The sequence below is a fragment of the Streptomyces melanogenes genome (assembly GCF_014649795.1).
Classification (GTDB): Bacteria; Actinomycetota; Actinomycetes; order Streptomycetales; family Streptomycetaceae; genus Streptomyces; species Streptomyces noboritoensis.
Genome location: NZ_BMTS01000019.1, coordinates 57672 through 115342, shown reverse-complemented (window position 1 = coordinate 115342; position 57671 = coordinate 57672). Strand labels below are relative to the sequence as shown.

44 protein-coding genes and 2 pseudogenes (2 of these 46 cut by a window edge) are annotated in these 57671 nt (G+C 68.9%); 34 read left to right on the top strand and 12 right to left on the bottom strand.

Annotation, left to right across the window (positions count from 1 at the left end; all coding sequences use genetic code 11):
• The 4 genes from IE252_RS32630 to IE252_RS32615 form a co-directional block, all read left to right on the top strand.
• Positions 1-499: the 3' portion of a hypothetical protein gene (locus IE252_RS32630; protein WP_190093049.1), read on the top strand. Its footprint begins 512 nt before the window's first position; the window shows 499 of its 1011 coding nt (coding positions 513-1011); the start codon falls outside the window, past its left edge; its stop codon occupies positions 497-499.
• The gene (locus IE252_RS32625) at positions 489-1793 is read left to right on the top strand and encodes a hypothetical protein (RefSeq protein ID WP_190093048.1); all 1305 of its coding nucleotides are present in this window, start codon (positions 489-491) and stop codon (positions 1791-1793) included. The genes IE252_RS32630 and IE252_RS32625 overlap by 11 nt, the downstream gene beginning before the upstream one ends.
• Positions 1794-2633: 840 nt before the next feature.
• Entirely contained in the window at positions 2634-2843 is a 210-nt protein-coding gene (locus IE252_RS32620; RefSeq protein ID WP_190093047.1) for a hypothetical protein, read from the top strand.
• On the top strand, positions 2836-3093 hold the full coding sequence (locus tag IE252_RS32615; protein WP_190093046.1) for a hypothetical protein: 258 nt from the start codon (positions 2836-2838) through the stop codon (positions 3091-3093). The genes IE252_RS32620 and IE252_RS32615 overlap by 8 nt, the downstream gene beginning before the upstream one ends.
• 6 nt (positions 3094-3099) lie before the next feature.
• Here IE252_RS32615 and IE252_RS32610 read toward each other — a convergent pair whose 3' ends face one another.
• From IE252_RS32610 to IE252_RS32590, 5 genes are all read right to left on the bottom strand, one after another.
• A complete protein-coding gene (locus IE252_RS32610; RefSeq protein WP_190093045.1) occupies positions 3100-3525 on the bottom strand; it encodes a hypothetical protein in 426 nt (141 codons plus the stop codon).
• Positions 3526-3799: 274 nt separating this feature from the next.
• On the bottom strand, positions 3800-4042 hold the full coding sequence (locus tag IE252_RS32605) for a zinc finger domain-containing protein (RefSeq protein WP_190093044.1): 243 nt from the start codon (positions 4040-4042) through the stop codon (positions 3800-3802).
• 75 nt (positions 4043-4117) lie between these two features.
• The gene (locus IE252_RS32600) at positions 4118-4942 is read right to left on the bottom strand and encodes a ParB N-terminal domain-containing protein (protein WP_229848933.1); all 825 of its coding nucleotides are present in this window, start codon (positions 4940-4942) and stop codon (positions 4118-4120) included.
• A 172-nt stretch (positions 4943-5114) separates the two neighbouring features.
• Positions 5115-6017 carry an SCO4651 family lipoprotein gene (locus IE252_RS32595; protein ID WP_190093042.1) on the bottom strand — a complete coding sequence of 301 codons (903 nt, stop codon included), beginning with the start codon at positions 6015-6017 and terminating at the stop codon, positions 5115-5117.
• Between the two features lie 234 nt (positions 6018-6251).
• Positions 6252-7066 (bottom strand): IS5 family transposase gene (locus IE252_RS32590; RefSeq protein WP_190093041.1). Its coding sequence is split into 2 segments (ribosomal slippage): positions 6252-6724 and positions 6724-7066, totalling 816 coding nucleotides; the frame shifts between segments, so codons are not numbered across the junction.
• 282 nt (positions 7067-7348) lie between these two features.
• Between IE252_RS32590 and IE252_RS32585 the strand changes: the two genes are divergently transcribed.
• The 8 genes from IE252_RS32585 to IE252_RS32550 all read left to right on the top strand — a co-directional run bounded on the left by IE252_RS32585 (position 7349) and on the right by IE252_RS32550 (position 17352).
• Entirely contained in the window at positions 7349-7783 is a 435-nt protein-coding gene (locus IE252_RS32585) for a hypothetical protein (RefSeq protein WP_190093040.1), read from the top strand.
• Between the two features lie 409 nt (positions 7784-8192).
• Entirely contained in the window at positions 8193-8708 is a 516-nt protein-coding gene (locus IE252_RS32580; protein WP_190093039.1) for an RNA polymerase sigma factor, read from the top strand.
• A gap of 52 nt (positions 8709-8760) precedes the next feature.
• A complete protein-coding gene (locus IE252_RS32575; protein WP_190093038.1) occupies positions 8761-10065 on the top strand; it encodes a hypothetical protein in 1305 nt (434 codons plus the stop codon).
• A gap of 494 nt (positions 10066-10559) precedes the next feature.
• A complete protein-coding gene (locus IE252_RS32570; RefSeq protein WP_190093037.1) occupies positions 10560-11621 on the top strand; it encodes a PHD finger domain-containing protein in 1062 nt (353 codons plus the stop codon).
• Positions 11622-11736: 115 nt separating this feature from the next.
• Positions 11737-12855 (top strand): tyrosine-type recombinase/integrase, encoded by a 1119-nt coding sequence (locus tag IE252_RS32565; RefSeq protein WP_229848932.1) that lies wholly within the window; start codon positions 11737-11739, stop codon positions 12853-12855.
• A gap of 239 nt (positions 12856-13094) precedes the next feature.
• Positions 13095-13595 carry a hypothetical protein gene (locus IE252_RS32560; protein WP_190093036.1) on the top strand — a complete coding sequence of 167 codons (501 nt, stop codon included), beginning with the start codon at positions 13095-13097 and terminating at the stop codon, positions 13593-13595.
• A gap of 95 nt (positions 13596-13690) precedes the next feature.
• Positions 13691-15997, top strand: a complete 2307-nt coding sequence (fxsT, locus tag IE252_RS32555; protein WP_190093035.1) for an FxSxx-COOH system tetratricopeptide repeat protein — start codon at positions 13691-13693, stop codon at positions 15995-15997.
• Between the two features lie 425 nt (positions 15998-16422).
• Complete coding sequence (locus IE252_RS32550) at positions 16423-17352, top strand: FG-GAP repeat domain-containing protein (RefSeq protein WP_190093034.1); 930 nt, start codon at positions 16423-16425, stop codon at positions 17350-17352.
• Positions 17353-17667: 315 nt separating this feature from the next.
• Here the strand turns inward: IE252_RS32550 and IE252_RS32545 are convergent, their stop codons facing one another.
• Positions 17668-17946, bottom strand: a complete 279-nt coding sequence (locus IE252_RS32545; protein WP_190093033.1) for an NUDIX domain-containing protein — start codon at positions 17944-17946, stop codon at positions 17668-17670.
• On the opposite strand from IE252_RS32545, the gene IE252_RS32540 reads away from it, so the two are divergent.
• Complete coding sequence (locus tag IE252_RS32540; RefSeq protein ID WP_190093032.1) at positions 17918-18121, top strand: DUF397 domain-containing protein; 204 nt, start codon at positions 17918-17920, stop codon at positions 18119-18121. The two genes, IE252_RS32545 and IE252_RS32540, sit on opposite strands and share 29 nt — an antisense overlap.
• A 183-nt stretch (positions 18122-18304) precedes the next feature.
• On the opposite strand, the gene IE252_RS32535 is transcribed toward IE252_RS32540, so the two are convergent.
• Positions 18305-19231 (bottom strand): methyltransferase domain-containing protein, encoded by a 927-nt coding sequence (locus IE252_RS32535; protein ID WP_190093031.1) that lies wholly within the window; start codon positions 19229-19231, stop codon positions 18305-18307.
• Positions 19232-19518: 287 nt separating this feature from the next.
• Here IE252_RS32535 and IE252_RS32530 point away from each other — a divergent pair, with 287 nt between their 5' ends.
• The 4 genes from IE252_RS32530 to IE252_RS32515 all read left to right on the top strand — a co-directional run bounded on the left by IE252_RS32530 (position 19519) and on the right by IE252_RS32515 (position 21785).
• A complete protein-coding gene (locus IE252_RS32530) occupies positions 19519-20805 on the top strand; it encodes a helix-turn-helix domain-containing protein (RefSeq protein ID WP_190093030.1) in 1287 nt (428 codons plus the stop codon).
• Between the two features lie 117 nt (positions 20806-20922).
• Positions 20923-21078, top strand: a complete 156-nt coding sequence (locus tag IE252_RS32525) for a hypothetical protein (protein WP_229848931.1) — start codon at positions 20923-20925, stop codon at positions 21076-21078.
• A complete protein-coding gene (locus tag IE252_RS32520) occupies positions 21075-21239 on the top strand; it encodes a hypothetical protein (protein WP_190093028.1) in 165 nt (54 codons plus the stop codon). Before IE252_RS32525 ends, IE252_RS32520 begins: the two co-directional genes overlap by 4 nt.
• Positions 21240-21380: 141 nt before the next feature.
• Positions 21381-21785 (top strand): DUF6233 domain-containing protein, encoded by a 405-nt coding sequence (locus tag IE252_RS32515; RefSeq protein ID WP_308434584.1) that lies wholly within the window; start codon positions 21381-21383, stop codon positions 21783-21785.
• A gap of 233 nt (positions 21786-22018) precedes the next feature.
• On the opposite strand, the gene IE252_RS32510 is transcribed toward IE252_RS32515, so the two are convergent.
• On the bottom strand, positions 22019-22792 hold the full coding sequence (locus IE252_RS32510; protein WP_190093027.1) for a glycosyltransferase family 2 protein: 774 nt from the start codon (positions 22790-22792) through the stop codon (positions 22019-22021).
• A 195-nt stretch (positions 22793-22987) separates the two neighbouring features.
• Positions 22988-24457 carry an MFS transporter gene (locus IE252_RS32505; protein ID WP_190093026.1) on the bottom strand — a complete coding sequence of 490 codons (1470 nt, stop codon included), beginning with the start codon at positions 24455-24457 and terminating at the stop codon, positions 22988-22990.
• Positions 24458-24601: 144 nt separating this feature from the next.
• On the opposite strand from IE252_RS32505, the gene IE252_RS32500 reads away from it, so the two are divergent.
• Positions 24602-25168 carry a TetR/AcrR family transcriptional regulator gene (locus tag IE252_RS32500; RefSeq protein WP_190093025.1) on the top strand — a complete coding sequence of 189 codons (567 nt, stop codon included), beginning with the start codon at positions 24602-24604 and terminating at the stop codon, positions 25166-25168.
• Positions 25169-25381: 213 nt separating this feature from the next.
• On the opposite strand, the gene IE252_RS32495 is transcribed toward IE252_RS32500, so the two are convergent.
• Positions 25382-31357: a glycosyl hydrolase family 18 protein gene (locus IE252_RS32495; protein ID WP_190093024.1), complete on the bottom strand. Its 5976-nt coding sequence runs from the start codon at positions 31355-31357 to the stop codon at positions 25382-25384.
• Positions 31358-32336: 979 nt separating this feature from the next.
• Here IE252_RS32495 and IE252_RS44375 point away from each other — a divergent pair.
• A pseudogene (locus IE252_RS44375) lies at positions 32337-32775 on the top strand (replication-relaxation family protein); the annotation flags it as partial.
• A gap of 67 nt (positions 32776-32842) precedes the next feature.
• On the opposite strand, the gene IE252_RS32485 reads toward IE252_RS44375, so the two are convergent.
• Together IE252_RS32485 and IE252_RS32480 are read right to left on the bottom strand one after the other, a co-directional pair.
• Positions 32843-33454 carry a hypothetical protein gene (locus tag IE252_RS32485; protein WP_190093023.1) on the bottom strand — a complete coding sequence of 204 codons (612 nt, stop codon included), beginning with the start codon at positions 33452-33454 and terminating at the stop codon, positions 32843-32845.
• Positions 33451-43776 carry a LamG-like jellyroll fold domain-containing protein gene (locus IE252_RS32480; protein WP_229848942.1) on the bottom strand — a complete coding sequence of 3442 codons (10326 nt, stop codon included), beginning with the start codon at positions 43774-43776 and terminating at the stop codon, positions 33451-33453. The genes IE252_RS32485 and IE252_RS32480 overlap by 4 nt, the downstream gene beginning before the upstream one ends.
• A gap of 1011 nt (positions 43777-44787) precedes the next feature.
• Between IE252_RS32480 and IE252_RS32475 the strand changes: the two genes are divergently transcribed.
• The 15 genes and pseudogenes from IE252_RS32475 to IE252_RS32405 all read left to right on the top strand — a co-directional run.
• Positions 44788-45315, top strand: a complete 528-nt coding sequence (locus IE252_RS32475) for a hypothetical protein (RefSeq protein WP_190093021.1) — start codon at positions 44788-44790, stop codon at positions 45313-45315.
• 77 nt (positions 45316-45392) lie between these two features.
• Positions 45393-46157, top strand: coding sequence for an ATP/GTP-binding protein (locus IE252_RS32470; protein ID WP_229848930.1), 765 nt, complete (start codon positions 45393-45395; stop codon positions 46155-46157).
• Between the two features lie 30 nt (positions 46158-46187).
• Entirely contained in the window at positions 46188-46886 is a 699-nt protein-coding gene (locus tag IE252_RS32465; protein ID WP_229848941.1) for an SAF domain-containing protein, read from the top strand.
• On the top strand, positions 46886-47713 hold the full coding sequence (locus tag IE252_RS32460) for a CpaE/TadZ family protein (protein ID WP_190093020.1): 828 nt from the start codon (positions 46886-46888) through the stop codon (positions 47711-47713). Before IE252_RS32465 ends, IE252_RS32460 begins: the two co-directional genes overlap by 1 nt.
• Entirely contained in the window at positions 47703-49190 is a 1488-nt protein-coding gene (locus IE252_RS32455) for a TadA family conjugal transfer-associated ATPase (protein ID WP_190093019.1), read from the top strand. Before IE252_RS32460 ends, IE252_RS32455 begins: the two co-directional genes overlap by 11 nt.
• On the top strand, positions 49187-50134 hold the full coding sequence (locus IE252_RS32450) for a type II secretion system F family protein (RefSeq protein ID WP_190093018.1): 948 nt from the start codon (positions 49187-49189) through the stop codon (positions 50132-50134). The genes IE252_RS32455 and IE252_RS32450 overlap by 4 nt, the downstream gene beginning before the upstream one ends.
• Positions 50131-51015, top strand: a complete 885-nt coding sequence (locus IE252_RS32445) for a type II secretion system F family protein (protein ID WP_190093017.1) — start codon at positions 50131-50133, stop codon at positions 51013-51015. Before IE252_RS32450 ends, IE252_RS32445 begins: the two co-directional genes overlap by 4 nt.
• 45 nt (positions 51016-51060) lie before the next feature.
• Positions 51061-51276 (top strand): hypothetical protein, encoded by a 216-nt coding sequence (locus IE252_RS32440; RefSeq protein WP_190093016.1) that lies wholly within the window; start codon positions 51061-51063, stop codon positions 51274-51276.
• Positions 51276-51698, top strand: a complete 423-nt coding sequence (locus tag IE252_RS32435; RefSeq protein ID WP_373298656.1) for a TadE/TadG family type IV pilus assembly protein — start codon at positions 51276-51278, stop codon at positions 51696-51698. Before IE252_RS32440 ends, IE252_RS32435 begins: the two co-directional genes overlap by 1 nt.
• Positions 51695-52219: a TadE/TadG family type IV pilus assembly protein gene (locus tag IE252_RS32430; RefSeq protein ID WP_190093014.1), complete on the top strand. Its 525-nt coding sequence runs from the start codon at positions 51695-51697 to the stop codon at positions 52217-52219. Before IE252_RS32435 ends, IE252_RS32430 begins: the two co-directional genes overlap by 4 nt.
• A complete protein-coding gene (locus tag IE252_RS32425) occupies positions 52219-52677 on the top strand; it encodes a pilus assembly protein TadG-related protein (protein WP_190093013.1) in 459 nt (152 codons plus the stop codon). Before IE252_RS32430 ends, IE252_RS32425 begins: the two co-directional genes overlap by 1 nt.
• Positions 52677-56135 carry a LysM peptidoglycan-binding domain-containing protein gene (locus IE252_RS32420; RefSeq protein WP_190093012.1) on the top strand — a complete coding sequence of 1153 codons (3459 nt, stop codon included), beginning with the start codon at positions 52677-52679 and terminating at the stop codon, positions 56133-56135. Before IE252_RS32425 ends, IE252_RS32420 begins: the two co-directional genes overlap by 1 nt.
• A 67-nt stretch (positions 56136-56202) precedes the next feature.
• Positions 56203-56637, top strand: coding sequence for a hypothetical protein (locus IE252_RS32415; RefSeq protein WP_190093011.1), 435 nt, complete (start codon positions 56203-56205; stop codon positions 56635-56637).
• A gap of 41 nt (positions 56638-56678) precedes the next feature.
• A pseudogene (locus IE252_RS32410) lies at positions 56679-56919 on the top strand (helix-turn-helix domain-containing protein); the annotation flags it as partial.
• A gap of 266 nt (positions 56920-57185) precedes the next feature.
• Positions 57186-57671, top strand: partial view of an RICIN domain-containing protein gene (locus tag IE252_RS32405; RefSeq protein WP_190093010.1) — the 5' portion only. Its footprint extends 1233 nt past the window's final position; the window shows 486 of its 1719 coding nt (coding positions 1-486); it begins with the start codon at positions 57186-57188; the stop codon falls past the right edge of the window.

Sequence of the window (57671 nt, the reverse complement as noted above, 5' to 3'; positions counted from 1 at the left end):
GCCCGCCGAGCCCGGAGGCCCTCAGCTGCCGGTCCTGCTCTTCACGGCGGAGCCCGAGGACTACGAGCCGGACCCCGTCCTGTGTCATCTCCTGGACTACCACCTGGCCGAGGACGGCTTCCCCCGCGAGGGCAGCGGCGAGCTGGGTGAGCACGGCTGGTCACTGCGCCTGGAGCACGGTGCGGACACATCCGAGTCCTGGATCGCCGTGCGCACCGTCACCCAGGAACCGGACTCCGACCAGGGGCACGGGCACTTCTTCCTCGGCGCGATCGACCTCACCGACGCGTGGGCGGCGCTCGCGCGCGAGCGCGGCGAAGTGCTGCTGCTGGCCGGCCCCATCGGCCCGCACCCCCACACCGGCGACCTCACCCTTCCCGCACCCGACGGCAACGTCCTGGAGCTGTTGGACGACGACGTGGTCCGTGGCGGCTGGTGCCCCCTCGACGCGCCGGACGGCGGCCACCAGCGCCCCCGGGGAGGCGTGCGTGCCCGCTAAGGCCAAGCAGAGTGTGCGGGAGCGCCGCAAGGCCGTCTGGGACAGCCTGAACGAGCGTCAGCAGATCTTCCTGCGGACTATCTACGACCTGGACCAGGCCAACGAGGCGAACCGCGGGCGCTTCGACAGCCGGCCCGCCGAGGTATGGCGTCAGATCGACTTCACCCACGACCCCTACAACCGTGAACTGTTCGGCATCACCGCCTTGCAGAGCAGGCTGGAGTCGGCCGGGCACCACAGCCAGGGCAACGGGGCGACCATGACCCACCTCATCAAGAAGAACCTCATCGAGCAGGGCCTGCGCCCCGTGGCCATGGGCGTCATGATCACCGTGACGCTCACCCGCGAGGGCCGGGCCGTCTACCGGGCAGGCAACCACGTCGCGCCGGTCTCCAGCCGCCAGCAGGTCGACCTGACCGAACGCTCCTGGCAGGTGATGGGCAAGCTGTGGGACGCCGACCGGCGCGGAACGTTCCTCAAATGGGGCTACAGCACCACCATCGACCACGTCCTCATCGACAAGCACCACCTGGCCGAACGCGCGGACGGCGGATACGGATACCGGCTCACCGACCACGGCCGCACCTACTACCGCGCCCACTGGACCGAGTACGCCGAGGTGTACCCGGACATCGACAACCCGCACCCCGACGGCATCGAGCTGTGGCCCGCCAGCGTCGACACCGCGCTCGCCCGGGCCCAGGCCCGCTACAACGGTCTCGCCCGCGCCTGGCAGGAAGCCCGGGAAGCCGCCGACAAAGCCCGCGAACGCGCGGCGCGACCCGACCCGGAACCGATGTACCCACTCGAGAGCGAGGGCACGGAGATGGCGGCCGAACGGCACACGCTCACCGTGGAATCCGCCCGACGGGAAGCTGCGCTCGCCGAACGGCAGATGCGCCGCCTAGAACCCGTCCTCAAGGACGCCGCGTTCACCTGCGCACGCGACGCGGCCGCCGTCTTCACCGCGGCCGCCGCCGGAAAGGACCCTGCGGCCGCGCTCGAACAACCCGCCCGGCGCACCTTCACCCTGCCCAAGCCCCCCTCGACCGGCCTGGACCACATCGACGACCACACCGCCAAGCTCCACGCGCAGGCCACCGCACCCACCCCGCCGCCCGCGCCGAAAACGCCCGCCCCCCGGCGCAGCCGCAGCGCGTACACACCGCCCCCGCCCGCGCCGCCCGCCCCATACGAAGCAGTCGCCTCCTACGCCAGCCACCTCGCCCGCCACGTCGCGGGCGGGGCCCTGACACGGCGCCTGCACACCAGCAGAGCCGAAGCGGAGTGTTGACGTGGGGCTCAACAGAGGCGCCAGGACGAGCTCGTAGCTGGGGCGGCCCACCGGACGGGTCTGCGGGGGGCGCGGCCCGCAGTGGAGTGGCCCAGCGGATCCGTTACATCCGCTGGGGAGGAAGGCTATGCTCTGGGCGTGGAGACGCATCGTTGCCTCCCTTTGTCCTCGCGATGCGGGGTTGCCCCACTGTGACTGAAGCCGTCCGCCCACAGGGCGCTTGCTTCGTCCCCGCAGACGCGGGGGTGTTCCGAGCGCGGCCATCGTGCAGAGCCTCCAAGCTGCGTCCTTCCCGCCGACGCGGGGGTGATCCCAGGCCGCTTACAGCGGCCGGTGTTGACTTGTCGTGGTCCCCGCGCAGGCGGAGGTGGTGACCCCAGTAGAGGTGGGTCCCCTCGTAGCTCTCGCCACACGCGTCTGGCGCGAGCAGGCTGAGGCCCGGGCCTCAGCCTGCTCCTGGGCTGTGGAGCACGGGTGGACGCGGTTCCAGCCGGAGCTGTTCGGGTGTCTGTAGCGTCCGGCCCCGGCCCGGCAGGCCATGTTGGTCTCATGGCCGTCGCGTCTCCCCCGCTTCCCGGTCCCCGACGCCGCCGACGTGCTGCGGGCCCGGTACACGTACCGGCTTCCCGCCCGTCTGGAGGGCTTGGTCGGCCTCGTCCAAGGCACCATCGACCTGCCTCTGCCCGTCGTCTGGTCCGGGCGCCGCTCCTACGAGCTGAGCGGCCGCCGCCCAGGCCGTCCCTCTACAACAGAGCGCCGGTAGCCCCGGAGTAGCTGACGGGCCGCGTACCAGGCCGCTAGGGTAGATATCCGCACCTTCCAGCGGAGGCACCGATACTGATGGCGCACCTCGTGTTCGACCCCAGCGAGCAGCAGGAGCTGCAGGCGGCCGCGCGCGCCGAGTTCCCCTCGAATCCCTCCCTTGCGTATGTCCTTGAACATCTCGCTGCCGAGGGCATCGACCTTGACGCGTGCCGGGACTGGGAGACCATCCGCACCGAGAAGGGCCTGTCGAGCCGGACCGGCGACGCGGCGCCCGGCGTTGCCTAAGCATTCCCGCGGCCGCGGGGCCCGCATCGTCTTCCTGCCGCCCGCCGACGCCCAGGTCGAGCTCCTCAGCCCGTACCAGGCGGAGCGCCTGGACCTTGTGCTGGAGCGGATCGCGGCCGCCCCCGACGCGGTCAAGCCCCATGCCACGGCCAGCGCGCTGCGCGACTACCAGCAGGCAGACGCCCGCGTGATCTTCTACGCGACGGCGTTGGGCAGCATCATCATCGTCACCTACGTCGAGGTGGACTGAAATCCTCTATTGGGACGGGTGGGTCGTCAGCCACTCGTTCAACTTGTGGGCGGGCCCAAGAATCAGTGGCCGGTTCCAGGTCACGTCACCCGACGCCTTGGCCCGTCCCTCTTCGATCTGGTCGATCAGCCGGTATGCCGGGGACCAGAATCCGGCGCCCGCCGCATCGGCGTTCATCGCCTGGCGCAGGACCCGGGCGTTGGCGACGATCTCGGTCAGGTCCTTGTCGCAGTCGGCCGGACACCCGGACCAGGACAGGGCGTTGAGGTCGTCGCGGTAGGCCCGGGCAGCATCGGCGACAGCCGGCACCGTCTCCCTGCTGCTGGCAGTAGGCGGCTTCGCCTTCTCGGTGTCGCCCCCGCATCCCGCAGCCATCGCGACGGCTGCCACCGCGAGCAGCATGCTCGCGGTTCTTCCCCACCCCTGGATCATGGAAGTGATCATGCCATGGGGCGCACGGCGAACCGGTGGTGTGGCGCATTGGTGCTGCTATCCGGCGCAATACGGGCCGGTGTTGGTGATGGACGCCCCTCGGAGCTGGTGACCTACCGAAATACGGTCGGCAGGTCACCAGCGGCTTCACGAGGCGCATTACGGCTGATGCTGGTCATAGGGGCGCGCCCACTGCTGGCGACCTACCGAAATGGAGTCGGTAGGTCGCCAGCAGCTGCAAGTCTGGCATGCCTGGGGGCCCAGGGTTCGGAATTCACGATGGCGCATCGGTGGTGGTGATGCCCATCAGCTCAAGAATGAGCGCGTGGGCGCCGATGGCCACATCGTGGCGGCTGCGGCGCTCGCAGTGGAGCCGACGGAGCCTTCGGCACGGTTCGCCGACGCTGGCGGGGCAGACCGGGCAGGCCACAGCGAGGGGGCCGCCCCGGTACAGGCGCAGCAGCTCGTAGAGCGCGTCGAGTGCCGGGTCTGTGATCGTGCTGGCGGTGTACGGCATGGCGTCCTCTGGTAGTTCGGCCCAGATTTCAGGCGGCCACCTTGGTCGCGGGCAGCCGCCTGGCCGGGTGCAGCGCTACTTTGGCGTGGGGACGGTGGTGCTGCGGACCTGCAGGCGACTGATGGGACGGTCGGAGCGGACCGCGTTCCAGGTGTGGACGAGGTAGGACAGGTAGCGGCCGAAGGGCAGGTTGCCGTCCTTGGCGCGGTCGGCGGTCACGCGGTTGCGCAGGTTCAGGATCGGATGGCCCTGGGAGAGGTTGGCGCCGTCGCCGAGTCGCGCGAAGAACTCGACGGTGTCCTTGGGCTCGATGGCGTTGAAGAGGTGGTGCGCGGTGCCGAGGGCGGACTGGGGGATGTGGGGGAACTCGGCTCGTACGCTGACGGCTACTGCTGCCGATTCCCGCCGCCCGGGGTGACGCTTGCGTAGTTCCCGGGACTCGGCGCGGGTGGGAGAGATCCGGCGGGCGAACTTGCGGTCGCCCTGCTCCCAGGCCCAGACGCGGCGCACGATCGAGCCAAGCACCACGGGGTGGGCCTCGCCTTCTAGGGCCAGGGCGTCGGCCTCGGTGCGGCGCATGCCCGCGTCCATGGTGGCCTGCGTTTCCGGCGGCAGCCCCAGGACGACGAACGTCACCACGGCGGTGTTCGCGCGGACGATGGCGTGGAGGCGGTGCTGGCCGTCCAGGACCTCCCCGTGAATGGACAGCTTGAGCGTCTCGCCGTTGAGGAGCCAGTCCCCCGCGGCGATGTCCCTCGCCGACTCGTCGACCGCCGCGTCCCGAACGCTGCGGTTGTGCCGGTTCTGCTCCAGCAGGGCCGCCGCCAGAGCGGGGGTGACGGTCACCAGCAGCGCCTGCGGGCCCTGGGTGGCGAGCGTGTTCAGCTCTTCGATCGTCATGGACGGAGCAGACAGCGACGAGGGCGCGGATACGGGGGCGGCGGCAGTGGTCATCGGAGTGTCCTTGTGAGTGCTCAAAGTGGCGGCGGCACCCTCCAGTCGAAGGGTGCCGCCGTGGCGCGTCGGCCTTCTCACTCACAGAAGACGTGGCAGGGGTGCAAAGTATTACGTTCTACACAAAAGATTCTTCATTGCTTCCTGAAGCCCCGCCGCTGGTGGCTTCATCGGCCGTAGCGGCCTTCACCTCGTCGGTGACATCGGCCGTGTCGGCGGCCGGGGGCGCGGAGATCGTCTGGGCGCCACCGAACGAGCGGAAGTCCACGCTGATCCTGGCCGCGCCGATTGTCTCCTCCATCCGCACGGGCAGGTCGGTGCGGGGGTCGACCCAGATCCCCAGAGTGATCTCCTTGACGTCACCGGTGTATTCGCCCATGCGGCTGTCCTTGTCGCGGCCGGTCAGCGCGTCTCCGGCCGCGCCCCACTGGTCCCGGCCGACGTGAAGGACGTAGTGGTGGGCGGACTTGCCCCGCACGGTCTCTGTTCCCAGGTCATCGGCGTCGCGAGCGTTCTTGAGGAACTTCAGGCCGGCCGTGGGGTCTCCGTCGGTCCGGCTCATCTCTGCGGCGCCCTTCTTGCCGAAGACCGCGCTGGCCTCCACCTTCATCCAGTGCTTGCCCTTGAGCGGGCCACTCGATTGCGGGTCGATCTGGTAGAAGTACGCGCCGTCCACGAACAGCATCCGCGTCGTCGGCTGCGAGTTCAGGTCCGCGATACCCGCGCTGGCCGTGTCCATCCGCGTGTCGAACGCCTCTCGGGCCCCCCAGGTGTACGTGCCGGTCATCGTTACGGGCTTCGGCTGCCCTGTACCTGAGACCGTGGCCGTGATCGTGGCCGACTTGGCGCGCTCGGTCTTTTCGCTGGTGCGCGCGAGCGCGGCCATCATCGCGCTGTTGGTCTTGCCCGCCGTGTCCGCGACCGACTTCGCGGTGTCCTTGGCTTGCTGCGTCGTGCAGCCCGTCAGCCCCGCCAGGACGAGCGCGGCCGTCGTGCCGACCGCCGCGTACCGCTTGTTCATGAAACCCACCCTCGGAAAATGCATGCACCTAGGCGCTTGCAATGTGATCACTTCGCGTCAGGGGGTGGACGGCGGCGGGCCCGCTGACAGCGGACTCCGCGCTTTCCCGGAGCACTCCCCCACAGGGGAGACGTGCCAGCTAGCAAAAGTGTGGCACCGCGCCACCGTCGCGCTCGGGATCGTCGCTCTGTGGCTGTAACAACGAGGAGCGGCCGTACCGACTTAGACCGTGTCCTACATGGTGAGCTTGAGTAAACGTTTGTAGCAGCACAGTGCGGCGGCGAGGCCGAGAAAGGCCAGGTAGTCGCGGGGTTGGCGTTCGTAGCGGTGGTTGAGCCGGCGGTAGCCGGTCAGCCAGGACATGGTGCGTTCAATCACCCACCTTCGTCGCCCGAGCCGTTCGCTGGACTCGATGCCCTTGCGGGCGATGCGGACGCCGATGCGTTTGCCCCACAGCCATCGCCGCAGGTGAGGAATGTCGTACGCCTTGTCGGCGTGCAACCGTGTGGGCTTGGAATCGCCTGCGTGGGTTTCGTGTCCCATGTGGAAGTGGGACAGCATCGGCTTCAGGGCGAGGCTGTCGTGGGTGTTGGCCGCCGAGAGTCCGACTCGGAGGGGCAGGCCGTCCGCATCGGACAGGATGTGCATCTTGGAACCGGGCTTACCCCGGTCCACGGGGCTCGGACCTGCAAGTTCGCCCCCTTTTTCGCGCGGACGTGAGCCGAGTCGAGGACCACACGGGACAAGTCCACCAGGCCCTGCTCGTCCAGGAGCTGGAGAACCCGCTGGTGCAGTCGGCCCCAGACTCCGGCACGCGACCAGATGAGAAACCGGCGGTGCACGGTCGACTTCGACGCGCCGAAGCAGGGCGGCAAAGCGCGCCAGGCGCATCCGCTGACCAGCACGTAGATGATCGCAGCGAAGACCGCCTCGTCATCGATGTTCGCAACCCCGCCGCCCTGCGGGCGCACCCGCGCCGACGGCAGCAACGGCCTGGCAAGCTCCCACAGCCCGTCCGGAACGATCCATCCCCACCGTCCACTCCCCATGCTCGACACAACTGTCAACTGACCATGTAGGACACGGTCTTAGGGGTGAGGGTGCCGGGGCGGGCCCTCGGGAGGCACGAGGTGGCGCTGCCGAGCCGGGCAGCCATCACGATCAGGAGTCGGGGAGTGACCGATGACCAGTACGACACGCCTACGTCAGGCGCACGTTCAACGGCTACTGGGACGAGAAGCCGGGCGGAGTGCCCGGATACCTCTCACCCCAACATGCCCAGCGCGACAACGAGTTCGGATGCTTCCGTTCCCGGAGGGAAGGATCTATCCATGGCGGCCCCAGGAGATGACGCAGCAGCCGAGCAACGCGCCCAGGACGATCGCCTGTGGCAGCACGGGCTTCACGAAGACGGCATGGTCTTCCAGCGAGGCAACCTCTTCCTTCTTGCACAGTCACTTCAGGTAGTGGCCTACGCCACCGTGTTGTCCGCGAGCAGTCGAGGTGGATCGGGCGCCCACTCAAGTCTCCTCGCAGCCCGGGTCATCGCCGCCTTCGGGCTGGTCCTGACGTTGTCGTGGCTCTATGTCGGCCACCGGCACTTCTGGTACGACAAGGGCGTGCAGCGGCGGGTCGAGGAGCGATTGCCTGACTACAGGGAGACTCGTCGGGCAAGCCGTGCTCCTGGCCCCAGCTCCATGCCTCTGATCGTTTACGCGCTGCCGATCCTGGCGGCGGTCATGTGGTTGATCTTGCTGCTCCTCTGACTCAGGGCGAGAGATCGACGCAGCCCCCCGGCAGCGCGCAAACCGGTCGTTTCCGCCGGGCGGCTCTGCCGGCGGCGCGACGCACGTCCGGTGCCACCGCTTCCTGCGGCTCCCGGCCGTTGAGGCAGAGCTGCGGGCCGCCGTGTACGGAAGGTTGGTGGCGGACCACTTGGCGCCCGGCCCCGCCCGACAGGGATCGCGGAACGGCTGTAACGCCGGGCGGAGTTCGGCCGTGTTAGGGGAGAGCGCAGGCGAGCCCTGCGGTCAGCGGGGGCCCGGCGAGCGGGCCGACGATGACGAGGACCGAGCCGGAGAGGTGCCACGGGCGGTGACCGATGACCAATCGACACCCGGGATTCCCCGACCCAGAGCGTCCGAGGAGGAATTCTTTCATTCACACTTCGGACACATGGCCGCCTCCCTCATAACGCCCGAGGAGGAATTCTTTCATTCACGCTTCAGACGTATTGTCGCCTCCCTCATGAGGAAGCATGGGCTCATTCATGAGGATGCCGAGGACATTGCAAAAGAGGCGTACGCAGATCTTTCGAAACGGTGGGGGGAAATGCCGCCCGAGAGATTCGAAGCATGGTGGTTTCAGCGGTCCTACTGGCGCGCAGGTGACTTCCGGAGAAAGCGCGAGCCCCTCACGCTGCTGGCCGAGTTCGAGGAGCGGGTGAGCAGTGCCTGCGGACCCGATGACCTGGCTGTCCGGGACGATCAGGTGCGGCAGGTGCTCAAGCTTGCGCGGGACTTGCCGCCGGAGAAGCGGCGCCATCTCGCTTTGGTGGCATACGGGTTCTCCTCTGCCGAGGCAGCGCAGGTGCTGGGCAAGAGTCCCGGGGCCGAGCGGACAGCGCGCCACCGCCTCCTTCGCGACCTGCAGCAGCGGATGGGCATCGGATCGGAGACCGAGGATACGTGAGGAACAGCACGGAGCGGGCCACAGTATGCGAGAAAGTGGGGTTGGTTCAGCCATGATGGGTGATGGTGAGATTTCGCCGTGCAAAAACCCCTCAGATGATCTGGCATTCAAGGGGATTGATGAGTCTCTGCAACGGTTCATCAGGGTCCTATCACGGACCACTTGGGAAGCCCCCGCCTACACCCCGGAAGATCTCCATGAGCACTTCCGGGACGCAAGGGCTCGCGCCGAAGCGCGGGAACGCGACACTCTGGGCGATCCTTTCAGCCCGCCTCAATTCGACGAGGAGACCCCAGAAGAGCTCGGGACAGAAAGCGGGGCGGAGCGCACACCCGAGGAATTTGACGCTCTGCTCGCCGACCTCAAGACACGTGGGCGGGCGCTCCGGGAGAGCGCCGCGGCTGCGCCGGGGGAATCCAGCGAATTGACCGAATTCAGGGCAGACGCTGATGTGACGGAATCCGACAGCCTCCAGGATACCTCCCGCCCTTCCAGTTCGGCGGTATCGCTTTACGCCGAACTGTTCTCCATTTTCTCCGCTGGCGCCCTTTCCGTACCGTGGGATTTCGCGTCGGCGCGGGAGGAGTGGCTGGTGCCGCGCGCGCCCGCGAAATGGTCGTGGACGCCCCGGGCCGATTCCTTCGACGTGGAGTTTCCGCTAATCCGCGTGAATGTGGACCTGGGCGCCGATGCCAATCGGGACACTGACGTGTTCCATTACGCCCGGCTGAAGTGGGCGATTCTGGCCGGGGGGGAGGGGGACGTTGCTGCGCTGGAGTCGGTGCGGCGCACGTTGGCCGAGCGCTTCGAGGTCTCGCAGCCGCCCGCATCGCGGGGTTCCTTCTCGCGCGGGACGGTGGTGCACCGTGTCGCGGCGGAGGACCTGGCGATCGTCTGCGAGGGCGAGCCGGCGGAGCACCTGCTGGTGCTGGTGGACTTCGACGCCGGGGGCGCACGCCCGGAGCCTGCGCAGGCCCCCGGTCGCGGCGGCGGTGCGCGCTGGTTGCCGGGATTGCGGCAGCCGCCCGCGCGGTCCGGGGCAGCTGCGGCAGGCGGGAAGGGCCGGGCGGCGCGGGCGGGCGCGAGGGAACGGGCCGGGCTGCGCAGTCCGCGGCGGCGGGGGATGCGGGTGCCGCCGCGGGCGGCGCCGCCGGTGCCCGGCGCGGTGGTGGTGGTCGACGGCTCGTCGGTCGCCGAGCATCTGCGGCCGGGCCGCGACGTGGCGGCGTGCCTCTACGTCGCGCTGCCCCAGCGGCTGACCCCGGCAAAAGACCACCTTCCGCAGGTGCGGGAGTTCTGGCATTCGACACTGCAGACATATAGGGGCGGAGGAGCAATAGACCGCTCGCCAATGTAGGGCGGCGGCCGTAATTCTCCCCACCATTAATGATTGATAGGCCGCAGAGAATTGGCATTCCCCGAATGCTTGCCGTGCGCGCGCCGCACGGCCATTTCGGCATGTCCTGTCCCGTGTCGCCGAGTCGTCGCCGGGGCGGTCGGCACGGGGTCCCACAGTGCGCAAATCGCTCAGTTTCAACAAAACGTGTCAAAAGTCGACCCTCAGAACGGGGCCGTGCGCGGCCGTTCCCGGCGTCCTGTGGGTGATCGGGTCCGGGGCGGGCCGGGAGGCCGTCAGTGGCCCGTACACGGCTTCTGGATCTTCAGATCGGCCCTTCCCGGGGTGCGCGGGGTCCCCGGAGGGCCTCTCGGGCCCCGCCCGCTCCCCCGGAAACGCCCAAACCAGGGGAAAAGGGGCTCTCCCTCAGAGCTACAGGAAAATTACAGTTTTCCTGTAGCCTACGGACCGTAGTCACTGGTTACCGTCAACCACTGCCCGCCGGAGGGTGCCCCGTGGACGATCCCACCCCGCCCGCCGACCCCATCACGCCGTTCGTCACCGGAAGGCCGGTGGCCGTGCCCGCCCCCCGGGTGGGACCGGCCGAGCTGGACTACCCACCCGTCCGCAACGGCGTCGACTACCTGCGCAGCGTCGTCGACCACCTGGCCCAGAAGGCGGACATGGGCCTCAACACCAAGGCCCGCGACGTCAAGTACGCGGTGCTCCACCTCCAGGCCGCCGCCGAGGTGCTGCTCAAGGCCCGGCTGCTGCGCGAGCACTGGAGTTTGGTGTTCAAGGACCCCGGCACCGCGGCCGCCAAGGCGTTCGCCGAGCACTCCTTCGCCAGCTGCACCACCCAGGACGCCGTCGACCGGCTGCGCCGCATCGCGGGCATCGCCATCAGCGACAAGGACGCCAAGGCACTCAAGGACCTGTCCGACGACCGCAACGCGCTCCAGCACTTCGGCCTCACCCACAACGCCCGCACGATCGAGGCCCGTGCCGCCGCCGTGCTCGACTTCCTCGTCCACTTCCTCGACACCGAACTGCTGCCGCAGCTCAGCGACGACGAGGCAGCGGCGATCACCGGCGACATGAACCGGGTCCGGTGGGGCCTGAACAGCATCCAGTCCTTCGTCAGGGAGCGCATGAACCGGCTGCGCGGCACCGTGCTGAAGGGACAAGAGAGCGTGACGGTGCCCTGTCCCCACTGCGAACAGGGCGCCGTCACGCTCGAACCGGGCACGGGCTACTGCCACTTCTGCGGCAACGACTGGCCGGCCTTCAGCCTCGCGCACTGCTTCCAGTCGGATTCAGACTTCCGCAACCCGCTCAACGAATGCCCCACGTGCCACGCGCGGACCCTGGCCGACGAGGTGACCTTCGCCGACCCCGCTGCGGCCGCGGCTCTGTACTGCTTCACCTGCGCGGCCCGCTTCGCGCCGGATGCGCTCGTCTCCTGCGGCGGGTGCGGCTGCCTGCACCCCCGCCCCGAAACGCCCGAGGACACCACCCGGCAGCTGCTGTGCCCGTCCTGCCGACAGCAGGTCCTGGGCGAAGAGCAGCACGGGTGACCCGCCTCGGGCGGCCGACATCGCGTCCGGCCGCCGGACCGCCGCCGGTCCCCCGTCCGGCCCAGTGACTGAAGCGACCGAAAAACACACCTGGTCTCATGAGACCGAGGACACCATGACCCTGCAACCGGTGATGCCCGCGGCGCGCTCGGCGCGCACGTCCCTGGCCCGCGTCGCCCAGGACCCGCGCGCGCAGTGGCCCGAGCACGCGCGGAAGCTGTTCGACCACCTCGCCGCGATCTACGGCGAGCACGACGGGGTGTGCACCCTGGCGGCCGCCTGGATCGCCCACCACCACCAGCGCTCCCCCGGCACCGCCAAGACCTACGCCCAGAACTTCAAGATCTTCGAGCCGTATCCGCGCTCCCACGGCGTGCACCCGCTGCGGGTGCGGTTCCTGCTCGCCGACGCGTTCGCCCTGCACCTGGAGGACCTGCCCACCCTCGTCTGGCGCGGCGGGCAGCGGGTGCCGGAGGGGCCGCCGCGCTCCGACGCCACCCGGCACAACGTGCTCTCCGCCTGTTCCTCCTTCTACGACTTCGTCCTGAAGACGAAGGCTCTGCCCACCGAGGAGTTCGGCTCCAACCCCTTCGAGGCGGTGCTGTACCCGGTCATCGACCCGCTGTTCACCCGCACCGAAGGCTTCACCGAGGCGCAGACCCAGCTGCTGCTGCGCACCGCCCGCGACGCGCACCGCCCGCGACACACCGCGCACCGGCTCTACACCCTGCTGCTCATGCTGTACGGGATGTGCCTGCGCATCGAGGCCGCGCTCGGCGCGCGGATCGAGGACCTCGGCCACCAGGCCGGCCACCACGTCCTCAACGTCGAGGTGAAGGGCGGCTTCTGGGTCACCAAGGCGATCCCGCCGCTGGTCTACGACGCGATCACGGTCCTGATCGGGGAGCGCACCGAGGGCTACATCCTCACCACCCGCACCGGGGGGCGCCTTGATGAGCCCTCCCAGTGGCGCGCGATCCGCTCGGTGGCCCGGCGTGCGGGCCTGCCGCAGACAACGATCGGCCCGCACGCCCTCAAGCACACCACCATCACCCACGCCCTGGCCCGGCCCGGCGCCCGCCCCGACAAGATCCAGGAGTGGGCCGACCACAACGACCCGCGCACCACCAAGCGGTACGACCGGCGCCGCGGCGCGCTGGACGGCTCCCCCGGCTACGCCGCCGCCGACCACCTCGCCGAGGGACTCCGCACGGAGGCAGACCCGGCCGTCTAGCGGCCTGTCCTTCACGGCGCAAATGGCACCCCAGTGCCTGCTCCGGTCGTCTGGGCCGGCACATCGGCCAGCCCAACCTACGCAGGAAGCTGCACTGTTGCGTAGAGGCCAGTCGGCCACAGGGGAGCGCGCAGCGCCACTTGGGGTGCCGGTGAGAAGGGTGTCACCAGCCGCAAACTGGGTGAGTCTGAGCCCGTATGGCTGCGAGTCGTTCGGGCCGTGTTCGATCGTCTTCGGCTATGGCGTTGGCGTACGTGCGGGTATCAGGCTGGTTGCTGTTCGGTGCGGCGGCGGTGTTGGGGGCGGGGATGGATCCGGTGACGATGGCGGCGGGTTCGGCTCTGGTGGCGGCGATGGCCACGGATGCCTGGCAGCAGGCTCGGGACGGTGTGGTCGCCTTGTGGCGGCGGGTCCATCCGGAGCGGGCCGACCAGGTCGGCGGCGAGCTGGAGACGCTGCGCACGCAAGTTCTCCAGGCCCGCCAGAACCAGGACCCCGATACCGAGCAGGCTCTGGAGGGGATGTGGCGGCTGCAGTTGCAGGCGCTGCTGCAGCGGGACCCGCAGGCCAGTGACGAACTGTTCCGACTGCTGCGCGACCGGCTTACCCCGGCCCTGAATCCGGGCGAACGCGAGCGGGTGGGGGCCATCATCCAGAACTCCACCGTCTACGGTGGGACGAACTTCAACATCGGCGGGAACTACTACGACAACAAGGGCACCGCGTCCCCAAAAGACTGACCATCCCCTCCCGGCCGCCGGTTCCGCGCGTAAACCAGCGGACGACGGTGCATGGCGGGACGTCTGTGCTGGCGGCAGGCGACGTCAATGTGCGCATGCCGCGGGGGCCGGCGGCCTGGCCGCATCAGGTCGGTGTGATCCCGTCCCGGGCGCAGTCCTTCCAGCACCGCGCCGAGGCGCAGTGGCTGCGGGCGGTGGTCGAGGGCGGTGGTACCGCGGTGGTGGGGCAGGTGCTGACCGGGATGGGCGGGGTGGGCAAGACCCAGTTGGCCGCCGACTATGCCCGCACCGCCTGGGACGATGCATCGGGCGAGCAGCTGGACGTGCTGGTGTGGGTGACTGCCGGTACCCGGTCGGCGGTGGTGGACGGGTACGCGCAGGCCGCCTACGAGCTGTGCGGCTACGACAGTGAGGATCCTGAGCAGGCCGCGCGGGCCTTCCTGGCGTGGCTGACACCCAAAGCCGGGGCCAAACCGTGCCGGTGGGTCATCGTCTTGGACGATGTCGCCGACCCCGACGACCTCAAGCACCTGTGGCCGCCCGCCAGTCTGTACGGCCGTACCCTGGTCACTACTCGCCGCCGGGATGCCGCCCTGAGCGGGACCGACCGCCGCCTGGTTGACGTCGGCCTGTTCACCGGCACGGAAGCGGCCGCCTACCTCTCCCGGGCCCTGGCCGACCACGGCCGGCACGAACCCGCACCCGAGCTTGCTGCCCTCGCCGACGACTTTGGCCATCTCCCCCTTGGGCTGGCTCAGGCCGCCGCCTACCTCATCGACTCCGGCGAGACGGCGGCCGCCTACCGGGCCCTGCTGGCCGACCGCACCACCACCCTGGCCGACGCCGCACCCGACCGCCTCCCCGACAGCCAGGCCCTCCCCCTGGCCGCCGCCTGGTCCCTGTCCATCGAGCACGCCGACACCCTGCGCCCGGCAGGCCTGGCCCGCCCCATGCTCCACCTCACCGCCTTCCTCGACCCCAACGGCATCCCCGAAACCGTCCTGACCAGCAACCCCGCCCTGACCCACCTCGCCGAACATGCGAGCCGCACCCTCCCTTCGGCCCGCCAGGCGCGCCTCGCGCTGCGCGCCCTGCACCGGCTCAGCCTCATCACCCACAACCCCAGCGACCCCCAGCACGTCGTACGCGTCCACCAGCTCATCCAACGCGCCACCCGCGACACCCTCACCCCCGAACAGCACCACCAGACCGCCCGCACCGCAGCCGACGCCCTGCTCGACGCCTGGCCCTACCCCGAACGCGACACCACCTACGCCCAAGCCCTGCGCGCCAACACCACCGCCCTGGCCACCTGCGCCGAAGACGCGCTGTACCGGCCGGACGCCCACGATGTGCTCGCCCGCACGGGCCTCAGCCTCGGCGACAGCGGTCAGGCAACAGCCGCCCGCGACCACTTCCAATACCTGACCCGCACTATTACCCACCAGCTTGGTCCCGATCACCCCGACACCCTCACCACCCGGCACAGCCTGGCGTCCTGGCGGGGGGAGGCGGGGGATGCGGCGGGGGCGGCCGAGGCCTTAGCCGAGCTTCTGGCGGACCGGGTGCGGGTGCTCGGTCCCGATCACCCCGACACCCTCATCACCCGGCACAACCTGGCCTATTGGCGAGGGGCGGCGGGGGACGCGGCCGGGGCTGCCAAGGCCTCGACCGAGCTTCTGGCAGACCGGGTGCGGGTACTTGGTCCCGATCACCCCGGCACCTTCGCCACCCGGCACAGCCTGGCCTACTGGCGGGGGGAGGCGGGGGATGCGGCGGGGGCGGCCGAGGCCTTAGCCGAACTCCTGACCGACCAGGTGCCAATACTCGGTCCCGATCACCCCGACACCCTCGACACCCGGCACAGCCTGGCCTACTGGCGGGGGGAGGCGGGGGATGTGGCGGGGGCTGTTGAGGCCTTGGCCGAACTCCTGCCAGTCCAGGTGCGGGTGCTCGGTCCCGATCACCCCGACACCCTCGCCACCCGGCACGAGGTGGCGTACTGGCGGGGTGAGGCAGGGGATGCGGCGGGGGCTGTTGAGGACTTAGTCGAGCTTCTGCCGGACCGGGTGCGGGTGCTCGGTCCCGATCACCCCCACACCCTCGCCACCCGGCACAGCCTGGCCTACTGGCAGGGTGAGGCGGGGGACATGGCCGGGGCTGCCGAGGCCTTGGCCGAACTCCTGTCGGACCAGGTGCGGGTACTGGGTCCCGATCACCCCCACACCCTCGACACCCGGCACAACCTGGCCTACTGCCGGGGTGAGGTAGGGGACGCGGCCGGTGCTGTTGAGGCCTTGGCCGAAGTCTTGGCGGGCGAGGTGCGGGTGCTCGGCCCCGATCACCCCCACACCCTCACCACCCGGAACAACCTGGCCTACTGGCGGGGGAAGGGCTATTGATCCATCAACTGCCGAGCCGACCTCTACAGCAGAGCTGCTTCGATCCTCCAGGCCAAAGGGCTGAGAATGCGCCTTTGCGGCTGGTGACAGGGTTCTTACCGGGGCCCCCACTTCCAGCAGCAGGAGCGTTTGTGTCGAGGGGAGCCGCTGGCCGTCGAGCGCCCTGAGAACGGTGGGGTGGGTCAAGCCCGCACGCCCGGGCCAGTTCACGGCTGCCGATGCCGGCCCGGCTGGCGGCAAGCTCGGCGGATCCCCCGGAGTGATGAGGCACGAGCGCGGTGCAGGATGGATCGTTCACCCCCGCTAATCGGAAGCCCTGCACCCGCCCGCTGAGGCCCGTGAAGTAGCTGTGTAAGGTGCCGGTGACACAGGGCGCGATTCAGACCAATCACGCCTGTATAGACTATTTCCCTGGGGGGAATCCCATGAGCTTCGCCCAGCGCGGCGCCTTCAAGAGCGCTCTCGCCGCCACTGCCATCGCCGCGGCGATGGCTGCCACCGCCGGTACCGCGTTCGCGGCCGGGAACCCGGCCGACACGGCCGCGAAGGCCGCCGACCGGCCTGGCACTGCGGCGGCGAAGGGAAAGCTGGCCGCCCCGCGCGCGGCGTCCGGGGACTGGGAGCAGACGGCTACCTTCCCGATGGCGGCCATCGAGCGGGAGGGCTGGCTGGACTGGTACGTGCCCAACGGCCACGGCGGTTTTGAGGCGGCGCAGCTCACCGCCAGCAACATGAAGGACTTCAAGCATGTCCTGCAGGTCGACCAGGACAAGGACGGGAACAAGGACGGTGCCTGGAGCATCCTGAAGGACGGCACCCTCTTCTACGCCGGCACCAACAAGGGCTCGGCGAAGACGATCGGCGGGGGCTGGCAGATCTACAACAAGGTCCTCTCCCCCGGCAACCTCGCCGGAGCCCGCGAGTCCGACATCCTCGCCGTCGACAAGGCGGGTGTGATGTGGATGTACCTCGGCTACAACGACGGCCGGGTCACCGCCCGCACCAAGGTCGGCGGCGGCTGGGGCCAGTACACCGAGATCGCCGGCCAGGGCGACCTGAACGGCGACGGCCGCACCGACATCGTCGCCCGCGACAAGGCCGGTGTGCTGTGGCTGTACACCGGCAACGGCAACCGCAACGACCCCTTCAACAACCGCGTCAAGATCGGCGGCGGCTGGAACACCTACAACCGCCTCCTGTCCATCGGCGACCTCGACGGCGACGGACGCAGCGACCTCATCGCCCGCGGCAACGACGGCACCCTGTGGCGCTACTCCGGCAACGGCGACTCCCACGACCCGTTCGACAACCGCGTCAAGATCGGCTGGGGCTACAACTCCCTCAACCTGATCTAACCCAACAGGCGCGCCGGGCCGGTGGACGGATCCGGGTGCGTCGTGAAGGTCAAACGGATGGGGCGGCCCGCTTACTGGGCCGCCCCATCCGGCGTGCTCGGGACCGGAAGCGGGAATCGAACCCTCTCGCTGGCACCCGGGCGGTGTACGTGGCGGCCTCGGCCGCCCCGCCTGTCCGTACGGTGCTCCGGACCTCGCGCCACCTCATGATCCTTGCCGGGTACCGGTTGCGGCAACTGCTATAGCCGTCCGCGGCCGCCACAGCGGCACGGGTCCGCACGCCTCTGGTTCGAACCCGCCCGGTGACCCAGTGGTTCACCAGCCGTGGATCGAGACGGGCTCGCCCTTGAGGTAGTGGGCGACCCCGAGGGCGTTGTACGGGACTGCCTCGGCGGGGAGTTGGTCAGCGGGGTACCAGCCGATCCCGGCGCACTTGTGCGGTTCACCGTTGACTGGCGTTCCTTCCCATTCGGCTGTGGCGAAGAACCAGCCGATCCGGGACTGGCCCTCGCGGTTGCGGAAATGCATCACGTGCACGATGCGCAAGGTGGCGGGGTCGAGGGTGATGCCGACTTCTTCGCGGGCTTCGCGCACGGCGGCTTCGAGGGCGCTCTCGCCCTACAGCAACGACGGATCGGGCAACTGCATCTCCGTCGCCAACCGCACCGACGGCATCGCCGTCCGCGACTCCAAGAACCGGACCGGCCCGGCCTTCAGCGTCGGGTACACGGCCTTCAGCGCATTCCTTGAGTACGCCAAGGCGTTCTAGCTCACATTCGTGAGCCAGCTTCACCTACGGGCGAAGCCCGTGAGGTCAGAATGCCCTGAGAGCACCGCGGTCCGCCCCATAGAGAGTGGGGCGGACCGCTTCGTTGTTAGCAGCTCCGCCATCGCGCACACCTCCGTCGCTCACCATCCCCGACACGGGTCTCAGCGGGTAGGGGGCGCCGCCTCACGGACGGCGGACTATCGGTTTGATTACCTGGATCTTCTGTCGCCCATCGCGGACGGTGACGCGGTAGTCCCCGTACGGCGGCCAGGGGCCGTTCACCGTTGGCCAGCCGAGCTTTTCGAACGATCGCTCGGCGCGCTGGCCGCGTACTTTCATGAACGCAACTCCGTTGACGAGCCGGCCTTCACCTCCACCTTGCCCGTCCGCGATTAGCCGCAGCAGTGCATCGTGGCCGAACGGTCCGAAGAGCGGGGTCACCACGACGGCGCCGGGCGCGGCCTGATCAAGCCAGGCCTGTGGGATCTCGCGGACCGCCGCTGTCGAGATGATCCGCGTGTACGGAGCACGACTTGGGTAGCCCAGTTCCCCGTCGCCAGCGATCACAGTCGGCCGCAGACCGAGACCCGCGAGGGACTCGCGTGCCCGGGCAGCGAGCTCCGTGTCGATCTCCACGGTGACGACGTTCTCCGGAGGGACTCGCTGGGCCAGGAGGGCGGTGCTGTAGCCGGAGCCGGTGCCGATCTCCACCGCGACGTCGGCGGGGGCGGGGTCCAGATAGTGCAGCATGTCCACGACGACAGCGGAGCAGGACACAGCGCTGGTGAACGGTGCGTCCGTCGGCCCGTCCTCCGGGCGCACCGCGCCGTCCGCCACCTGTGTGATCAGCGAGGCGCGGGGCCGGTAGACCCCCTTGAGCCAGGCGCGTGGCCGTTCGCGGCGGTCGATCACATGGTGGAGCCCGTCGTCGCGGGGGGTGGGCCACCAGATCTGATCCGGCACGAAGTGTTCGCGTGGCACGGTCAGGAAGGCTTCGCGCAGCCATGGCCGCCCGTTGAAGTGGCCCTCCGTGCGGGCGTCGATCTCCGCGGCGCATTGTGCGCGCAGTTCGGCGGCGAAGGCCGAGAGGTCGATCTCGGCCTTAGTCATCCTCCGGATCCGGCTCCGGTGTCGGCATCGGATTCCCGGGGTCGCCGGGGCTTGAGGAGTCCCCGCCCACCTGTCCGTCCTTGTCTCCGCGGCTGCCGCCCATAACGCCTCCTCAATCTGGTGATCGGACTCGCGCGCCTGCCTACCACGCCGTCACTGCCACCAGACGACCAGCAACTTCAGGCGTCGGCAAGCGACTTGCAGGATGTGCATGCGCCGTAGGCAGGCCTGTCGGCTACCTCTATCGTGGGTGGGCACCTCCGGCCCGCTGGCCTGTGGGAGGCCCGATGAGCACCGATCCGCTGTGGGACAGCAGCCAGGTGCGAGCGCTGGTGGCCAGCCGCGACCCTGGTGGGCTCATCCGGGTGGGGCGGGAGGCCCGCGGCTGGCGGCAGCCGGACCTCGGCATCCGTATCGGCTGCTCCGCCTCCACCGTCAGCCGCTTGGAGAAGCGTGGCGACCGCGGCGAGCTCGGGCTCGTGCGGGCGGCCGCCCGCGAGGTCGACATGCCGACAGCTGTACTCGTGGCGTCTCTCGGGTTGAGCGCCCTTCCAGCCACTACAGTGGCGCCGGAAGGTCCACAACCCCAGGAGGACCCGATGCGCCGCCGCACCGTGCTCGCCGCCGCTGGCCTCGCAGGTCCCGCGCACCTCCTACTCGGCGTAGATGAGGCGCTGGCGACCATGCCCTCGCCCACCGGCTCCCCCATCCCGCTGGATTCCCGGCTCGCGGCCGCCCGCAGCCTGTTCGACAACGGGCGGCACGCCGCGCTCCTCCAGGAGCTGCCCGGCCTCCTCGCCGACGGCCATGCCGCCACCCGAGACCGTACGGAACTCGCGTACGCACGCCTTTCCGCGTGCTACGCCCTGGCCACCTCGGTCCTCACGAAGATCGGCCAGTACGAGCGGTCACGACTTACCGCGGACCGGGCGACGGTCTATGCGGAGCTCTCCAGCTCGCCGCTCGTCGCGGCCGCGGCCGCCCGTGAACTGAGCATCGTGCTGCGCCACCAGGACCGTCCGGAAGCGGCCGAGCGCCTGGTACTCGGTGCGCTCGCCAAGGTGGAGAACACGGGCCTGAAGACGGACGCGCAGGCCTCGGCGTACGCGCAGATGCTGTGCACCACCTCGTACACCGCGGCCCGCGCGGGCGACCGGGACCAGGCCCTGACGATGATCCGCGAGGCGAACCGGGCCGCCCGCCAACTGCCCGAACAGGCCCCATCAGGAAGGCTGTTCGCCATCACCCCGGCCGCGGTGACGCTCTACGAAGTCGGGGTGCACTGGGCACTCGGCGACGCCGGGGCAGCACTCCAGGCCGGCCACGGGCTGCGCGCGGACCAGTTCCCGACCGCCGAACGTCGGGCGCGGATGCATTCCGACCTCAGCCGGGCGTGGTGGCAGTGGGGTAAGCCGGAGCAGACCGCGCACGAGCTGCTCGCGGCAGTCCGGGTGTCGCCGGGCGAGGTCCGCGACCGCCCGGCCCTGCGGCAGATCGTCACCGCCCTACGAGAGAAGCACCCGCGCGTCCCCGGTGTACGGGAACTGGTGGCGGCAACCCAACGCCCCGCCTGAATCCGCATCAACGCGGGGATTCTGTTGGCTCCGTGATCATCTTGACGTTTATCCAGTTCGCCGGAGTTTGGTGCCGACCTTGTAGTGTGCGGCCGCTGGGTGCCCCGTACGTACGCCATGGGACCGCTCTACGCCGCGAACAACCTGCTGCTCGTGCCCTCCCAGGTCGAGGACGCCTTCCCCCGGGTGATCGTGGAGGCCGGGCTCCACGGCGTCCCACGATCGGCTCATCCCGGGGCGGCATCCCCGAGGCGGTCGGAGACGGCGGAGTGATCCTCCACCCCGACAACGTGGACGCCTGGATACAGGCGATCGAGTCGGCCGACCGGCCCGGCCTCGGTGCGAAGGCCCGCACGCGGGCCATGCCGCTGGCCCTGCCGTGCCTACCCGAGCTGGCTGCCGCCGGGCTGATCCCGGCGGCAGCCGTCGACTAGCGGGCCGCGAAGGCGGCCTGGACCTCGTCGATCTACCGCAGCGGCCGTCCCAAGCTCGGCGTCCTGCCCGACGGGCAGGAGATCACCGCGCGCCTGTACGCCCGCTCCCAGGTCCCCGGCGGCTGGCTCTACGACGTCGGCTTGCCCACCTACCGCAACACCGACCAGGGCCAGGTCGAGGCCGCCGAATACCGGGTCTGGGTCGAAGCCCCCGGCCACGTCCGCCCCCTCGACGGCGTCTCCTACGACGCCGTGCCGACCAGCCGCCTGCCGGACGGCATCCCCGACACACCCACCCAACGGCCAGCGGGCTGGGTCCTTGCCCGGCTGGGCAACAGCCGCGGCCCCGGCCGAGCGGTCCTCCACGCCCCCGACTGCGCTCAAGCCCCCGCCGGCGTCCCCGTGCTCTCGCTGGACCAGGCCCTCGCCCAGGCCGAGAAGCCTGGTGTCCGGCTGTGCACCCTGTGCGGCGCCACCCACGAACTCGACCCCGTCCTGCACGGCTTCGACGACGCGTTCGACCACTCCGGCGAAACGTGGGCCTGAGCGCCGACCCCGCACTCGTTCAGCAGCCGGGCGGGAACCCAGGCCCAGCGCTACGGGGTGAGCGCCCCGGGCCTTGGGTGGGGCTGTAGAGGTCCGGCCTCGGCATGGTGATCCGCCTCATTGAGGAGACCGACGGCCGCGAAGTCGAAGGCCCGGCTGCGCCACGGGGCTGGGCCCGGCCGGGTACCTCCGGAAACGGTCGCGCACCGGGCTCCCCGGACCCATGCACGGATCTAAATGCGCGAGTTGCGCATGGACTGCCACACGGCGCCAGCCAGCGCCCGCGTTGCCCGCGGGACCGACAGATGCTCGTGCTCGCGGTACAGGGCCCAGTTGTATGGCACGAGCGACAGCTTGTTGGAGGACAGCGATCCCGCCTGGTGCGCCCTGTAAACCGCAAGCGGCTCAGCCAGACCCCGGGCGTCCGCGCCGCCCCGCATGATCGACAGCCACAGGGCGTAGTCCTGGCGCTTGCGCATTTCCGGCATCAGCCTCGTGCCCAGGACCTTACGGTCGTACATGGCGGTGAGAGCACCGATGTGGTCTTGGACCAGCATCGCGCGGTAGTCCACGTGCTCTCGCGCATGGACCACGCGCCCGTTCGGGACCCAGCCGGTGCTCTCACCGTGATAGTCGGCGTCCATCTTGTAGTACGAGGTGAACGTCAACGGCGCAGTGGCCTGGGCAGCGAAGACGAGCTGCTTCTCGGTCTTCTCCGGCAGCCACATGTCGTCGCTGTCGAGAAAAGCGATGTAGTCCCCGCAGGCCCGCTCGATCGCCAGGTTGCGGGCCCGGCCCGCACCGCCCCGTTCGGGTGCCGCCTGCGGCAGGACTCGCTCGTCCTGCTCGGCGAACTCGCGCAACAGGTCCATCGAGCCATCGCAGGACTGGTCGTCGGTAACCAGCAGCTCCAGGTCACTGTGGGTCTGCGTGAGCACCGATCGGACGGCCGCGCCGAGCGTGGCTGCTGAGTTGTACACGGGCATCACGACAGACACCAGGGGCACAGCACTTCTCCTTGCCAGACCAGGACCTAGGGTCCATTCAAGCACCGCAATCGAGGGGCCCGCCCTCTGCTGGGGCTCCGTCACCGGCGGTCCGGACACCCATACGATCGAGCAGGCCACTGTCCGCCGGGGCGATGCGGGCGAGTGCGCCGATCTCCCATGCGGTCCACAGGGCGCCGTCGGTCGGTGCCGCCGTCAACGGCTGTTCGTGGATGCCTCGTTCGAGATGGTGACTGCATCGGGATCGGTGAATCGTTGCGGCGCCGGGGAGGCTTCCGCGGGCTTGGACCTTGCCAGCCACAGGCCGGTGAACACCGCAGTGACCAACGTGAGCGTGCCGGCAGTGAGGAAGGCGCTGTTGAGGCCGGTCTCGAAGGAGGCGCCGCTGGACTGCCTGGTGCGGACGACGGCTCCGAGTACCGCCACGCCGAGCACCGCGCCGATCTGCCGGGTGGTGCCGCTGATGCCTGACGCGAGGCCGCCTTCCTGTGGGCTGACCGCTTGGATGGCGGCTCCCGTCAGGGGGGACAGGGTCAGGGCGAAGCCGGTACCGACGACCCCCAGCCGCCACCACACGTTGCCGTAGCCGGTGTCGGCGTGCACCATGCCGAGTGCCAGCAGCCCCAGGCCGGCCAGGGCAAGGCCGGTGGTCACCACGATCCGGAAGCCGTAGCGGGCGGCGAGCCGACCCGCGTACGGGCTGACGACCACCATGGCGAGGGATACCGGCAGGGTCTGCAGGCCGGCGCGCAGGATCGAGCTGCCCTGGACGTACACGAAGAACTGGGAGAAGAAGAACGACGAACCCATGAGCGCGAACCCCACCACGACCATGGCGGTGTTGGACACGGTGAACAGGCGCTGCCGGAACAGCCGCAGCGGCAGCATCGGAGCGGAGCGACGCGCTTCGACGGCGACGAAGGCGGCGAGGAGCATCGCAGCGGCGGTGAAGCTGCCCAGGATCACCGGCGCCGTCCAGCCGCGGGCACCTCCCTCGATCAGCCCGTAGGTCAGCGCCCCCACCCCCAGAACGGACAGCACCGTCCCCGGGATGTCGATCGCGGAGGCGCTCGGATTGCGGGACTCACCGAGGTGGCGCAGACCGAGCAGCAGAAGGACCACGCCGATGGGCAGGTTGACCAGGAAGATGGCGGGCCAGCCGAAGGCATCTGTCAGCACGCCGCCGGCCACGGGGCCTGCGGCCAGACCGATGCCGCTGAGCCCGGCCCACAGTCCGATCGCCTTGATTCGCTCCTGCGGTACGGGATGGGCGGTGGCCAGCAGGGCGAGCGAGGCGGGGCTCAGCGCGGCGGCCCCGATGCCCTGCAGCACCCGGCCGGCCACCAGCCAGCCGAGCGAGGGTGCGAGGGCGCACAGCACCGATGCGGCGGTGAACACCGCCACGCCGGTCAGATACACCCGCTTGCGGCCGAACCGGTCGGCGAAGATACCGCCGGACAGCAGCAGCATGGCGACCAGCAGGACGTACGCGTCGACGATCCATTGCAGACCGGTCAGCTGAGTGTGCAGCCGGTGCTGCATGTCGGGCAGCGCTGCTCCGACGATTGTGTTGTCGAGCAGGACCATGAATTGGCCCAGGCACGTCACCGTGAGCAGCGCGGCCCGGTTCGGTCGACTGCCTCCGGCCGCAGGCGATGCGTCCATGGGGATCCTCTCAGCGTTGGTTGCGCCTCTCCGCAGCCGACATGGTCAGCCCCCGGGCGCTCTAAAGCAGTCAATGGCTGCGTTAGGTGACTGTAAGGCGGGTTGCCACACAAACGCAAGCGTCGACTGCATTAAGGTGTAGGTATGAACGAGCAACAGCGAGCCCGGCGGCCCGGCGGGCGCAGCGCCCGCGTCGGCGCGCAGGTGCACCAGGCCGTCACCGACCTGATCAATGAGCGCGGCTACGGCAACTTCACCGTCGGCGAGGTCGCGGCCCGCGCGGGAGTGGCCGACAGCAGCATCTACCGCCGGTGGGGCGGCCTGGAAACCCTGCTCACCGACGTGGCGCTCACCCGTCTCAACGCGCAGTCACCGATGCCCGACACCGGGAGCCTGGCCGGCGACCTGCGCATGTACGCGGCCAACGTGGCCCGCGAGATCACCGGACCCGACGGCCTGTTGTTGGTGCGCCTGGCCGTCGCCCTGTCCAGCAACGGTGAGCAGGGCCAGCAGGCGCGTGACGACCTCCGCGCCGAACGCACCCGGCAACTGCAGTCCATGCTCGATCGCGCCCGCGAACGCGGCGAGCACGCACCCGACGCGCTCGACGTGCTGGACCACATCCTGGCCCCGATGTACATCCGCGTCTTGTTCGGCATCGTCCCGCTCACCCCGGACTACGTCGACGCGCTGGTCGACCGAATGCTGTGACCTCAACCCGGTTCCGAGGCTCAGTCCTTTGGACGTGGTGCCAGGGCTCCACGGAGCCCCGGCACCACAAGGTGCCGTGGCGGGTTTCTCAGGCATCTGGGCCGACGCCCCGGGACGCACACGACGGATGATTCGGGCGAGTACGTGCTGGGCCCCGGCAGAGGCGCATTGCTCTGCCGGGGCCCGGTGTGATCGAGTTTGCTTTCAGGAGGGTTACGGGGCGGGGCTGAGCCGCTTCCACGGCTTGCCGCCGTTCGCCTCGGCCGTGCCGGGTTCGGCGGTGGTGTACCACTGGGCGTACCAGTAGTAGCCCTGGTGCCTGACGAACGCGGCTGTCGAGGCCTTCGTGTCGCCCGTGAGGATGTGTGTGCCCCGGTCGGTCGCGCCGCCCGCGACCTCGAGATCGTTGCCGCCGGTCAGGGAGCGCAGCTTGAAGAGGCCGTTGTGTTTGGGGGCGCCGGGTGCTCCTTCGCTGCCGTTGTCGGCGATGGGGATCAGTTTCCACTTCTGCTCGGCTCGCCCGTCACAGCCCAGTGAGGCGGTGTCCTTGCGCGAGGCGGTCGCGGTCATGCAGCGTGTCCCGCTGCTGACGGTGTAGGCGCCGTCGCCGGCGGGCTGGATCTTCCAGTACTGGTTGGGGTTTTCTTCCATGCGTTCCACGAGGTGCGCGCGGGACTCATCGGGGTTGTTGTCGATCATCATGGGGTTTCCGGACGGGCTGTCGCCGTACTCGAACATCCAGCCCTTCTCCCCCTTGTCGTACATCCGCCACAGCCGTCCGCCATCCGGCCGGTAGACCTGCCCTTGTTTCCAGGCGCCAGCCTGGCATTCGGCTCCCGTGCTGGGCGCGGGTGGGGTGGCCGTCGTGACGTCGCGGCGCCGGTCGCCGGTGGAGCCGTATTCCTTGCCGCCGATGGTGAAGGTGACGTTGGCCGGCCCGGTGATGGGCAGGTAGTACTTGAGGTCGATGTCGCGGGATTTGCCCGGTGCCAGGTCCTCGCAGTAGCCGAGGGTGAGGGTCAGGCGGTGGAAGTCGCCCTTCAGGCCGCCCACGTTGGGGCCGGTGTGGCCGGGGGTGAGGCCCTTGATCTCCTTGTAGTCGTTGTCCTTGACGACGGGCGGTGTGGAGGTGGGCAGGTCGAGGGAGATCTGGGTGCCCTGGGCGAGGGTGACGCCGGTGTTGTTGGTGATCCGCAGCTTCGGCTGGATCGGATAGAAGTCGTCCTTTCCGGCGGGGAACTCGACCAGTTCCGCCGTCACGTCGATCACCTCCCTGGGCTGCTGACGGCCCCCCGCCTTCGTGTTCCCGTACGCTCCGGCGCCCTTGAGGGCGTCGTCCAGGCGGGTGGTGAGGTCATAGCCCATCCCCCACTCCCCGCCCGCACGCTGGGTGTAGTCGCCGGCGAGTTCCCAGATCATCGCTCCGCCGATGCCCTTGTCGGCGATGTATCTGCTCTTGGCGTCGATGGACTTCTCGTTCTCGGTGGACAAGAACACCCGCTTGGTTGCGTTCCACAGCCAGGGGGCCTGGAGCGCGTCAGAGTACTTCTCGGCGTACGTGCCGCTCAGCTGGCCCTCGGCCCGGTCGGTGTCGACGCCGTAGGACGTGAGGTAGCCGGGCGTGATGCCGGCCTGGAGGTTCTTGGTGTGCCACAGCGGGTTCGACCCGGCTCCGACCTCGCGTCCGTTCTCGCTGTCGTGCCACACGTTGTCGATGCCGACGGCGCCGAGCCCGCATGCCTGGGCGTTCGCCGGGCCCCTGCCTCCGGTGCCCAGGGGGCACTGGGACTGTTCCGGCATCGCAGCTGTCCCCCACAGCCCGTCCGAGCCGCCCTGGACGTCCCGCCAGCCCCGTGAGTAGTAGGGGATGCCGAGGTTGATGCGGCCGGGCGGCAGCGCCCCGCGGTAGTAGTGGTAGGACCAGTCGGTGTTGAAGTAGCCGTGCTTCTGGAAGTCCTTCGTATCCGCCGCCTGGTCGTTGTAGATCCCGGCGTCGGCCAGCTCGTTGTCCTTCCCGTCGTCGTACAGCGGGGCCTGCGGGCCGACGAACTTGTTCCACGAGCCGTGCAGGTCGTAGCTCATGACGTTGACGAAGTCCTGGTACTGCAGCGCCTGGCCGGCGTCCAGGCCGCGGACCAGGTAGCCGGAGGAGGAGCCCGCGGAGGTCAGCAGATAGTAGCGGCCCTTGTCCGAGCCCGCCCGGTCCAGCTTCTCCCGGAGTGTCTTCATCAGCGCGTTGTAGCCCTGCTGCAGGCCCTTGCGACGCGGGTTGGAGACGTCCCAGTCCTTCGGGTTGCCCGTGTTGGGCAAGGCGGTCGGGTACTCGTAGTCGATGTCCACCCCGTTGAATCCGTACCGGTCCAAGAAGCCCGTCACCGAGTCGGCGAACGTGTCGATGCCCGCCTGGTTCACGCTGCCGTCGGCGTTCGTGGTCATCGCGTAGAAGTCCCGGGTGTCGGCCCAGCCTCCCACCGAGATCAGCGTCTTCACCGCGGGATGCTTCTTCTTGTAGCTGTTGAGCAGGTTGAAGTGCCCCTTGTACGGCAGCGAGCTGTCCATGGCGTTCTTCTCGCCCGCCCAGGTCATCCCGGTTGCCGGGTTCTGCGGGTCGCTCTCGTCACCGATACTGATCCGGTTCCCGTCGACCTTGGCGAACGCGTAGTTGATGTGCGTCACCTTCGACCACGGGATGTTCGACACCAGGTACTTCGGATCGCCGTTCACGCCCGCACGCCACCCGGTGAAGTAACCCACCAGCCGCCGCGTGCGGTTGTTGCCGACCCACTCGCGCCCCGAGCCGTCGTACGCGTCGCAGTATCGCGCCGCCACGCCTTGGGTCTGGGCCATGCCCTCGGGGCGGCAGTCGCCCGTGGAGGCGGGTTTGGTGCCGCGGTCGTCCACGGAGCCGTCGAAGGGATCGCCCGCGTCGCCGCCGTCGGGCTGGCCGATCGGCGGGGCGGACATCTGCCACTTCTGTGCCTCGCTGCCGTTGCAGTCATACAGCTGCAGCGCCCGGGCGGTGTCCGACCGGGGGACGTCCAGGCACTTGCCGGAGCTCGGGTTGCGCAGCTCCTGCCGGGCGCTGTACACCCACCGCTGGGCAGCACTGCCGTTGCACGCATACAGCTGGACCGGGGTGCCGTTGTCGGCGCGCCCGCCGTCGACGTCCAGGCACTTCGCCAGTGTCTGGAGCGTGCCGTCGCTAGCCGCGGTCCAGCCCTGGCCGTCCGACCCGGCGCAGGTGGCCAGACGGATGGGCGTGCGGTCCTCGCGGCTACCCTCGCGCGGCTCGACGCACTTGCCCTCAAGCCCCTTGATCGTGCTGACGGGCAGGGCGGTCCCTGCCTCGCGGAACTTCCACCGCTGCTTTGGGCTGTCCGCCTCGCAGTCCGCCAACTCCAGGGGCTGCTCGGCCTCTCCAGCACTCAGGCAGCGCCCGTCGGCCCCACTCACCAAGGTGTACCAGCCTTCGCCTGCTCCCTTCGCTTGCCACACCTGGTTGGCGTTGCCTTCCTGGGTCTCGACCAGATGCGTGCGGTGGGGTCCGGGATCGTGGTCGACCGCCATGTCCGGCTTCGCGGCCGCGGTGATCCGCCAGTTTTCTCCGCCCAGCGACCGCATCACCCAGCGCTGTGCCTCTGAGTCATTGGGCTCGTACGCCTGCACGCTGGTACCGCTCGCGGTGCTGCTGCCCTTCAGGTCCATCACCGTGCCGGTGGCCGACCTCAGCTCCATGCGTCCCCCGTCACGCGGTTCCGTCCCGCCGGCCGGGTCACGCGGGGTGATGACCACATCGGCCGGGTAGTCGATGTACCAGTACTGGTCGTCCATGACGTGCGGACAGGGGTCGTGGCTGACCCACTTCTTTCCCCCCGACTCCTTGCCGGGATCCTGCGCCAGGCAGGTGCTTGCTGCCCGGCCCTGGTCCTGCGACAGGGCGACACGGCCGTCGTCACGACGTGTCAGGAACCAGGTTTTCTCCTTGCCGCCCAGATAGGTCCAGCTGTTGTAGGTGTCGAGGTAGCGGCCGTTGTGCTGTGCCTGCAGCGAGATGCGACCCGTGCCCGCGTTGCGCAGCAGCCACCGCTGGCTGCCCGAAGCTTTGTCCGGGGACGTGACGAGGTAGGAATCGTCGCGTGCCTTGGCAGCGTCCAGGACCTCCCCGGTGCGGTCGTTGCGCAGCCGGACGACCCCCTCACGCTCACCCCTCAAGGGACTGGTTTTCGTGCCACCGTCCGATGCGCCGCATTCGTAGGCGGCGACGTCGTTCTGCGCCAGCGCCTGCCCCAGCCCGCTCAGGCACGATGCCAGCGCGAGCTGTCCAAACGCGTTGGGGTGGATCGCCTCCTGCTGATCCCCCTGCGCCTTCCCTTCGAACCGCTCCCTGGTCCAGTTGCTGAGGTAGGGGACCCAGCGCACCCATTCGGCCTTCTCCGCCGGCAAGGGACTGCTCTTGTTGTTCGCGCTGGTGGCCTGCTCCGCCGACTTGGCGCACAGCTCGTGCCCGGCAAACGCGTTCTGCACGTCCAGGAACTTCGCCCCGGCTGTCCCGGCGGCGGCCCGCAGCATGCTGCTGATGCGGGGGACGACGGAGTCGCGGGCCCAGTCGGAGTCGGTGTCACGGAACGGGCATCCGCCGCTGGTGTACCGGGGGAAGCTCAGCACACCTTCGCCGTAGCGGTAGTCGGAGCTCTTCGGGAGCACGTTGGGATACGACTGGAGCACCAGCCGGTAATCCGACTGGCCCGCTGCCCTCATCGCGCTGCGGATATCCATCAGGTTCTTGGTCACCTTGGCCCGGACCCCGTCGAGCGCATCGGCAAACCCCTTCTCCCGGGTGCTGGAGCACTGCCACCGCACGGCAGGATCGAGGTTTCCGACCGAATCCTCCAGATAGGATTTCGCACACGCCTGGACGATTTCGCTGAAGTTCAGGTCGTTTCCGCCGATCGACAGCACGACCATCCGGATGTCGTACTCCCGGGCCAGCTCTGCAAGCCGCTGAACCTGCGGCTTCTTGTCCTTGAATGCCGTGGAAGTGATGTTCTCGGTCGTCGCCCCCGAGCAGGCGAGGTTGAACCGGCGCTCTGCGGGAATCCCCTCGAACTCAACTCCCTTGATGGGAGCCACATCCGACCGGTCGCAGCGGTTCCCCCCGGCATAGGACGTCCCGCCGTACACACAGTCCTCCCCGCCCTGGCACCTCGACTTCCGGTCGGTGCCCCACACGTCACCTTCCTCCTTGGTGAGCGCGTTGCCCGCCCATCGGCCGCCTTCACCGGAGAGGTAGCTATCGCCCATCGAGACGATGGCGGACGGCCTGCCCGTACACGCATCACCCGCAACGCGGGCCTTCGGCGCCGCACTCGACCTGGCAACAGGAGCGCACTCGGTGCCGAACCGCACCGCCCAGTGGTCAGACTTGAGGTCCTCGATGCGCTTCGGATTGACACCCAGGCTGCTGCCCTCGTCCGCGATCATGTAGTCGAGCACCTTGTTTTCGCGGGTGGGCAGAACCGTGGCGATCACACGAGCCCTCAGCGGCTGCAGTTCGTCCTGCCTCCACTGGTTCGACTCCCGATTGAAGTCCCCCATCACGGCCCAGTCGTCAGTGCCGGCGTCATCGTGAGCGGCTTCGACCAACGCGGCCGTGTCGCGGCCCCCGTTCTCGCCGTGCGCGCTGTACAGCCAGGTGCCGGCCACGCGGATTCCCAGCATCGGCTTCGGGTTCTTGACCGTGTTGCCGATTTCGCCCACCCGGCCGATCACGTGGATGTTCGCATCATTGAGAGCGATATCCCGATCGACAAGAAAAGCAATATTCCGTGTGTGGTCGTCGGCAACGCGCGTTTCAAGGAAGTAGAACAAGTAACCGTCGACGGCTGTGCATTTGAACACCCGGTAATCTATGGTCTCCTTCGGCCCCTTACTGATGAAGCTGTGAGGGTCGTCGCAGGCATAGCCGTCCGGAGCGTTTTGTCCCACCTCCTGGAGCGCCACGACCTGCGGAGGGTTGGGCTCCCTCAGGAGCTGATGAATCCTCGGCCAGTACTTGGACGCGTTCTGCATGTTGAACGTCGTGGCGCGCAGACCGGACACCGCTGCCTGCGCGGCAGGAGCGCTCGCACCCATCACCCCGAGCAGTCCGGCCATCAGTGCGGCAACGAGTGCGGCGGATATCAGCCGCACTCTTGGCCGCCTTCGGCCCCTTCTTGTTGTCATCCGTCATCCCCTGGATTGGCCACTACTTGACCCGCCCACCTCAACACAGGGCAATCAACAGGAGATAATCACTTGCTCATCGACACCGCGCAGGCTGCACTCGCGCCCCAGCGCAGGCGAGCGCACTCCTTCACACGGCCCAGCAGCGCAGGCACCTCCACCACCGCTCTCCCAGAACAACGCACCCTCCCTGCCACCCCCGGGACGGCAGTGGGACCCCGCAGATCAACACCGATCCCCAGAACGCCCAGAAAAATACCGAGTTGAGCGAATAGCCTCAAATGTTAGTCGGGAAAGGGGTGCGTATCTGTGTTGCCTGGCAGTGGCGCAAGCCCGCCACCGGGCCGCAGCTCTGAGCCCCGCATGCCGAAATCCACGGACGACTGCCAACCGCACCGCGTTCTACGGGGAGACCACATGACAGCTCCACAACACCCGTTATCCGCACACGCCGTCGCTGCTCGTACCCGAAGACAAGCTGCGGCAGTGCTCCTTGCCGGGAGTCTGCTGGCACTGGCCGGAAGCAGCGCCAGCGACTCCCCCGCATCGTCCAAGCCCAGCCCCACCCACACCCACTGTCTCGGGCTCTCCCAGTTCCACCACTGATGCCGCAGACGCGGCCATCATCGCGGCGTACACCAGTTCCTGGGACGCGCAGACCAAGGCCTACAGCAAGGCCTCCTCCACGGGAACCAACCTTCAGAAGAACACCACCTTCAAGGCGCTGGCCGACATCGAGAGCGACCTGGTGGCCATACGCAAGGCCGGGCCAAGTGACCACCGGCAGGCCGGCGATCCGCCCGAGGGTCATCACCGTGACCCACGGCAGAGTCCCCACAGCGACGGTCGTCGACTGTGTCGACACGACGAACTGGACGCTGGTCAACACGGCCTCGAAGCGAAAGGTGTCGCTGCCCACGACGCGGCTCATCACCGGCGACGGGGGAAAATCATCGCGGACGCCGTCATGTACTACACGCTCATCGAGGCAGAACAGCGCACGAAACTACGGGCGTTCGTCGAAGTCCATCGCACCACCATGAGCGGCGAACGGCTCGCATCAAAACTCATCGAGTACGCGCGACTGCCGTGGGCCGCCAGCACACACGGCGGCCCACGGGAACCGGCAGCGTGTGGCTGCGTCGGTACCCGGTCTTCCCCCGCATCCTTGTTGTCCTGACTGGCGCCTCCTGGTACGTCCTGGACAACCGGATCGCCGACCTGTAGGCCATGGCTGCACCGCACCCACCCGTCGCCGCCCTCGCCCGTGAGGTACCCCTAGGCGCGGCAGTTCTCAACGACCTCGAGCTCCGCAGCCCCACAGGTGATGTGTGGGTACCACTAGCTCGCAGGGGGCCGAGTACTGCTCGTGGACAGACCTCTAGGTAAATGATCACGAGCAGCACAACGTTCGACACACGCTGCTTCAATCGCTTGGACAGTAGAGCCTGCTTACTCGTACTGCATGCCCGCGAACGGGTCTGGCTCTCCGGTCCATGGGTTCAGTCCTGCTTCGCGCAGTCGATCTTCCTCCCGGACATGCAGGAACTTAGGACGAGTACCCCATACGGCCGCATCACTTACGGGGCATTTTTCGAATTCGGCAGCGAAAACCTTGGTCAGGAATTCCACCATTCCGCATTCGTATACCTCCCAGGCAGCGCTCGCCCTCGACCACACCGCGACTGGCCACTGGTCAGGGGATGACTCTTCTGTGAGCCAGCAGAGCACGTCGGCCGCGCTTGTTCCACCCCATACCAGCATGTCCCGCAGGGAATGTCGGCCAGCATGTTCCGACTGTGCCCAGGATTGCATATCGGGTGCGGTGACGGCGTCTTCGGGAAGACGGTGCACACGCCAGTGTTCGTCCTGGAGAGCCCGGGGAATCGCGACCATGAGTCCATCCTCATTGAACGACCCTTCCCCAAGAGCGGCGACGAACTCCTGATAGTCAACCGGGAACTCATGTCCGTACGCATGCGCGAGAGCTGCCCAATCCAGAGTGTCGCCCGCTTCATCGGAGTGATTGACGAACACTGCCAGCCGTTGAACCGCCGAGCTCATGGAGTACCTCCCGTGGGAATCGGGATGCCTTGGTAGGTGACACCGCCAAGGTTGCGCCAGTGCCCGAACTTAGCACTGTAGATCTGGTTGGTGACGACGTCACTGAACTTGATGCCCGGATTACCCTGGCGATCGTAGCCTTGAGCCGACATTTCATAGCTCACGGGTACGGTCCGCGGCCCCATGTACTTCGGTGTCACGGTGTAGTGCACGACCTGATCGCCGTCGATCGCTCGTTTCACCTGATTCTCGAACTTCAGCATGTTGTCTTCCACTCCAGGATCGCGTGAGTCAACCCGCGTGGCGTTACTCGATCGGGCGCATGTTGAGAGGTTGCGCACATCAAGGCCGTCGCCACCGAACTGCTTGCCCAGCAGGTGGCAGGCATTGATCCATGACCCCGGCGGCCGATTTCCCAGGTACATAGCGTAGTTACGCGCCCAGTCATACCCAGGAGGCTTCAACACGCCAGGGTTCGTTGAGGTTCCCTCATGGCTAGCGAGGTATTCCGAATCAAGGCATGCCTCGACTCCCATAGCACGGTTTCCATTCGCCGCGTCCCCCTCCTTGAGGTCTACCCATCCCTGCCCACCGACTCGACAGTCACCGCCATTTCTTCCACCGCTTCCACCACCCGGCACCTGCCCTGGTGAGGGATCCAGCGAACTGAACGTATCCGGCGTGTACTGGTGGTCTCCGAACAGATTGAGAATCTTTGCGGCGGTGTACGTGAGCTTCCAGCCGTCGCCAGGCTTCCAGCCACCGTTTTTGGGGTCCCAGTCCGGCTTGGCGGCCGGTCGGGGCGGTGCAGGCTTGGGGTGGGGACCGTTGTTGGGGTTCTGGTCGATCTTCGGCTTGGGAGGTCGAGTGCGCACCCGGGGTGCACTCCGGGGACCATAACCCCAGTGGCCATGCCCTGCCCGCGACGAACCTCGGTATGAAGATCCATAGTCGATATAGCCCGACGAGTAGCCACTCCACCGGAGCCGGTCAGCCTGAGCCCCGAGCGAGGACGACATGCTCCCCGCGTAATCCCAGTCAAGGGCGGTGGAGTACGAGCCGGTGTACGAGCTTGATCCCGACGACGACCAAGACCACCCCCAGTCGTCGAAGTAGGACCAGTCGTAGTTTCCGCTGAGGATCTGCTTCGAGGAGTAGCCCGCGCCAGCCGTTCCTCCAGCCACAAGGAGGTCGCCCACACCATAAATACAGGCGATGAGCACCGGGCCGATGCAGTGTCCGCTGGGGTCCGTGCCGTTGAGCGGTCCAGCATTGCCGTAAAGGTAGCCGTTTGCCTGGGCCGACGGAGCGGGTTGCAGCTGCCAGGTGTCGCGGGAGTTGAAGCTGCCGGTGCCCGGCTGGTACCAGCGGGCGGCCATGTTGACGTCACCGGAGGCCGGGTCGGTCCAGCCGGACTGGTAGCCGAGGGCCGGGGTGGTGCCGGTTGTGGCCGTCTTCTGGCCGAAGGGGTTGTAGGCGGTGGAGCCAGTCAGAGATTTGGCGTCCGGGGTGAGGCCGGCCACCAGATCGGTGTGCTGGTCGGTGACGGCCCACTGCTTGGTGCCGCCGTTGGCGATGGCGAGCAGTGCACCGTCGGGGGTGCGGGTGTACTGGTTGGTGCCGTCGTCGGTGAGGTTGTTGGAGCCTCCGTCGTAGCTGAAGGTGGCTGCGCCGCTCTGGCGGACGCGGTCGAGGGAGTCGTAGGCGAAGGTTGAGGCTCCGTCACTGATCTTGCGTTCGAAGGCGTCGAAGGTGAGCGAGCGCGCGGTGCTCGGCTGTCCGGCCACTGCGGACAGGGTGCCGCGTGGGGTGTAGGTGTAGGTCGAGGTGCCGTCGGACAGGAGGCGGTTGCGTTCGTCGAACGTCGAGGTGGCGCTGCCGGCCTGGGTGCGGTTTCCCGCGTCGTCCCAGCTGTAGCCGGTGGTGGTGCCTGCGGCAGTCCAGGAGGTCATGCGGCCTGCCTGGTCGTAGCCGTAGGTGTTGTCGCCGGCTCCGGCCGTGCCCTTGGTGTTCTTCTTCGTCAGGCGGTCGGCGAGGTCGTAGTCGTAGGCGGTGGAGGCGGTTTCGCTCGTCGCCTTCGGATCAGTGATCTTGTCGCTGGTCAGGCGGCCGAGGCTGTCGTAGCCGTAGGTGCGCTGCGCCGAGACGACGGAGTCGGCCCAGCTCTTCCCGCCCGGGGGGATGAGCGCGTACTGGTTGACCACGGGCCGGCCTGCGGCGTCGTAGGAGGACCAGATCTGGTTACCGGTGAGGGCGTCCTGGGTCCATGCGCTGCGGCCTGCGGCGTCGTAGCCGTACTGGGTGGTGCCTTCCTTGGTGGCGCGTCCGGTCATGTTGCCGTCTGCGTCGTAGGTGTAGGCGGTCTTGCCGCCGGGGCCGTCGGCCGTCAGCAGCTGTCCGCGGTCGTTGTAGGTGTAGGTGTTGCGGCCCATCAGCCCGTCCGCGCCGGCGGCGGTGATGCGGCCGGCCAGGTCGTAGGCGAGTGACCGGGCGGTGGTGGCGGCTTCGGCGCCGGTGCCGGTCTCGGCGGTGAGGCGGCCCAGCGCGTCGAAGGTGCGTTCCCGCTTGACGCCTCCGGGCAGCATGTCGACAGTGCTCTGGCCCGCCGCGTCGTAGACGGTGGTCCAGGTGCGGTCTGCGGGCGCCGGGTGGGTGGCGGTGGCGGGTTCGATGGTCGATTCCGGCAGGTTCCACGGCGTGTAGGTGTACGTCGTGGTGTTGCCGCGGCCGTCGGTCAGGCGGGTGCGGTTGCCTGCGGCGTCATAGCCGAAGCGGGTGGTGATGGCGTGGCCGTCGGCGACGGGTTCGGACTGCTGGGTCATGCGGCCCAACGCGTCATAGCCGTAGGTGGTGCGGGTTCCGGTGGCCGAGGTGGCTGCGGTCTTGTTGCCGTCGGCGTCGAACTCGGCCGTGGTGGTGCGCAGCGGGGTGGAGCCGGTGCCGTAGTCGCTGCGGGTGGTCTCGTTGCCCAGGGCGTCGTAGGCCATGGTGCTCTTGCGGCCGGTGGCGTCCAGGGACTGGATGGTGCGGCCGAGGCCGTCGTAGTCGGCCTTGGTGGTGCCTCCCAGGGGGTCGGTGACGGTCAGGAGGTCACCTGCCGGGTTGTAGGTGGCGGTGGTGGCGTGGCTGGCCGGTGTGGTGGAGGTTGTCTGGTTGCTCGCGTCGTCCCAGCTGTAGCGGGTGGTGAGGTTTTGCAGAGCGGGGTAACGCTCCACGGTGGTGGCGGTGAGCTGGCGTCCGAGTTCGTCGTAGGTCGCCTCGGTCCGTGCTCCCGTCGGGCTGGTGGCTGCCAGCTGCAGGCCGGTGGGCGTCCAGGCGTAGCTGCTGATGCCGGCGCCGGTGAGTGAGGTTGCGTTGCCCAGAGGCTGGTTGAGGTTCGCTCCGGTGGCCGGGTCGGTCTTGGTCAGGAGCTGGCCGAGCTGGTCGTAGGTGAAGGTGGTGGTGCGCCCCAGGGGGTCGGTGCTGGCCGTGGTGCGGCCGAGGGCGTCGTAGCGGGTGCGCGCCGTGGCGGTGATCTTCGTGCCGCCGGGCGGGGTGTAGTCGGGCAGGGTGGTGGCGACGGGGCGGCCGAGGCTGTCGAGTTCGGTGCGGGTCACCGCGCCGCGGGCATCCTGGTTTTCGGTGGCTTCGCCGAAGGTGTTGTAGCCGGTGCGCGTGGTGGCTTCCAGGGTCTGCGGCGAGCCGCCGTTCTCCTCGGTCTGGGCCGGGGGCGCACTCTGCTGGACGGGGCGGCCCAGGGCGTCGTACCGGATGCGGGTCGTGTAGGCGGAGGCGTCCGCACCGGGGGTGTTGCCCCTGGGGCTGACCTGGGAGGTCAGCAGTCCGCGCTCGTCATAGGTACGGGTGGTGATGCGGGGGGTGTCACCGTCGGTCAGGGTGGACTTGGTCGCGTTGCCCGCCGCGTCGTACTCGGTGGAGGTGGTCAGCTTCTTGCCCGCGCTGTCGATGGCGCGTGCCTGCTGGGTGACACGGTTGTCGCCGTCGTAGGCGTAGGTGGTGGTGCGGTTCAGGCCGTTGGGGTCGAGGGTGGTGGCGGAGGTGCGGCCCAGAGCGTCGATGGTGTTCGTGACGGTGGTGCGGCCGCCGCCGGTGACCTGCTGGGTGAGATGCCCGGCGCCGTCGTAGGTGTTGGCTTCCAGCACGATGTCGTGCCGGGTGCCGTCGGCCTGGGTGACCTGCTTGGCGGTGGTGGTGGCGGGCAGGTTGTCGTCGAAGTAGGTGTAGGAGGTGGTGGCGCCCATCGCGTCGGTGACGCTGGCCAGACGGCCGGCCGGGTCGTACGCCTTGGAGACCATGGTCAGGTCACGGGTCCGGCCCGAGGGGTCGCCCGTCCAGTCCTTCAACGTGGTTTCGGCGTGCTGGCCGCGCGGCGTGTAGGCGTACGTGTACGTCGTACCGGTGGCGTCCGTCTGCCGGTTCAGTCGGCCCAGGGCGTCATAGCCGAACGTGGTCTGGTTACCCGCGGCATCGCTCGCGCTGTCGTTGAGGCCGTGGTCGTCGTAGTGGCTGGTCGTGACGCGCTTGGGGTCGCCGCCGACGGTGTCCTCGGTGCTTTCCGTGAGGAGGTTGCCGTCGTCGTCAAAGGTCCTGCTGACCTTCGCGGCGTGTGAAGTCCCGGTGATCTCGTTCTTGACTGTGCTGCCCGTCTCGGCCGTGACACGCGAGAGGCTGTCGTAGGCAAAGGTGGTGGCTATCCCGTCCGGGAAGCTCTTGGAGATCTGGGTCTCCGAGGTCTTGCGGCCGAGTCCGTCATAGGCGTACTTGGTCACCAGCCCGGAGGGTGCGGTGGCCTGCGCGATGGCTCCGTCGGCGTAGTAGGTGTAGGAGGTGGTGGCCCCACCGGGGGTGGTCTTGGAGGCGACCAGGCCGGCCGGCGTGGTTCCGCCGCCGACTGCGGGTTCGCTGCCGGTGGTGTAGGTGGTCGTGGCGGTACGTCCGTCGGCGAGCGTGATGGTGGACGCCAGCCCCTGGGCGGTGTAGGCCGTTGCCGTCTTGAAGCGGTTGTCGGTGGCGTTCGCCGAGCGGGCGTCCCGCACGGCGACCGGCTTGTCGTTCCTCAGGTCGTTGGGGTCGGACGCATTGAGGTAGTACTCGGTGAACGAGGTCCAGCACGCGTTCACGTCGCGGCAGGTGCTGGTGGAAATGGTGTTGCCGCGCGCGTCGTGCCCGGTGACCGTGGCGTGGCCGTTCGCGTCGGTGACCGTGTTGAGGAAGCCGCCGGTGTCGTAGGCGAGCGTAGTGCGTGCGCCGGTGGCGTCGACGGTGGTGAGGGGGCGCTGGCCGCGCAGCATGTCGTAGGTGGTGCTCTGGGTCTGCCCCAGGGGGTCGGTCACGGTGATGGTCGAGGCCAGGGCGGAGGCGCTGGTCGAGCGCATCGCGCGGTAGTGCGCGGTGACCTGGTTGTCGCTGAGGGCGTGGCTGTAGATGGAGGCTTCGGCGAGCTGGCCGGTGAAGTAGCGGGTCGCGGTGGTCCCGCCGTCCCAGCCCGCGCTGGAATAGCCGGCGCCGAGGTAGGCGCGGGTCACCGTTTCCGACTGGACGGCCCCGGCCACGGTGCCGACCTTGACACCGTCCAGGTACAGCGACTGGCCACTGGACGAGCCGGTCAGGACCGCGTGGTGCCACTCGTTGTCGGTCACCTTCTCCGGCGACTTGATCGCCGTGGGCCAGCCGCTCGTGTTGCGCAGACGCCCGCGCAGCAGACCGTCCGAGTCCACGACCAGCACCGGGTCCCAGTTGGTGGGCACCGAGCCGAGATCGGCGTTTTGCAGGCCCAGCAGCACGCCCGGCTTGGCGGTGCGGAACCACAGCTCAGCGGAGGTGTCGGTGGGGCTGCCGAGGATGTCCATGGGGAGCTTGACGCTGCCGTTGCCGTTCAGGCTGATCGCGGTCTTGTCGCCGGTTCCGGAGGGACCGGTGGTGCCGAGTGTGGCGTTGGTGTAGGTGCCGTAGCCCCCGTAGACAGCGATCTTGTTGCTGGCCTGGGTTCCCTTGGTCTCGTCCAGACGCCAGTACTGCGAGGGGGCGTCCGCCAGGACGGCTCCCTGGTAGGTGTCGCCATTGCCGGACACCAGCTTGGTGCGGGCGCGGTAGTGGTCGGTTACGGCCTGCTGAGGCAGTTCCTTCGTGTAGAAGGCGGCTTCGGCGAGCTGACCGGTGAAGTAGCGGGTCGCGGTGGCGCCGCCGTCCCAGCCCTCACTGGAATATCCCGCACCGAGGTAGGCGTGCGTCACCGTCTCCCACTGGACGGCCCCGGCCACGGTGCCCAGCTTGACGCCGTCCAGGTAGAGCGACTGGCCACTGGCGGAGCCGGTGAGCACCGCGTGGTGCCACTCGTTGTCGGTCACCTTCTCCGGCGACTTGATCGCCGTGGGCCAGCCGCTGGTGTTGCGCAGGCGCCCGCGCAGTACCCCGCCGGAGTCCACGGCCAGGATGGGATCCCAGTTGGTCGGCGCCGGAGTGGCACCGAGCTCCGCGTTCTGCAGGGCCAGCAGGACACCCGGCTTGGCGGTGCGGAACCACAACTCGGCGGCGAGGGCCGGCGAGGTGGTCAAGGGGGCGACGGGGACCTCGACGGCTCCCTTGCTGCCGTCCAGGGTGATGGCCGTGCTGTCGCCGTCGGCGAACACGCCGGGGTCGCCTTGCAGGACTCCGTCGGTGTAGGAGCCGTCTTCACCGCTGGCGATCTCGTCGGTGGCAACCGCCCCGCCGGGTTCGCCCAGTCGCCAGTAGTCAACGGGCCCCGAGGCGCGTACGGCTTCCGCGTACGCGGCCGAGCCTGCTGAGTAGGCGGGGGCGGACAGCTTCCAGGTGCCGCCCTTTTGGTCGGTCACCTGGGCCACGCGGTCCGTGGCGCCGTCGTAGGCGACGGTGGCGTGCACGCGGCCGGACGGGTTGGTGACCTTGGTCATCCGGCTGGTGGCCGCGCGGGCAGCGAAGTGCTCGGCGACGGTGCCGTCGCTCAGGGGGTGGTGGTAGACGGCGACGTCGTCCATCTGTCCGGTGAAGCGGCGCACGCCGGCGGGGCTGCCGTCCCAGGTGACGCTGGAGTAGCCCGCGCCCAGGTAGGTGTACGACTGGTCGAGGTGATCGATGGTGCCCTCCAGGGTGCCGACCTTGGCGCCGTCGAGGTACAGGGTCTGGGTGGTGCCGGCGCCGGTGAGCACGGCATGGTGCCACTGGTCGTCGGTCACCGTGGTGGTGCTGGTCAGCGGCTGGGCCTTGCCGGTCCAGTACTGACCGCGCAGCTTGCCGTCGGCTCCGATGGCCAGAGTGGGAGTCCAGTTGCCCGGTGCGTCGTCCTCCAACGGACGGTTCTGGAAGCCCATCAGCACACCGGGCTTACTGGTCTTGAACCACAGTTCCACCGACAGGAAGGTGCTGGTACGCAGCGTGTTCTCCGGCAGCTCCACAGTGGAGCTGGTGCCGTCGAAGCCCGCGGCGGTGTTGTTGCTGGAAGCCAGCGCACCGGGCCGCCCGAGGTCCACATCGTGGTACTGCGCGTTATTCAGCCCGGTCGCTGAAGGCGCCTCGCTCGCCGCCTTCGCCCCCTCGCTCTCGCCCAGACGCCAGTAGGAAACCGGTGCCTCATCCAGCACGGTGGCGCGGTAGACCGAGCCGTCGGCGTACTCATAGAGGGTGCAGGCGGTGGTGGAGGCCGGCGGGCATACCTTCGTCAGGCGGTCACCGCTGTAGGTGTAGGTCCACGTCAGGCCCGGCGCGTTGGGACCGGCCGCATTGGTGGTCACGGACGCCACGTGCCCATTCGCCCAGGTGAAGGACAGCATCCGCCCGGACGAGACGTCCGTCACCGACTTCAGCGGCTGCGGGTCGCCCTCAGCAGGGCGCGAGGAGAAGAGCTTCTGCACGCGCCCCGCACTGTCGGTGACGCTTTGCAGCTCCCCCCATTCATTGAATCGGTAGACCACACCGGAGCGCAGGCGCAGCGTCCAGTAGTTGTATTCTCCCGCTTCCTGATGGACCGTGAGGGTCATGGTGTTCCCCGACGGCCCGGCAAAGGATCCGCCGGGGTTCTTGCCGAACTGAATACGGGATCCGTCTTCCATCGTGACCTTGACGAGGGAACCGGGCTCGCCCCAGGGGATTCCCTCCAGGCGCATGTCGAAGCGCGACGCCCAGCCCAAGCCGAACGCGGTCTGGGTGCGCGGGTCAAGGGAGTTGTAGGTGCGGGTCACGGCCAGTTCCGGGCCCACGGACGGCATCGCGGCGTCCGTGGAGGAGGTGGAGTAGTTGCCGGCCCGGTAGCCGAACTCGTGCCCGTCGTCTCCCCCCAGCTGGGAGGTGACCGGGGGCTGCGGTACCTCGGCGGTGAAGAAGGCCGGTCCCGGCCGCGCGGAGGAGTCCTTGCCGTCGTAGGCGTAGGAGTACCAGGCGTAGCGCTTGCCCCACGTCAGCCAGCCGACCGGCACGCTCCACTGCTGCGCGGCACTGCGCGCGCCGCTGCGGCAGTTCACGCGGGCGTCCTTGCCGTTGACCTCGCATACTTCGAAGGAGTACTGGAGCGAGCTGGGGTAGTGGTCGGGGTCCTTGCCCTGCGCCCACAGCGTCGGGGTCACCGAGTTGACCACCACACCGCTCGCGGGGGCCTCGGCGGTGAGGTACGGCGGGAGGTTGACCGCGTCGAACTTGATCGCATACCCGGGCACGCCCTCGCTGTTGAAGGCGGCGTTGCCGTAGTCGTCCATCGTCCACACGAGCGTGTAGGTCGCCGGAGTCAGCGGAGCGATCTTGGCTTCCAGGGTGACACTGGCGCCCGGGGCGACATCGTTGGGCATCGGCGTCCAGCGGATCTTGGCAGCATCCCGGATGCGGTTGCCCGACGCGTCATACAGGTCGTACTTCAGCTTGATGTTGCCGCCCTTGGGCCACGTCTGCTGGCCCCGGTTGGTGACCGTGACCTTCATCGAGCCCTCGGCCGTCGCCGTCACCGGGCTCACGAATCCGCCGACCTGGTAGGCGGCACCGTACTTGGTCCAGGTGACGTCCAGGCTCGGCTTGCCGCCGGGGTAGTTGGCCGAGCCGAACTGCTTCCAGCTCTTGCTGTCCGTGACGGACGTCTTCACGGCCAGGCCGTAGTTGCTCTTGCGGCCGTGCGTCCAGTCGTCGACCAGCTGGCGGCCGTCATCGCGCAGCGGAATGCTCTCCCAGGCAGCCGCGCAGGCCCAGTTGGTGGTGTCCGGCGGACGCCAGCCGTGCGCGAAGCTCTTGGACGCCAGCGCGTTGCCGGTCGACGGCCCGGGATACTTCGTGGTCGTCTGCTCCGACCAGTTGGACGTGATCGGGTGGATGGTGACCGGCTTCGCGTCACACGAGTACGACCACGTGTTGTACAGGCTCAGGCTGGCGTTGACCACCCAGGCGTTCTTGAGGGTCTTTTCCACCCCCGCGAAGCGCAGCAGGCCGAGCGCCTTGCTGTCGCCGCCGTCGGGCGTGCCGACCTTCATGACCGTGGCACTGGTGAAGTTCTGGTTGTAGGGGGACTGGAGGTAGGTGGCCACGGTGGCGTCGAAGCGGCTGACCGAGGGGTCCACCTTGACCGGGAAGACCCGCGCGGGGTCGGCGAGCCATTGCTGATCCAGCGTGACGACCAGGATCTGTCGGCCGGCTTCCTCAGCCAGGCTGTAGCGGACGCCGGTGGATATCTGCCCCTCGTTGGTGTTCTCACCGACCTTGGCGTCCTCCATCCAGCCGGACGGCATCCACGCCTGCACAGTGCCCGCGGCATTCACGAACTCCAGCCCGCCGCTGTCGGCGAGCCGTGCCGTCACGCCGTTCAGCGCGAGCGGGAAGCGCCACTGGGTGGGCGCGTCCTTGCTCTTGAGGACGATCGTCTCCTTGACAGAATCGTTGCCCGCCAGCAGTTCCAGATCCGCTGACGTACGGATGTCCGGGTAGCGGATCATGCTGCCGTCCGTGCTGCCCTTGACCGCCGCGGCTCCCTCGACCGCGTAGCCCACCGACGCACTGTCGCCGTAGGCGATCTGCACGAGGGGGTCGCTGTTGGCATAGTCGCCGAAGGAGATCGGTGACTCGGTTGCGGCAGGCGCCCAGCCCTGGTCGGAGGCGGACATCGTGCGCGGCCCCGCCGAGCGGGCCAGCCGTGTGTCCACCTCCTTCCACTGGCCATCAGCACCGCGGAAGTTCACCGGCTCGTCGTAGAAGCGCGTCGTGCGGGTGCCGTCCTCATTCAGATAGGTACGCGCCTGCCGGTCCCGCTCCCCCACCAGCTCCTTGCTGGCCTTCGCATCGAAGCCGCTCGGGGCGACGGCATCCGGCGCGTCGACCGGCTGCGCCGTGCCCATCACCGGCGCAGCGGGGACCCCGCCCAGCGGCGATCCCTTGGGCAGTCCCGCGTCCTTGGGCAGCTCACCCGGCGCCCTGAGAGCACCACCGTGCCCGCCCGACGCATCCGCATCCGTGTCGTCGCCGGACACCCCGTGATCACGACCGCTCGCCGAACCCCAGCCCTGGCCCGGGGCCTTCCCCGCTTGCACAGACCCACCAGGCACGGCGGCCAGCACCGCCTGTTGGGTCCCAGCGAGCACCGCCATCAAGAACGCGACGAAAAGCACAAACGGACGTGCGGTACGCACAGCGAAAAATCCCCACCCAAAGAACGATCAAGAGAGACATGTTGTACAAGCCGACACGTCAATCACACAAGTTAGTCATACCTTCTTCTCCAATCCGTTACATTCGCAATCTTTCGACACAGGCCGATCCGGCACGGCAAGCGATCACCCCACGTCAAGCCAACTCAATACACAAGAAACGGAGTTACTAGGTCTGGGTCAGACATATGCAACCGCAATGCAAAACTCGCCACCCCTCGGGAAACCCAGCCCACGAGCAGCCCGAGGGCAACTCGTCATCGCCGCCCAGAACCCACCACCCCGCCACCCCGGCAGCAACCGGCCCCGGACACACGCACACGGCCGCCGAGCAACCGAACCGCACCCAGACGCGTGCGGACGTGCCAGCGCCTCGGTGATCACGTCTCGAGATGGACGTGCACGGCAAAAGACGACACACGACACCACGTCAACACCGGTTCAGAATACGTTCATAATTGCACCGTAATACACGATTTGCCTGGAATATCACCCGGGAAATGGGCTCATATCTGCGTAGCCTTGCTGTGGCTCAAGCGCACCACCCAGTTGGCCTGGGCCATAGCTCTGGGCTGCCGCATGCCGGAGGCCAGGGACAACGGTCAGCCGCACCGCGCCCTACGGGGAGACCACGTGACAGCTCCACAACACCCCTTATCCGCACACGCCATCGCTGCTCGCACCCGAAGACACGCCGCCGCAGTGCTCCTTGCCGGGAGCCTGTCGGCACTGGCCGGATGCAGCGGCAGCGACTCCCCCGCATCGTCCAAACCCAGCCCCACCCACACGGCTGTCTCGCGCTCTGCCAGTTCCACCGCTGACGCCGCAGACGCGGCCATCATCGCGGCATACACCGGCTCTTGGGACGCGCAGACCGAGGCCTACAGCAAGGCCTCTTCCGCGGGAACCAACCTTCAGAAGAACACCACCTTCAAGGCGCTGGCCGACGTCGAGAGCGACCTGGTGGCCATGCGGAAGGCCGGGCAGGTGACCACCGGCAGGCCGGTGATCCGTCCGAGGGTCGTCACCGTGACCCACGGCAGAGTCCCCACGGCGACGGTCGTCGACTGTGTCGACACGACGAACTGGACGCTGGTCGACAAGGCCTCGAAGCGGAAGGTGCCGCTGCCCACGACGCGGCTCATCACCTACGTCAGCACGGCAACGCTGGAACAGTGGGGGACAATGTGGATGGTCACCAAGCTGACCGCTCAAGAGCAGTCCTGTTAGCAGGGCGCCTCGCCGCCGCCACCGGGGCCTTAGTCCTGGCTTCGGCCTCGGTCGCGCACGCCGATCACGATCCGAATGTGCGTGCCGGGACCTGTCAGTCCGTCAAGTTCTGTGTCGGCGTTAGCGTCGGCGGCAAGACCGGCGGCACGACGGGGCAGGCGGGTGGGTCGAGCGGCAGCAGTGCCAGCGGCAGCAGGCTGAAGTGCCAGTACACCAAGGTCGAGCCGGAGCCTCCGCCCGCGCACCCGGCCTGGGAGGGCAAGGACCCTACGAAGTTCGACATGTACTTCATGTCGTGCTCGGACGGTGGCCTGGACAACCCCGACGGCTTCGTCGTCGTGCCGCAGGGGCAGCCACCCGTGCCGCAGGTCGATCCGCGGGAGCTGGCCCAGCGCGCGGTCGACTCCATGACGCTACTGGGACCGGACATCGCCAGCCCGAGGGCGGGCGGACGCTACACCGTGGGTGTCCCGATGTGGTTGTGGGTCCACCAGAGTCCCACTACCTACGGGCCGAATACCGCGTCGGCGTCGGCGGGCGGGATCACCGTCACCGCGACCGCAAAGGTGTCGAAGATCGTGTGGTCGATGGGCGACGGCGTCGCCGTGACCTGCTCTGGGCCCGGGACCCCGTACACCTCCTCCGAGGCCATGGCCCCGTCTCCGACCTGTGGGCACCTGTACACCACCACCTCGGCCGATGCCCACGGTGGCAGATTTCCGGTGACCGCGACGTCGACGTGGGCGATCGCCTGGCAGGGCGGCGGACAGGCCGGCCAGCTCACGGAAGTCCGCCACAGCGTCGTTGCGGTCGCCGTCGGCGAAGTCCAAGTCGTCCGATAGCGCCGCCGGAAGGAGACAACGGTGAGCAAGATCCCGCAGTATCCCGGCACCGCAGGCGCGAACGGTATCCCCCAGCAGCACGCTGTCGGCGGACCGGTGGCTCCGCCCCGGGTCTCGGCGCGCAGGCGGCGCCCCGGCGTCATCGCCCTGTCCCTGGCGCTGATCGCCGCCGGAGGCACCGGAGTTGCGGTCCTTGTGCTCCAGGTCGGCCACCGCACGCAGGTGGTGACCGTGGTCCGTGACGTCCAGGTCGGCCAGGTCCTGAGCCAGCACGACCTGGGCCGGGCGTCTCTTGCCCTGGACCCGGCTGTCAAGGCGGTGCGCGCCGACAACCTGGCGTCGGTGGTGGGCCAGCGGGCCGCCGTGGAACTGAAGCCCGGCTCCCTGCTCGCCCCCACCCAGGTGACGAAGGACCTGCTGGTGAAGCCCGGCGAGCAGGTGGTGCCGGTCGGTTTGGAGCCCAAGCAGATCCCCGCCACGGGGTTGGCGGCGGGCCAGAGGGTGCAGCTGGTGCACGTCCCGGCCCCAGGCAGCGCCGATGCGGGCAAGGCGCCGGAGGCGTCCCCCAAGACCCTTGTGGGCCGCATCGTGAAAGCCTCGGGCGCGGCACCCGGCACGGGGATCGTGGTCGTGGACGTGGCCACCGCCGCGACCGACGGCCCCACGGCCGCCGCGTGGGAGGCGGCCGGCACCCTGCGCCTGGTGCTGGCCGCTTTGGAGGGTCCGTGATGGCGGTGATCGCCCTCGCGGGCTGCAGCGGGGCGCCCGGCGTGACCACGACCGGCCTGGCCCTGCTGCTGGCGTGGCCGCTCAAGACGGGCCGGCGGATGATCCTGGCGGAGTGCGACCCGGACGGCGGCGCCGCGGCACACGGCCTGCTGCAGGGCACGCTCGGCGACCGCTACGGGCTGCGCAATCTCTCGGTGGCCGCCCGCACAGGAGAGTTCAGCGACGCCTTCTGGCGCCAGCTCATCGACCTGAGCCGCACAGACGGCCAGCGGGAGTCGCCGCGCGAGAGGCTGCTGCTGCCCGGCATCACCGACCCCGCGCACGCCGCGAGCCTCAGGCCGGTGTGGACGATCCTGGCTGAGATGTTCCGGGGCATCGACACCATGAGCGGCCACGACGTGCTCATCGACCTCGGCCGACGCGGCGCGTACGGGCCGAGCGGGGTGCTGGCCGAACAGGCGGATGCCACGGTCGTGGTGGCCCGCAACACCCTGCGCGGTCTGCACGCAGCCCAAAGTCGGGTGCGCGCCCTGCACGAACGCCTCGGTGACGTCAGTGTCCTTCTGATTGACGAGGGGCCGTATCCGGCGGGTGAGGTACGGCGCGTGCTACAGGTGCCGGTGACCGCCACCCTGCCCTACGCACCGGACGAGGCCCGCGTGCTGTCCGACGGCACCGAAGCTCCCCGCCGGTTCACCAGCACGGCGCTCATGAAGGCCGCCCGCACCACCAGCCAGGTACTCATCCAGCGGGCCGCCCTGCGCCGGGAGCGCCTGCATCCACACGATCCGCGCGCAACGGACGGGGAGACACCCCATGCACGCTAGGCCCCTGCACCCCGACCCCACCGTGGCACCGCCGCCCCAGGAACACACACGCCAGACCAACGGCACGCCCACGCTCACGGGCGCCGCCTCAGGCACCCGACGGTCCGGAGCGGCGGTCCCCGCCGTCTCGGTCGACTACCGGGTGGTCCGGGAGATCGGGTCCCAGGTGGCCAAGCAGCGAGAGGAACTCCTCAAGGTGCGGCCCGGTATGGACCGGGCCAGTGAGGAACAGCGCTGCCTGCAGTGGATCGCCGAGGCCGTCGCGCTGTGGTCGGACGCCAAGGCGATGACGCCCCCGCAGGACGAGGCGCTGCGGCGCGCGGTGTACGACCTGCTGTTCCGCGCGGGCCGTTTGCAGCCGTATCTGGACGATGACCGGGTCGAGGACATCCTCATCCAGGGCCCCGGCGAGGTGTGGCTGGACTATGGCGCCGGCGAGCGGCGCCGGGTGGGGCCGGTCGCGGACTCGGAGGAGGAACTGCTGGAGCTCTTGCGGGAGCTGGCCCGCGGCTCCGGGCACAGCGAGCGCACCATCTCCACCGCCAGCCCGACGCTGGCTCTGTCCTTGGGGGACGGCTCGCGCCTGCAGGCCATCACGGGGCTGGGGCCGATGACGTACGCGGTCATCCGCCGCCACCGGGTCTCCCACGCGGATCTCGACGACCTGGTGCGCATGGGCACCCTTGATACGGTCCTGCGTGACTTCCTCGGCGCCGCCGTACGGGCCGGGAAGAACCTGATGATCGCGGGGAAGCAGAAGGCCGGGAAGACCACGCTGCTGCGGGCGCTGCTCAGGGAGTTCGACCCGCACTGCCGCTTCGCCACCATCCAGAGCGAGGACGAGCTGTTCGCCCACGCCACCGGCTACCACACGCAGGTGGTGTCCCTGGTGGGCCGCGAGTCCAACGGGGAGAAGGACGGCAGCGGGCGCGGCGCCGGTGAGGTCACGCTGCTGGACTTGATGCATCCGGCGCTGCGGATGTCGCTGGAGCGGATCGTGGTCGGCGAGGTCCGCGGACCGGAGATCGTCGCGATGATGCAGGCGCTGACGAACGGGTCGGGCGGCAACCTGTGCACCATCCACGCCCGGCGCCCCGACGTCGTCTTCGACCGGATCGCCGAGCTGTATGCGCTCGCCCAGGGCACGCTCTCCGAGCAGCTCGCCTACCGGCAGATTGCCAACGGGCTGGATTTCGTGGTGTTCATCGACATGACGGACGAGACGCAGATCGGCGGCCACCGTCACCGCTACGTCTCCCACGTCCTGGAGGTGACCGGGATCGGTGAGAGCGGGCGCCCGGCCACCAATGAGGTCTTCTCCCCCGGCCGCGAGTGGGGCGAGCTACGGGCCGTGCCGCGGATGGCACCGGCGTGTATCGACGACCTGCGCCGCGCCGGCTTCGACTCCGCTCTGCTGCAACAGCCCTACGGGGCCTGGACACAGCCGCTATCCCTGACGATGGGGGCGGGCCGATGACCTTATTGTGCGCCCTGCTCGGCGGCATGGCGCTCACCAGCGGGCTGCTCGGTGTCGTGGCGGGTGCCGTAGGCACCACAGCGCCGCGCCGGGCCCCGCTGCGCCTGCGCTGGCAGGCGGCGCTGCGCGGTGGGCGCCCTCGGGGCGCGGGCGCCCGGCTGCGCCGGCGCAGCGTGATGGCCGCAGGGGGTGTGATCTGCGTGGCCGTGTGGCTGATCAGCGGGAATCTTGTCGGCGGTGCGCTGCTGGGCGCGGCCGTCATCGGCGTGCCCTGGCTGATCACCCCGGCACGGATGGCCAAGGAGCACATCGGCCGCCTCGAAGGCCTGAGCGAGTGGACCCAGCGCCTGGCCGGTCTGCTCCGCCTCGGCATGGGCCTGGAACAGGCGATGATCACCAGCCGTCAGGGGGCACCCGGCGAGCTCGCCCCGCAGATCGTCACCCTGTCCGACCGGCTGCGGCTGGGCTGGCGGCCCCAGGGAGCGCTGCGTGCGTTCGCCGATGAACTGGACGATGTCACCGCGGACAAGGTCAGTGCCGCGCTCATCCTGGCAGCCGACGACCGCGGACCGGGCCTGGCACAGGCCCTGGAGGACCTGTCGGCAACCGTCCGCGAAGAAGTCGCGAAAAAACGCTCCATCGAGGCGGACCGGGCCAAACCCCGCACCACCGTGCGATGGATGACTCTCATCACCATCGCCGTCGTGGTGAGCGGGTTCTTCGTGCCGTCCTACACCCGCCCGTACTCCACCTTGCTGGGGCAGCTCGTCCTCGCCCTCCTGACGTGCGGGCTCGTCGGCGTGCTGACCCTGATGCGGCAGCTCGGCTCCTTCCGACGCATCCCCCGCTTCCTGGTCACCGACCCAGCCAGCACTGTCCGGCTGCCGATACCCGCACCGGAATTACCGGTGGCCGCTCACACGCCGCAAGGAGCCGCCTTGTGAACCTGCTGCCCGTCGTGATGACCGGTGCCACGGCCGGCACCGGACTCGCCCTCCTGATCCGCGAACTCCTCACACCCCAGCCCGCGCTGGCCACAGCCCTTGAACGCAGCGCCCCGGCGGACCTGAGGGCGCCCGAACCGGATCTGGACCGCGAGGAGAGGTGGGGCCGGTGGCTGCTGGCCCGCGTGGGGCGGCTGCCGGGCGTGCGGGTGCCCACCACGGACCTGGCTCTGCTCGGGCAGGGGCCGGGCCAGTTCATGCTCAAGAAGACCGCGCTCGCCGCCTTCGGCCTGCTCGGCCCGCCAATCGCCGCGATTCCGTGGACCATCGCCGGTGTGGGCCTGCCCTTCTACGTACCCACGGGTGCTGGGCTTCTCGTCGCAGGCGTGCTGTTCCTTATCCCCGATCTCGCCGTACGCGACCAGGCCAAGCGGGCACGCGACCAATTCGCCCACGCCCTGTCCGCCTACCTGGACCTGGTCGCGCTCAAGCGGGCCGCCGACGCCGGCCCCGCCGAAGCCCTGGAGAAAGCCGCCCAAGTTGGTGAAGGGTGGCCCTTCCTGTATCTGCAGGGCGCGCTGCGCCGGGCCCGACTGGAGAAAATCCCGCCCTACCAAGCACTCGCGGACCTGTCCGTCCAGTACGGCCTGCCCGTCCTGGACGACGTCGCCGACATCATGCGCGGCTCAGCTACCGACGGCGCCGCCGTCTACAAGGCGCTGCGTGCCCGCACCGCCGCCCTCGACGCCGAACTGCTCGCCGATCAGGCCGCCGAGGCGAACGCGGCCAGCGAATCGATGACCGCGCCTGGAGCCCTCCTGGCCGTCCTGATGATGCTCCTGATGGCCTTCCCCGCCGTCATACGCATGCTGACCGTCTAAAACGACCGCCGCCTCGCCAAACGCTCCACAACGAAAGGCAAGCACATGACGCACATCGCAGCCCGCACCCGCCGTGCTGTGCTCCAGCTGACCACGCGCGTTCGAGCAAGCCTTCGCAAGGCTGCCCGCCGGCCCGACCAGGGCGACATCTCCATCACCACCGCCATCATCTGGGGCTCCGCCATCCTCGGCGCCATCCTGATCTCCGGATCCATGGCCATCGTCATCGCCAAATACAACGGCCACGTCCTCGGCCTGTGATGACTCCCTCGAGGCAACTGACCAACGGACGGCACAAGCGACGATGGCGCGATGACCACGGCGATACCGCCATTCAGATGGCGATCATCTTCCCGTTCGTGCTGCTCGCCACGGTCACCGTCATCCAGGCCTCCCTGTGGTACTACGCCCGCCAGATCGCCCTGACCGCGGCCCGTGAAGGCCTCACCACCGCCCGCGCCTACCACTCCACCCCCGCCGAGGGTGCGGCCCAGGCACGCAACGTGCTGGCGCGTACCGCCGGGGACAGCCTGCACCGCTACAGCGTCGCAGCCAGCACCGACGGGCAGCGTGTGCGGGTGCGGGTTTCGGGCACAGCCCCGTCGATCCTGCCGGGTGTGCCGGGTCTGCGGGTGACCCAGTCAGCGTCCGGGCCCCTGGAACGCTGGGTGGCAAGGCCGTGAAACAGGCGCGATGCGCAGCCCAATGGGCCCGCACACGACATGGTGACGAGGGCAGCGCCGCGATCGAGGCGACCATCATCCTCCCCGCATTGATCATGTTCGTGTGTCTGGCGCTCGCCGGCGGCCGGATCGTCACCTCCGGCGCGAAGATCGACGCGGCGGCCCAGGATGCGGCGCGCGAAGCCTCGATCCACCGCACCGCCGCAGCGGCCCTAAGTGCCGCACGGTCGGCGGCTGATGAGTCCTTGCAGGACCAGGGCATCGCGTGCGCATCGACCAGCGTCAGCATCGACACCGGCGGTCTGCGCGTGCCCGTCGGGCAGGTCGGCACCGTCACGGTCACCGTGACCTGCACGGTCCCCCTGGCCGACCTCCTGCTGCCGGGCCTGCCAGGAGCCAAAACACTCACCGCGACGGCGACCTCGGTAGTGGACCAGTACCGGCAAAGAGCCCTGGGCCTCCCCCATCCCCAAGTCACGGCTGCCGCCGAACCCACGGCTGTTTCGACACGGGGTGCCTGATGCACTTCCCTCACAGGTGCCTGCGCCGCGCACGACGGGACGACCGGGGTGGCGTCAGCGTATTCGTCGCCGTGTGCGTCACCGCGCTGATCGGCATCATCGGCGTCGCCGTTGACGGCGGCAGCACGATGCGGGCAACCGAACGCGCCGACTACCTCGCCGGCGAAGCCGCCCGGGCGGGCGGGCAAGCCCTGAGCCCCGCCGCCGCGATCAGCGGGACAGCGACCGTCGTGGAACCGCAGGCTGCACAGGCGGCAGCCCAGGCGTACCTGCGCTCCGCCGGTGCCAACGGAACGGCCACCGTGTCCGGCGACGGCAAGACGCTCACCGTCACGATCACCGCCTCCTGCCCCACGAAATTCCTCGCCGCGGTGGGCATCGGCTCTCTGCCGGTGACCGGCCACGCCACGGCCACCCTCCTGCAGGGCGTCACCGCCCCAGAAGGGCCAGGGCACTGATGCGCACCACCAGCTCCCTGCACGCCGCATCCCCGGGCCGCACGCTGGTGCGGGTCCTCACGGCCGTGCTGGGTCTGCTGGCCCTAGTGACCACGGTCATCGGGCTGCCGCTGTTGCTGGCGTGGGCCACCCCGGCCATCTGGGCTGCCACCCACGACGACGTCGTACACCTGCTGGACCGACAGGACACCGGCGCGGTGTTCCTGCTGCTGCTCGTCACGGCCGGCTGGGCCGGGTGGGGGCAGTTCACGTTCTGCGCCGTACGCGAACTCATCGCCCAGGTGCGGGGCCGTGCCTGGCATGTCCCGCGCGGAATGGGTGCCTCGCAGCGCGCCGCAGCCCTGCTGATCGGCAGCATCGTGGCGCTCCTGCCCACCAGCGCGGCCCTCGCCTCCACCCCACCCACCGGGCAGACCGCCACGGCGGCCCGCCTGCCCGGGCAGACCCCGGCACCGCAGGCCACTCAGACCGAAGACGGCACGACGCCCGAAGCGGCCACGGCGGCAGCCAGCACGACGTACACCGTGCGACAGACGCGGCCCGCGCAGAGCCTGTGGGGCATCGCCGAGCAGCAGTTGGGCGACGGCGAGCGGTGGCGGGAGATCGCCGAGCTCAACGAGGGGCGCACCATGGCCGACGGCACACCATTCCGGGCGAACCGCTTCCTCCAGCCCGGCTGGCAGCTACGGATGCCCGGGACCGGCAAAGCGGCGGAGGGCGCCCGTACGCAGCGGGGGGACAGCACCCCTGCTCAGGTGCGGGGCGAGCGCGCGGTCACGGTCCACCCGGGCGACTCCCTGTCGAGGATCGCGGCAGAGGAACTCGGCGACGGGAACCAGTGGTCCCGCCTGTTCGAAGTCAGCCGGGGTACACCCCAGCCGCATGGCCTGCCCGCGATTACCAACCCGGACGTCATCTACCCGGGTCAGCAGGTGACCGTGCCCGGCACCCAGCAGCCCCGACATTCTCAGGGCCACACCCGAGGTGACGACACCGGTCATCGGCAGACCGCTCCCCCAGCCACCCAGAATCCCGAGGCTGCGCAGAAGCCGGCCCAGAGCCCAGGCGACGGGGCCGGCCGTGCGCCGAGCCAGACCGACGCGCCTGCTCCCCACGCGTCGTCCGCCAGCCCGCCGTCCCAGCGCCCGGCACAGCCCGGGCGGGAGCAGGCATCGCCGTCCACCAGCACCCCCACCGCACCCCGGGCCCGTACAACGTCCCCGACCACTGCGCCGCTGCCGCCAGCTCAATCGTCCAGCACCCCTACCTCCCCGCCCACCGCGCAGGGCCAGGCCACCCCGGCGACGGCTCCCGCCAGCAGCCCGCTGAACCAACGCACCGTGCTCGGCGCCGGCGCACTGCTCGCGGCTGCTGTCACCAGCGCGCTCGCCCTGCGCCGCACCCTGCAGCGCCGCCGCCGCAAACCCGGCGAGACAATCGCCATCGCGCCACAGACATCCACTGCCGAGGCCCAGTTGGCGGCAGCCGCCGACAAAGACGACGCACCCCGCCTGGACGCGGCACTGCGCACCCTCGCCCACCACCTAGCCCAGCGGGACGACGACACCACGCTGCTGCCACCGCTGCGGGCCGCCCGGATCGGAACCCGGACCATCGAGGTACTGCCCGAGGACCAGGCCCAGGAACCAGTAGCACCCTTCACCGCCGGACAGGGCGGCTGGTGGGTCCTGCCCGCTGACGCCACCCTCCTGGACGAAGAGGCCGCCCAGGACATACCGCCGCCCTATCCCACACTGGTCACCATCGGCAGCACCACAGCGGGCGACCTGCTGCTCCTCAACCTCGCACAGCTGCCCGCCCTCCTGCTGGACGGCACCCCACTCCACATCACCGAGGTCTGTACCTCCCTCGCCCTCGAACTCGCCATGAGCCCGTGGGCCGCAGGCGCCGAGATTGTCACCGTCGGATTCGGTGAGGAATTGCCACAGCTGCTGCCCACCGCGCGGATCACCCACCTGCGCCAAGCCACCCATGCACTGCGCGACCTGAGCGAACGACTGCTGGAGACACACCAGATACCGGACACAGCGCATCATCCCTATGTGCTTCTGTGCGCATCCGCGCTGGGCCCGGACATCTCCTGGCAGTTCGCTGACCTCCTCGACACAGCCAGATCCCTCCCCGTCACACTGATCGCCCCGGCGAACACGGCGTGCGGCCACTTCCCCCAGGCGGAAACCCTCAACGCTTCCCTCAACGCCCCCCAGACCCTGGACTGCACCGGCACGACGATCACCGTGCAGCGCCTGGAACACGCCGCCTACCAGCAGATCGCCAACGCCCTCAAAGCCTCCGGACAGCCACCTCAACCGGCCGCAGGAGCCTGGAAGGACGTCCCGGACGAGCCCGGCGCCATCCAGCAGACCAACCCGACACCAACCCAGGAACTCCCTGTGCCCGAAGCCACCACTTCCCCAGGTCCGAAGCCGACAGTGACCACAGAGGCCACAGACGAGGTGTTCCCGGCCCTGCTCGCCGCCACCACCAATCCCTCCGGGATCCGCCTCCAGACCGTCCCCAGGGCATCGCAGCCACGCGAAGCCGAAGCCGAACCGAGCGCCCAAGCAGCAGCTCCCCGGACCCCCGTCTCCCCGACGCCCATTTCCGCCCTCACCAACCCGCGGGCGGCACGAGGCGACACTCCCGCAGCCTCCGGCGTGCAAGGGGGACCTCCCACGGTGGCTGACCGCACCGCACCCGACCTGCACGCCCCCGAGATCCGCGTCCTCGGCCCGGTGGACGTGACGGGCGTGGACAACACCGGCCACGGCCCGAAGTTGCAGCAACTCGCCGCACTTCTCTACTTCCGGCCCGGGCGCAGCGCCGAAGTCCTGTGTGCCGACATGGACCCCAGCCATCCGTGGACGACGCGCACCCTCAACACACGGATCCAGGGCCTGCGCAGCTGCCTGGGCAGCGACCCCTCCGGCACCCTCTACGTCCCCCGACGCAAGACCCGCGAAGACCCCTACCAACTCGCCCCAAGCGTGCGCTGCGACTGGAGCCACTTCCTGCGCCTCTCCGAACGCGCACTGCCGATGGGACCGGCAGGCCTCGCCGACCTGGAAGCGGCACTGGCACTGGTACGAGGCACGCCGTTCGGCGGCCAGCCGCCGCCGTGGGCCGAGCCCTTGCAGCAGGAGATGCTTACCCGGATCATCGACGTCGCCCACACCGTGACCACCCACCGCACCCCCCAAGGCCCACACCACGACCTGACCGCCGCACGCCACGCCATCGTGACCGGCCTCGGCGTCGATGAATCGGCCGAGGTTCTGTACCGGGCCTGGATCCGGCTGGAAGCAGCGTGTGGGAACCGCTCGGGACTGCATACCGCCATCACCCGCGTCCAACACGTCAACCAGACACTCGGCTGCTCCCTGGAGACCGAGACGGAACAACTCATCGACGAACTCCTCAACGCCCGCAAGGCCTAAGTGCCGTCTGAAGACTGTCCTGTATAAGCGCGTGAGCTGGGGCTTTGTCTGACGGTACGGTCGCTGGGTGGAGTCGAAGCGGTGGAACGAGTGCCCGTTGCACGGGGCCGGCATGCTTCCTGATTACCTGGTCGGGCGACGCCTTAAACGAGTGCTGGCATCGTGGCACCTGTACGGCACGGAGCCGCGGTCCGGACCGCTGGATGTGTGGCTGATCGACGGCGAGGAGACCGCCACCCACGTCACGACCGGGTCGGAATGGTGCCTGATCGTACAGACATGGCTCCCTTTCGAGGGATACGCGATGGCGGAGCCGGGCCGCATCCAGGTGGCGCCAGCTGACGGCGAGACCCCTTTCGCGGACCACCTCGGCGCAACGGTCCTGGCGGTACGCGAAGAAACGGACCCGGATCTCGGACGGATCGCACTGGAGATCACTTTCGGCTCCGGCCGTGTCCGGTGCGACACCTGGTCCGGGGATCTGCGCCTGTCCAGCGAGTGATCAGCACGCCGGTACCGGCGGGAACCGTGTGAGGTATCGCCGTGTCTGGTGTGATCACGGCGTTGGCACCGTCCTGGACTGTCCCGTTCACCAGGCCCCGAGCCCGCGCCAGTGCGGCAAGCTGATCACGATGCTGCCACGTGAAGGGGCAGACGCGGTCCGCCGAGGCCAGCCGTGGAAGCAGGGGGCTGGAGGACCGGGCGCTGCTGGTCTGCGGTGTACTGGCGCACCAACGTGACGCTGCGCGAGCTCATCCTGTCCAAGTCCGCGGCCGACCGCATCAAGTCGTCCAGCAGACAGCGTTTCGCACCGGCAACGTTCTGGTGCTCGTCTCCGACTCGCCGGGACTCATAGAGGCCCATCTGGGCAAGGCGCTCCCCAAGGTGACCGAGGTAAACCCCCGACCCCACGGTCGCGCCGGCAGCCCCGCCACCACCGTGCAGCGAACCACGTACTCGCCGCGCCCTGGGCCGCGCCGGCTCACATCCCGCGTGGAGACCGTGTGAAGAAAATGATCATGACGGGCAGCCAGCGCTTAACCTCGCCAAATGAAACTTTTGTTCGGACGAAGAAGCCGCCTCGCCCAGCTGACACTCGGGGCGACCGTAGCCGCCTCCTTCCTGCTCCCCGTCCAGCCCGCCCAGGCCGCCTCCGGCCTGGACCCGTTCGCCGCGAACTTCACCCTCACGCGCGTAGACGGGGACAAGACCACCCTCATCGACTCGGCCGAGACCTCCGGTGTCACCAAGGCGTCCGTCACCGACGTCCTGGGCACCCGCACGGGACGCCCGGGCCTCTGCCACGCCACCGGCCTCAACGCCGCCCTCAAACCCGACGGCTACTGCTGGGATGACGAGGACGACAGGTCCAACTACGCCGATGGTGCGGGCGGTTGGATGCCACAGGGCTTCGCCGGCTCGCATGCCGCCACCCCTGACGGGCTCTACCAGGGGCGTTCCCTGACCGCCACCTCCTGGTACCACGGCACGTATGTCAGCGGCCGCACTCCGCCGACCATCGAGGACTATGCGAGG

Bases quoted from the DNA above. Each gene is read 5' to 3' on its own strand.
- IE252_RS32620 (WP_190093047.1), top strand. From the start codon at position 2,634: ATGGCGCACCTCGTGTTCGACCCCAGCGAGCAGCAGGAGCTGCAGGCG.
- IE252_RS32610 (WP_190093045.1), bottom strand. From the start codon at position 3,525: ATGATCCAGGGGTGGGGAAGAACCGCGAGCATGCTGCTCGCGGTGGCA.
- IE252_RS32605 (WP_190093044.1), bottom strand. From the start codon at position 4,042: ATGCCGTACACCGCCAGCACGATCACAGACCCGGCACTCGACGCGCTC.
- IE252_RS32600 (WP_229848933.1), bottom strand. From the start codon at position 4,942: ATGACGATCGAAGAGCTGAACACGCTCGCCACCCAGGGCCCGCAGGCG.
- IE252_RS32595 (WP_190093042.1), bottom strand. From the start codon at position 6,017: ATGAACAAGCGGTACGCGGCGGTCGGCACGACGGCCGCGCTCGTCCTG.
- IE252_RS32585 (WP_190093040.1), top strand. From the start codon at position 7,349: ATGGCGGCCCCAGGAGATGACGCAGCAGCCGAGCAACGCGCCCAGGAC.
- IE252_RS32580 (WP_190093039.1), top strand. From the start codon at position 8,193: ATGGCCGCCTCCCTCATAACGCCCGAGGAGGAATTCTTTCATTCACGC.
- IE252_RS32575 (WP_190093038.1), top strand. From the start codon at position 8,761: ATGATGGGTGATGGTGAGATTTCGCCGTGCAAAAACCCCTCAGATGAT.
- IE252_RS32565 (WP_229848932.1), top strand. From the start codon at position 11,737: ATGACCCTGCAACCGGTGATGCCCGCGGCGCGCTCGGCGCGCACGTCC.
- IE252_RS32560 (WP_190093036.1), top strand. From the start codon at position 13,095: ATGGCGTTGGCGTACGTGCGGGTATCAGGCTGGTTGCTGTTCGGTGCG.
- fxsT (WP_190093035.1), top strand. From the start codon at position 13,691: ATGCCGCGGGGGCCGGCGGCCTGGCCGCATCAGGTCGGTGTGATCCCG.
- IE252_RS32550 (WP_190093034.1), top strand. From the start codon at position 16,423: ATGAGCTTCGCCCAGCGCGGCGCCTTCAAGAGCGCTCTCGCCGCCACT.
- IE252_RS32540 (WP_190093032.1), top strand. From the start codon at position 17,918: ATGCCGACTTCTTCGCGGGCTTCGCGCACGGCGGCTTCGAGGGCGCTC.
- IE252_RS32535 (WP_190093031.1), bottom strand. From the start codon at position 19,231: ATGACTAAGGCCGAGATCGACCTCTCGGCCTTCGCCGCCGAACTGCGC.
- IE252_RS32530 (WP_190093030.1), top strand. From the start codon at position 19,519: ATGAGCACCGATCCGCTGTGGGACAGCAGCCAGGTGCGAGCGCTGGTG.
- IE252_RS32525 (WP_229848931.1), top strand. From the start codon at position 20,923: ATGGGACCGCTCTACGCCGCGAACAACCTGCTGCTCGTGCCCTCCCAG.
- IE252_RS32505 (WP_190093026.1), bottom strand. From the start codon at position 24,457: ATGGACGCATCGCCTGCGGCCGGAGGCAGTCGACCGAACCGGGCCGCG.
- IE252_RS32500 (WP_190093025.1), top strand. From the start codon at position 24,602: ATGAACGAGCAACAGCGAGCCCGGCGGCCCGGCGGGCGCAGCGCCCGC.
- IE252_RS32485 (WP_190093023.1), bottom strand. From the start codon at position 33,454: ATGAGCTCGGCGGTTCAACGGCTGGCAGTGTTCGTCAATCACTCCGAT.
- IE252_RS32480 (WP_229848942.1), bottom strand. From the start codon at position 43,776: ATGGGCACGGCGCAGCCGGTCGACGCGCCGGATGCCGTCGCCCCGAGC.
- IE252_RS32460 (WP_190093020.1), top strand. From the start codon at position 46,886: ATGGCGGTGATCGCCCTCGCGGGCTGCAGCGGGGCGCCCGGCGTGACC.
- IE252_RS32455 (WP_190093019.1), top strand. From the start codon at position 47,703: ATGCACGCTAGGCCCCTGCACCCCGACCCCACCGTGGCACCGCCGCCC.
- IE252_RS32450 (WP_190093018.1), top strand. From the start codon at position 49,187: ATGACCTTATTGTGCGCCCTGCTCGGCGGCATGGCGCTCACCAGCGGG.
- IE252_RS32440 (WP_190093016.1), top strand. From the start codon at position 51,061: ATGACGCACATCGCAGCCCGCACCCGCCGTGCTGTGCTCCAGCTGACC.
- IE252_RS32435 (WP_373298656.1), top strand. From the start codon at position 51,276: ATGACTCCCTCGAGGCAACTGACCAACGGACGGCACAAGCGACGATGG.
- IE252_RS32425 (WP_190093013.1), top strand. From the start codon at position 52,219: ATGCACTTCCCTCACAGGTGCCTGCGCCGCGCACGACGGGACGACCGG.
- IE252_RS32420 (WP_190093012.1), top strand. From the start codon at position 52,677: ATGCGCACCACCAGCTCCCTGCACGCCGCATCCCCGGGCCGCACGCTG.